The organism is Peptoniphilus faecalis, assembly GCF_012976305.1.
In the GTDB taxonomy this organism is placed as follows: Bacteria; Bacillota; Clostridia; order Tissierellales; family Peptoniphilaceae; genus Peptoniphilus_A; species Peptoniphilus_A faecalis.
Window position 1 is genome coordinate 57,672 of sequence record NZ_JABDSR010000007.1, and the last position, 57,671, is coordinate 115,342.

The following is a 57,671-nucleotide window of genomic DNA, read 5'->3' on the forward strand; positions in this document are numbered from 1 at the left end:
GGATTCCCGCTTCAACTTTACCTACAAGGTCTGCCCCAACATCTGCTGCCTTAGTATAGATACCGCCACCAACTCTTGCAAAAAGTGCAATAGAAGATGCTCCAAGTGAAAAACCAGTAATGATTTCAGTTTGTCCACCTGTAAAGAAATATGCACAAGTAATACCAATAATTCCAAGTCCAACAACGCACATTCCCATTACGACACCACCTGAAAAGGCAACATCAAGTGCTTTACCTAGACCACTTTTCCATGCTGCGTTAGTAGTTCTAACATTTGCCTTAGTAGCAACTTTCATACCAACATAGCCCGCAGCTACTGAAAAGATAGCCCCAACAACAAAACAAATAGCAGTTGGAATTGATTTAAGTCCTACTGCCAATATAATTGCAAGTACAATAACAAATACAACAAGAGCCTTATATTCTCTTGTTAAAAATGCCATAGCTCCTTCTGAAATGTAAGAAGAAATTTCCTTCATTCTTTCATTGCCAGCATCTTGTTTTGACACAAAATTTGCCTTATAAAAAGCAAATAAAAGTGCCAAAACACCGACTATAGGAGCTAGATATAAAATATTCATTCTAATCCTCCTTAAATTTTAATTAGATTGCAGCTAAAATAACAAGCGCAAGTGCAAAAACGACGCTTGAACCAATGACAATTTTATTTTGGATGTCTTTTTTACTTGAACCCTTGTGAGATCCCCAAGTTGTAGTTTCTTCTCCTTGAAGAGTTCCAAGACCAGCTTGGTCTGATTCCATTTGTGCAACTATTGTTATTATAATAATGCTAGCAACGATAATTATAATAGATAATAAAGTTTGCAAACTATTACCTCCCTTAAATTTCTATAACATATAAATTCTAACACAGCCAGACTTTCTAATCAACGAATTTATACGATTTTTGTTGTTTTTTTAACAACTCATCTCGATTTTTAAATTTTCTTCAATAAAATCTTCTCTAGCTTGCATTGCAACAAGAGTTTTTTCTATTAATTTGTCTAGCTCCCAGCCTAAAATTTCTGCTCCCCTTTTAATAACGTCACGAGAGCAACCTTCTGCAAATTTTTTGTCCTTAAACTTTTTCTTCACACTTTTTAAATTCATGTCCTTTGTGCTTTTAGATGGCCTCATAAGTGATGCCGCATAAATAAGTCCTGTTAACTCGTCAGTTGCATAGAGGACTTTTTCCATAAAAAGCTCTGGAGAAACATTTGAACATAGACCATAGCCATGAGATAAAATTGCGTGAATAAGTTCATCGCTTCCTCCAGCACTCTTTAAGATTTCTGGAGTGTTTTTTAAATGCTCCTCGGGATATTTTTCATAATCAACATCGTGGAGCAGACCTGCTATCTTCCAAAAGTCCACATTATCCGCATCATACTCCTCTGCCAAGTATCCCATTACACTTTCAAGAGTAAGGGCATGTCTAATGTGAAACTCATCTTTGTTATACTCTTTTAAAAGCTTTAAAGCATTTTCCCTCGTAATACCGCTATTCATATCGTCACTTCCTTTTACATATATTATCACAATAAATTTTAAATTTCACTTTTTTTCTACTTTTATTATAATAAAAAGGCTAAAAATACCCTAAAGTTAAAATCTATTTTAAATAATTTAAATTTTCAATAGAGTCGGCAAGCCTAATTTTTTATTATAATTTATAAAATCATCTACAAATATTTTAAAATTTTCTAATTTCAAATTATTTCCATAATAATTTTCTCTTTGTCCTTAGAAATTTTGTAAACTCCATTGCAAACTTTCCCTTTTATTACAAATAGGATATCTATTTACTCTTCTTTAAAACAATATTAGATTTTACTTTTTACTACTTGTGTTATAATAATTATAGCATTGAATGATTACGGAGGTTTTTTATGAAAAAAAATGTTGGCATAATGGGCTTTGGAAGAATTGGCAGAGACGCTCTTAGAATTTGGGCATTAAGAAATGATGATGTTAACTTCGAAGTTACTCATGTAGCCGTTAGAAATTTAGAAAAAACTTTAAAAGAAAGAACTCACCTATTTAAATTCGATTCAATTTATAGAAAATTCCCAGGTGAGATTGAATTTACTGATGACGGAATGATTATTAATGGAAAAAAAGTTACTTTTGTTGAATCAAAAACTCCAGATCAAATGAATTGGAAAAAGCTCGGTGTTGACATTGTTATCGACTCTTCAGGTGCTTTCAAAGACGAAGACAAAGCTAGAGGACACCTTACAAGTGGCGCAAAAAAAGTCGTTTTAACTTCTCCAGGCAAGGGCGACATGCTTACTGTTGTAATGGGCGTTAATGACGACAAGTACGATCCAACAAAACACGATATTGTCTCCAATGCAAGCTGCACTACAAATTGTCTTGCTCCAATTACAAAGGTTATTTTAGAAAACTTCGGAATCAAGAAGGGACTTATGTCCACAGTTCACGCATACACCAATGACCAAAACATCCACGATGGTGTCCACAAAAAGGACATGAGACGTGCAAGAATGGGTGCAGAAAATATCATTCCAACTTCCACTGGTGCAGCAAAAGCTGTTGGAAAAGTAATTCCTGAAGTTGATGGTATTTTAACTGGTTTTGCACTAAGAGTTCCCGTTCCAACTGGTTCGCTAGTCGATGTTACCTTTGAACTTGAAAAAGAGGCAACTGTCGAAGAAATCAACGCTGCAATCAAAAAAGCTTCTGAAAATGAATTAAAAGGAATCCTAGAATATTCTGAAGATGAACTTGTTTCCTCCGATATTATTGGAAACACTCACTCTTCAATTTTCGATTCACTTCTTACAACAGTTAATGGGAAAATGGTTAAATTAATTTCTTGGTATGACAATGAATGGGGTTATACAGAAAGAGTAATTGACTTAACCGAAAAAATTGCAGAATCCCTATAATTTTAAATTATATTTTATTAAGGCTTGCTATTGCGAGCCTTTTTTGCATAATTAAAGGTATAAAAGTTGCCGTAAAATATAATTCTACAGCAACTATCAATCAATCCTTAATAATTGTCCCATGGTTTTTCGGATTATTTGTATTTAATATTTTTATTGTTATATTTTTTTCTTCCACTGGTTTTATTGCATCTCCTTGATAAACCTGTGCACCCTTATCTATTATTTCTTTTAATTCTTTAAAATTTAGTTTGTCAATAGTCTTTGCATTTGGATCTTGATTTGGATCAGATGTCATTATCCCATTTACATCTGTCCAATTTTCATAAACTTTTGAATCTAGTGCGTAGGCAATTAGGCTTCCCGTGTAGTCGCTGCCACCTCTTGTAAAAGTTACTATATCTCCATTGTTGTCGCTTCCATAAAATCCTGGCACAACTACTTTTTTGTTTTCGCCAATGTGTTTTTTTATTGCATTTCTCGATTTTTCTAAATCTACCTGTCCATCATTGTCAAAAATTATTATGTCCTTGGCATCTACAAAACTATAATTTAAATATTTTGAGAGAAGTTTTGCATTTAAATACTCGCCCCTGCTTACTATAAATTCTTTATCCACTGAGTTTTCTATTTCCTCAAATACAAATTGTAATTCATCCTTCCAAAATTCTTCAAGCTTTAAATCTTCTGCAATAGACAAAAATCTTTTTTTTATTTTTTTAAGTTGAGTATCCCTATAAACTCTCTGCACGCTTAATTCTTCTTCTAGAGATTTTATAATCTTATTGAGTTCATCTATTTTTAAGTTTTTATCTGCAAGTGAAATTAATTCGTCTGTAATTTTTGTATCACTTGAAAATCTTCTTCCCGGAGCAGAAACTACTATTACATCTCTATCTTCCTTGGAAAAAATTATTTTTTTAACCTTTGCAAATTGACCTGCATCCTTTAGAGAACTCCCGCCAAATTTAGAAACAGATTTTCCCTCAATAGTCTCGATGGCAAAGGGTGTTTCTTGGTATACACAGTAGTTGAGCCAGTTGGAAAAAAACAAATTTCCGGCAGATTTCCACCTTATTTTTATTTCCTTTTTTGGATCATTGTCTTCATAATAATTTTGAGGTGGGTTAATTTTTTTGCCCTTTGAAATATCTCTAATGTATTCATCGTGAAGTGTGTACTTGTCGTACTCCCAGTGTCCAAAATTAAATACAAAGCGCTCGTCCTTTGTTGTAACAAGAGAAACTCCCGTATCAGGTCTTGCTGCTATAACTTCTAAATCTGGAAAATCTTCAAAGTCTTCTATGTCTACATAGGTGTGCCTTGAAGTTGGAACTAAAAAGGTGTCGTCAAAGCCTTTAATGATTTTATTTTCCTTTAACTTGTCAAATTCAAATACACCAAAAATTTTCTCCTTTGAAACTTTATGCTCGATATTGTAATAATGATATAGAGCTGCTTGTGCAGACCAACATATAAACATTGTGGAATAGACATTTTCCTTTGCAAATTCAAAAATTGTCTTTAGTTCTTCCCAATATTTTATTTTTTCATAGGCAATAGTTTCAATTGGTGCACCAGTTATTATCATTGCGTCATACTTATTATTTTTTATGTCTTCGTAAGTTTTGTAAAAGGCCTTGAGCCTTTTAATATCGCTATTTGATGGATTATAGGACTCCATCCTAATAAGGTCAATATTTATTTGAAGGGCAGTATTTGACAACATTCTCAAAAGTTGAAGCTCTGTCTCTTCCTTTTTAGGCATTAAATTTACAATAGCTATGTTAAGAGGCCTTATGTCCTGCTTACTTGCACAAGAGTCTCTCATTGTAAAAATATTTTCTCTTTCTAAAACTTCTTCAACTATTAAATCCTTTGGTATTATTAATGGCATTCTTTATTCCTCTCTCATCTAAAATTTGTACTTGCAAGGAGTCTAATAAAAAAAGCTCCCGCCCTTAAAAGGACGAAAGCTTCGTGTTACCACCTTAATTCTCCCTTATCTCGCGATAAAGGACTCTTCAAGTACTACCATACTCTAGCACTATAACGGGTGCACCCGTGCTCACCTAAATATCAGCAAGCACTCGAGAAAGACCATGTTCACTTATTTTTCCTCTGCTTCTTTCACCAAACGAAGCTCTCTGTAAAAGTTCCAACAAGCTACTCTTCTTCCTATTGAGTTTAAATTTTATATCATAATAGCATCTATTTCCTAAGATGTCAACTACATAGAATTTCTAAATTTTGTAAAAATGTAGATAAGTCAAAAATTTATAACAGCATCTTTGGAAATACTCGCAAGGACATAAAAGAAATTTCTTTTAAAACTTTATATATTATCTATTTCTCTCTTGATTAGCTTTAGTATTTTATCCTAGTATGTTCTCTTGAAATGTAGATTTACAGTATTCCAATATCTATAATTAGTTTTTATGGGTCTTATTTTATCTTTTTCTTCCATAAGTCCCTTTTTTCTCTTTTGGGCAAAAATAATAAACCAATTTGATTTGCTATTTCTAAAATTGCTCTATTCAGTTAGACAAACTGTGATTTATATGATTATTTACATAAATAACGAAGCCATCATTATATTCCTTTCTTCTGCCTTATCTTTTGAAATATCACTGCGATTACAGCAACAACTATAAACAAGCCTGTATAATTTATAGAAACGTCTTTATATGCACTTTTTGTCAAAGGCTCAACAAACTGAGTTAACCATACAGTAAAAAATACACATGCTAAAGCAACCACATATGTAATTACCATTCTTAAAAATATATTTTTTATAGGTAGATGTTTCACCATTTCATAAGCTATAATACCAATAAAAACTATTAATGCTCTTGTGAGTTCATGCCCATTACCACTTGGATCATATCTAATACCTTGAATCAGGTATGCAATACTATTAATAATTGTCGCGATTGTATAGATAATACTGTAAATAAATATAGCCTCTTTTAGCCAACTATTCCAGATTTTTTTCATTCTTTCCTCCACTGATTTTCACATATCTATAACACTCAAACAAATACGAATAATCTTATTAATTTTTTACTTTATAACATCAAATCTATTTCTTAAATAATTTCTAGTTGTTTCACTTAATATTTTTGATGTTGTATCATATTTTTACTTACTTTATTGCGATATAACAACTATTATATTTAAAATATTTAAAGGCTTTGTAATATCTATTAGAGCTTTCACTCCATAATAGATATTATAAAGCCTTTTTAATTTCCGCTAAATATTATTTACCAATTTCTCTCATTATGACGACTTCTTTTGTATTTTCATTCCAGATGATATCCTTGCCATCTTTTAATCCCAATGCTCTAGCTATATTTGCTATTGGTAACATTGTTCTATCCTTTCTAAGGACTGGTTTTACATCACTTTCATAAACCTTTCCATTTACGATTATCTCCTTTGTATCTACTGGTATTTTTACTAAATTTTCTTTGTCTATTAGTATTACTATTCTATTTTCATTGTCCCATTGAACATTAAATCCTAAGGCTTCTGCTACAAATCTAATTGGCAACATTGTTCTGCCTTTTTCAATAAATGGTGCAACGTCCATCTTTATTTTTTCTTCTACAACATCTGTTGATTTTCTCATTATTTCAAGACCAATTGCTAACCTTACTTCTAATTTAACTGATTTTGCTGAGTTGGATTTATTCACTGTGTTTGTCGCATTTGCTATTACTCTTGTCGTTGACGATGAACCTGAATGACTTGACCATAAAGATGTGTGCCAATTTTCACAATCTGAGTCACTATCATCGAGACTTGGATTAGGTGTTACTGGTATTACTGCTTTTGCTTTGTAAATTGCATCAAATTTTTGTGATACTACTTTGCCATCTGTTGGCACTGTGCTATCCCATTCTTTAAATTCTTTTGTTCCATCATTGTAGATAGCTTTTACTGGAATTTCACTTATTACCTCTACATTATCCCATGTTGTTCCCTTTAGGATATCTAGTACTTTGTATCTATTTGTTCCGTCTATTTTTCCCTTTTCTGTTGCATCAAAGATTACTCTTACATAGCCTTTTGGTGTTGAAGCTTTAGGGTTTGTTACTACTTTTACTAAGGCATTTATTTTTAATTTGGCTGTTTCAGTTTGCAAGCTACCCCTTGTTAGTGTAATTGCTTTTTCATTATCGGATAGACTTAACTTAATTCCACTTGCAGGATTTGCATTAATGTTATTAGCGTCAAAATCTGCAAAGGCTATATCTTTTTTCAATCCTTTATTATCTTTTAAACTTACTACTAATCCATCAAGGTTTAAGTTTTCTCCATCTGAATATGTCAATTTTGTAGGCTGTTCTTTTACTTCCATAGACAATACATTACTAGGGTCAAATTTTATTTCTTCAAAAGTTGCCATGTATCTTGTATTGTCCTTTATCTTTGCAGTTTTGTCAAAGGTTGGTGTCCACGCTTTAAATGTTGAGCCTGCTTTTCTTGCTTTTGGTTCTGCAAAATCACTTGATTCACTTAGTGAATGTCCTTTTAACACATAGTACTTAGTTATGCCTTCTATCTCTCCTTCTCCTGCTTTGAATTCCACTTTTGCATACTCTGGGTCCGGTATCTTTGTTCCTAAGTTTTGTGGATCGTCTATCTTTGGTTCTGTCATTAGTACTACTGGTTTGTCTTTCCAAAGGGCTTTTACAGTAATATCTTCTTTTAATGTAATTTCTTCGCCGACTTGTTTTTCCTCTCCCTTTACTTCCCAAGCATTGAATCTTTTACCAGCAGGGGCTGTGAAAGTACAATCAGGTAATTTATAGCTACTATTCTTGAAAACTTTAGCCTTTTCCATTTTGCCACTTCCTTCTCCTGCATCAAAGGATGCTACAACTTTATCAGCATAAGTAACCTTTAAAGTAACACGTAAAGTATAATTATCTATTACTTTATATCTGTATTTTACAAAGGAAGGCTTTGACGAAGGAAGCTTTAGTATTGAACCTAAGACGGAAGCTTTTTCCCAGTCGCTTGTCAGTGCAGGATTAAAATTTCCCGGTAAGCTCGTAAGCTCAAAGCTCAAGTCTTTTTTATCGACTTTAATGGGATATTCTTCATCATATCCATTAAAAGAATTTATTTTTTCATTTTTACTTAAATCCAAGCTCGTTAGTTGATTGTAGTTACAATCGAGTTCTTCAAGGTTAGGGTTATTGCTTAAGTCTAAAGTGCTTATTTTGTTATAATCACAATTAAGTACACGAAGAATAGGATTCTTGCTTATGTTTAATGTGCTTAATTTATTTTTATAGCAATTAAGTTCCTCAAGAGCTGGATTGTTTTTTATGTTTAATGTTCTTAATTTATTTGTGTGGCAATTAAGCTTCTTAAGGGCTGGGTTCTTGTTTATATCTAAAGTACTTAGATTGTTTTCTAAACAGTAAAGAGCCTCAAGCTGCGGATTATTGCTTAGGTCTAAAGTGCTTAGATTGTTGTACTCGCAATGAAGTTCCACAAGGGCAGAGTTTTGACTTAAGTCTAAGGTGCTTAGATTATTTTTATGGCAATTAAGTTCCTCAAGAGCCGGGTTGTTTTTTATATTTAATGTGCTTAGTTTATTTGTATAGCAATTAAGCTTCTTAAGAGCTGGATTATTTTTTACGTTTAATGTACTTATACTATTAACTTGGCAATTAAGCTCCTCAAGGGTCAAGTTATGGCTTAGGTCTAAGGTTCTTAGACTATTGTACCCGCAATGAAGTTTCCTAAGAGTTAAATTCTTACTTAGATCTAAGGTCCTCAGAGAATTAGTTTCGCAGTCAAGCTCCTCAAGTTTCGTAAAATATTCTACTCCCTTAAGGTCTTTAATTCCTTTAGAAGCACAATCAATATTTGTAACCGCATCCAATTCCTCTTGTGAAAGAATACCATCACTATTTTTATCATGTTTTTTTACACATTCTCTAAACTTCGGATCTGGAAAGTGGACTTCGTCTATTGCAATATCAGCAGTTTCACTGCTAGTTTCTAATTCAGGTGAGGCAATTACGGTGATTTCCTTATCGGCAGTCCCTTCCATCAAGCTTAAATTATTGACTAGATCCTCTTTTTCCCTTGCAATATTTTGACTAGTTTCTTTCTCTGCAAAGGTTTGTATAGGGATTGTAGACAAAATCATTAGAAATAACAAAAATAAACATATTATTGAACTCTGTTCCTTCCTTGCTTTCATTTTTCACTCCTTATAATTTTTTATAATTTTTATTTTCTCCAGAATTTTTATAGTTTTTCTTCCAACTCACTTCAAGTATATTTCAACTACAAAACAAGTCCTCTAATTTTTAAATCTTAATTTGCAAATTTTTCATGAGCTTTTAACTTTTCATAAAACTTTATCTCGAGATTCACTCAATAAGTTTTTATAAAATCAAAAAGGGTTTGATTTTATAAAAACTTTGTATTCTGCAATTGATATTTATCTTTTATTTATTCCCTTGTCTATTTTATCATCTTGTAAACTCCATTATTGTGAAAGATATACATTCATTGTAAATTGTTTATTATTTATTACATTATATTGTATTTTTAATAAAACATCAATAAGTACCAGTGTTTAAATGGTTTTAAGGATGTAGCGTTACAATTGATGTGCGACCAAATAAAAGAAAAATAGAGAGATCCTATATAATTAAATTAACTGAGAGTTTGACAATAAATATCAAAAAATCCTTTGTAAGCATTAAATTGTCTATAATTTTTATCATTTTTTTATTCATGACATCACTATTTCTAATATATGTTTAAGATTTTTTCAAGAAAATTGTTGTTAGTTTCTAAAACATATAATACTTCAATTATTCCATATAAAATAGAATAATTATTCTCAAATTTATTTTCAATTCTAAATGATATATCACTACTAATTAATATGTTAAATAAAATATCCATAATTTCCTTTTTCTATCTATTAATTGCTTATATTGATAATTATTACAAATATTTTTCTTCTATATTATTTTTATATGCTTTAAGTTAAATTTTAATTATAATTAATTCTTCTTAGTAATCCTTTGTTAGTTGTTTTTATATCACTTAGTATCTTTGAATCTTCTGTAGTTTTGACTAAATGTGATAAAATTAGAAACTTTCATCCTAGATATGGGACATGCCAGTCATACTAAAAAAAGAGACCCGATATTATCGAGTCTCTCCAAAATTTGACATAGAGCCTTTTTTTAGTATAGTTAGTTTTTAGTTCTAATTTTAAGCTTCCTTTTTAATTACATCAATTATAGAACCATCTCTGTATTCTACAACTGCAACTACTTCCTCAGAGAATTTAATTTCTTCAGGTTTTCCTGTTAGCTTTTCTGCCATTTGTTGCAATTCTTTGATGTCTTTAACTTCAATTCCAGCTTCTTTAAATTTTTCGATTAAATCTTTTCTTTTTGGATTTACGGAGATTCCATAGTCAGTACATACTACATCTACGGATTCTCCCGGTGTGCAAACTGTTGTAACTTTATCCATGATAATTGGATTTCTTGATCTTACAAGTGGTGCAAGAATTAAGGACATTTTTGCTCCTGGTGCAGTATCTTGGTGTCCGCCAACTGCTTGGTTAATAACTCCATCAGATCTAGTCATTACATTTACATTGAAGTCTGTGTCGATTTCAAGTGCGCCAAGAAGTACAAAGTCAAGAGTATTAACTGCTGGAGTTGGATTATTTGGATTTGCATAAGATGATGCTGTTTGTTCAAAGTGTTTTGCATTTTCACGAATTGATCTTACTGCATCAAGGTCAAAGGATTGTGTATCGTAAATTCCATCGATTAATCCTTCTTCAAGCATTGTAACCATGTATCCAGTGATTCCGCCAAGTGCCATTGATGCCTTTATGCCATCCCTTTTCATCTCTTCACGGAGAAGCTTTGCAACTGCAAGAGTTGATCCTGCTGCTCCAGTTTGAAATCTAAATCCATCTTTATAAAGTCCAGAGGCTTTGATTGCCTTTACTGCATTATTTGCTATTAATAAATCTCTAGGATTGTCGTTAAATCTAATTGAGCCAGAAACAATTCCCTTTGGATCTCCTATTGCATCAACTTGAACTACATAATCAACATACATCATGCCAATTGATGCAGGAATATTTGGAAAGGGTACAAGATTATCTGTGATTGCAATTACGCAATCGGCGTATTGTGCATCTACAATTGCATAACCAAGTGAACCACAAGCGGATTTTCCTTCTCTGCCGTTTATGTTGCCATATTCATCACAGGAAGGTGCTGCAAGAAATGCTACGTCAATGTGAAGTTCGCCATCTTCAATTGCTCTTGCACGTCCTCCGTGGGAACGAATTATACAAGGTTTTTTAAGAATTCCTTGAGAAATCTTTTCTCCCAGTTCTCCTCTAAGTCCTGAAGACTGAATTCCAGTTATTACACCGGCTTCAATTAGAGGAATTAATTTGTCGTGGCATGGTGAAAGGGATGATGGTGCAAGAGTTAAATCTTTAATGCCCATGTCTGCAATAACTTGCATAACCATGTTTACAACATAATCACCATTTCTTAGGTGATGGTGGAAAGAAATTGTCATGCCGTCTTTAAGACCACTTTTCTTTACAGCTTCTTCGATTGAACCTAGTAGTTTACTTTCATCTCTATTTCCATATCTGATTTTTGGTGAAGCCTTTTTGTCTGTTCTAAGATATTTGCCTTCGCCTTTAAAGGGAACAAGTTCACCAATGCCTTCAAGGTATTCAGGGATATCTCTTCCTACTGCATTTTTATTATAGTTCATCAATATCCTCCTTTTTTAGCACTCCACTAGCAACTGCAAGATCCAATACTCTTTGTGCTCCAGCTATAATTGGATAGTCAACCATCTTTCCGTCAACAGTAATAACTCCAGAGCCCTTTCTTTCGGCTTCCTTTGAACCTGCAATAATGCGAAGAGATTTTGTAATGTCCTTTTCCGTTGGTGTGTAAACTTCATTTACAACAGCAATTTGTTTAGGGTGAATTACAGATTTTCCATCAAAGCCAAGATCCTTTATAAATTGAACTTCTTCTCTAAAGGCGTCCATATCGTCAAGATTTGTATTAACTGTATCAAAACAAGCAATGCCTGCATTTCTTGCAGCTAGTACTATTTGGCTTCTTGCTGCAAAAAGTTCCCAACCATGAGTTGATCTTTGTGTCTTTAAATTTGTAACATAGTCGGCAGCTCCAAGGGCAATGCCCATCATTCTAGGTGAAGCCTTTGCAATATCAACTGCATTTATTACTCCCGTTGGAGATTCAATAGCTGCCATCATAAGAGTTTTGCCGAGGCATCCCATTTCTTCTTCGACTTCAGTTATTATTTCATCTACATCTTTTACATCTTGTGCCGTTTCTGATTTAGGCAATCTAATTACATCTACTCCAGCCTTAACCACTGCCTTAATATCTTCACGTCCAAATGGTGTGTCAAGGGAATTAATTCTAACAACAACTTCAGTCTTTCCATAGTCCAAAGTTTTAAGTGCATTGTAAACTAAAAATCTTGCCGCATCTTTTTGGTTGATACTCGTTGCATCTTCAAGGTCGATCATAATTGAATCCGGGCCATAAATATGAGCATCAGTAATATTTGCAGGGTTGTTACCTGGAAGAAACATCATTGTTCTTCTTAATCTTTCTTTCAAAATATCAGCTCCATTTATATTCTGTACTTTCAGCTGCTCTAAAGCATGCTGCTTCTACTCTTGCTCTTATTGTGTAGTCAAGGGCTCCCTTGTCTACTGCAGTAACTTTTGCATCCTTAATATCTAACTTTTCTAAAGTTTCTCTTATAACTTTTTCAATTTGTTTGCCAAATTGTTTTTTCACTGAACTTTCAAGTTCAATAGAGATGCCTTCGCCATCGTCAACTGTTATTAAAATATCATTTGACTCGAGAGTTCCAGCCATTGCTTCCTTTTTTAGTTTCAAAAATATCCCTCCTACTACATGAGTGATCCAAAGAGTATTGAACCTATTACAAGTATAATTCCTCCACCAAGTCTTGATGAAAGTTGAGCATAACTCATAAGTTCCATTCTATCAGCTGCTCCAAGAACAGCGATATCTCCAGAACCACCTCTGTTAGCCATACATAGTCCTGCTGTAACAGCAGAGTCTACAAAGTAGAATCCTACAAGGTGACCAACAAGTCCTGAACCAATTATAGCGCCTATTACAATTAAAAGTGCCATAATAACATTTCCTATAGTTATTGCAGTTACAAGCTCGTGTAAATCAGTTTCAACACCTACGCCAACCATTACTAAAATTACAATATTTTTAGTAAAGAAAGACTGAACTTCCTTTGCAGCTTGTCTAAGTGAACCTGGAATAATTCCAAGACCATTAGCTAGGGCAACTAAAATAATCATAAAGGCAAAAGGGTGAATTGGAACTGATGGAACTAGTGGATCCCAAATTTTATCTGCAATAAGTCTTCCCAATTGATAAAAAGTAAGACCCATTAAAATTGCTCCTGTGTAGTCTTTTATTTGTGTAGTGAATTTTTCTTCTCCCTTTCCAATTTCTGGAGCAGATCTCATAAGAGTTTTTTTATCACCAGTAAGCTTTGGATTTTTTTCTCCAATTTTATTTAAAAGACCGCCAGCAATTATTGCGAAAATATTTGCAATAGTAAGAATTGAAATTGCAAATCCATAATAATTTGCTGCAGCGTCTCCAGTAACTCTTTCATAAATTTGACTTAATGGAACTGCACCTGCACCATTACCTCCACCCATTACTGGAAGAACGTATTTTAAAACAGTGTTTGCAGGAGAAACTCCAAAGAAAAGTCCTCCAATAATTCCAAGAACTGCTGCACCAACAACTCCACCTAGGATTGCTGGTATATAACCCGCAAAAGACTTAATCATAAGCTCTCTATTTAGTCCAAGAAGTGAACCAGTGATAAGCATTATGATGAAGAAGTTTAAAACTCCCATTGGTTTTGAGTTTACAGATGAAATAAGTTCAACATATTCTTCAGGAATTACTTTGTAATAACATAAAACTGCAGTACCTAAAAATGCAAGAACAAGTCCACCACCCACATAAGTGTTCCAAAATGGAATTTTCTCGCCAATTTCATATAAAATTATACCTATTGCGAACATTAGGGCAACTCCGCCCGCTAAATCCTTAGACAAAACTCCCAAATAAGTCGCTATGAAAACAATTATTGCTAAAATTAATAGCATTGGAAGATTAAGTCCAAAATATTTTTTCTTCATAAAAAACCTCCTTTTTTTCTATATTTCTATAATACCCCAGAAACATGCTCTTATTCAATAAGTAAGATTTCCTTTTAGCCTCTTCGTTGTAACAATTATGTTGTAGACTTAACAAAATAATTTTGTTATAAAGCTTTTAAATACATAATAAAATTTAAAAAAGCAAGTCCATTGCTTGCTTTTCTTTAAATTTATTAAGTTATTATTTTAAAAAAGATGCAAATTATCAAATCCAATTTTAAGATTTTTAATAAAAGTATAATAATATATTTGTAGATATTTTGCATATTAAATTTTAATTCTATTCTTAATTATATTTTTATGACAATCGAAAATTAATTAGAAAAAATACTTTTTCATTTCTTCAATAAAAACCTGTGTAGCTTGAGACTTATATAAATTTGGAATTGTAAGAATAGCCGTGTACCATATATTTTCCTTTGTTCCAATCAGATTAAAACTATCATAATCCTTATCTTGGTTAAATATACTTAAATAATCCTTAGGTATTATAGTTACTCCCATGCCCTTAGCCGCAAGTCTCTTCGCAGTCTCAAAATTTTTTGTAGTTAAAATAACCTTTGGACTTATTCCATAGGACTTTATTGTCCTTTCTTGTACCTTTCTTATTCCTTTATTTATATTTAAAAGTATAAATTTCTCTAATGCTAAATCTTTTAAGTCTACAAACTTTTTACCATTGTCTTCTTTAACTTTTTCTGAATTTTTTAAATAATCTTTAGAAGTAACTAAAAGGAATTCATCTTTTCTTAGCATCTCATATTCTATATTATCATTTATATCTTTTTTATGAACATGAGTTATAGCAAAATCAACATCCCCACTTAAAACAAGTTCCTCTAAAACTCTTGTGTTTTCTTCTTTAATTACTATTTCAATATTAGGATAATTATTGTTGAAATTTGGAAGAACTTTAGGAAGGATGTTCATGCCTAAATATCTTGCTACTCCTATAACTAGTCTACCTGATTTTAATTCATTTATATGTGTGATTTCCGATTTAAAATCATTATATATGTTTAAAATTTCTTTCGCCATTAGGTAATACTTTTCCCCTGCATAGGTTAACTTCATACCTCTTGGTTCGCGAATAAATAAATGAGTTTCTAATTCTTTTTCAATTCTTTGTAGTGCTTGGCTTAGACTTGGTTGAGCAATATAAAGTTTTTCTGCAGCTTTTGATATCGACTTAGTATCAGCTATAGTTTTAATATAAAGTAATTCTCTATCGTTCATACTCTCCTCCCATAGTTAAAATCTATATTATATATTTTAAAATAGTATTTGTTACATAGTATATTTAATACGATAATATTCTATATATAAGAAGACTTTATGTCAATTACATAACAGGAGGTATTTTATGTTATCATTAGTAGGTTTTTTATTAGTTCTAGCAATTATAGTTTTGCTTTTAAAAGGAAAGATGAGCCCTATCGTTGTTCTTATTTTAGTACCTAGTATAGCTGCTCTTTTAATTGGAACTAGTATCCCTGATTTGAAAGAAATGATTGGTGCTGGTATGAAGACAGTATCTAATAACTCTATTTTGTTTATTTTCTCAATCGTTTTCTTCTGCATCATGAGTGATGTTGGAGTTTTTGATGTTATAGTAGATAAACTTGTTGCTATGGCTGGAGAAAATGTTATTGCCATTACCATTGCAACTGGAATAATAGGTATTATTGCCCACCTTGATGGTGCTACTGCTACTACTGTTCTTATAACAATACCTACTATGTATCCAATTTATAAGAGAATGGGAATAAGACCGCAGGTTTTACTTTGTTTAACTGCTTGTGCAATGGGAGTTATGAATCTTCTTCCTTGGGGTGGTCCTGTTGCAAGAGCTGCAACAGTTCTTGGTATTGATGCAACTGGACTCTGGTTAAAATTAATTCCAATCCAAGTTTTTGGAATCGTTTCAACAATTACTCTTGCAATAATTCTTGGAACAATTGAAAAGAAAAGAGGAGCTGGCACAACTTTGAAAATCCAATCATCTAATGTTGAAAAATCTTCAGAAGAACTTGACCCAAGATTTAAGAAACTCCTTCCTTTAAATATTATTTTGACAATTGCTGTAATAGGTCTATTGATGGTTGATATTCTCCAATCTTATTATGTTTTTATGATTGGATTATCCCTTGCTCTTTGCATTAACTACCCAAGCTTAAAGGAGCAAAACGAAAAAATTAAAGAACATGCGGCATCAGCTTTAACTATTTCTGCAACAATTTTATCCGCTGGAATAATGGTTGGAATAATGGACGGAACCGGAATGATTGAAGCTATGGCAATAACTTTAACTAATATTATTCCAAGTGCTCTCGGAAGATTTACTCATTTAATCTTTGGCTTCCTTGCACTTCCTATGGGAATGCTTGTTGGTACGGACGCTTATTTCTTTGGACTAATGCCACCAATAATAGAAGTTGGCAAGGCTTTTGGTATTGAAGGAATTAACACAGCTATGGCTATGTTGATTGGAAAAAACGTGTCTCTGATGATTTCTCCACTTGTTCCTGCAACTTACCTTGCGCTAGGATTAGTTGAAAATTTAGAATTAAAGGATCATATAAAGTTCTCTTTCAAATACTTGTATTCTGTCTCAATACTAATGGTTTTAGCAGGTTTAGTATTTGGAATAATTCATCTATAATATTTATGTTTAAAAGGTCATGTTGCAGAATAGATGATTCTACTCTGCAACATCTTTTTTTATCAAGTATTTAAGTTTAGCTATTGTTTTTTTGTTTTTCCGTGATTACATTGTAAAAAAGACGAGGATTTCTCTATTTTCTCGTCTTTTTTTTAGGACTTTTGCAACAGCCACTTTTTGTTAATCTTTTCAATTATTAAAATAAAAAGCAAGCTTTCGCCTGCTATATAATAATATTATATTAATTTATCTAAAAACTCTTTTACCTTTTCTATAAATTCTAAATAATTTACTTTTACATATTCACTCTTATTATAGCTTGATATTAAATCACCAGTTATAAATCCACTTTCAATAGTATCTCTAACTGACTTCTTTAATTTTACTCCAAAATCTTCTAATTCTTTGTTTCCATCAAGCTGACCTCTTTTTTCAATTCCAGATGCCCAAGTAAATATTAGAGCAACAGAGTTTGTGGATGGAATTTCTCCCTTTTGATATCTTCTATAATGGTCAGTTACAGTTCCATGTGCTGCTTCATACAAATAAGTGCCATTGCCAATAATTGATGATTCCATTAGAGATAATGATCCATATACCGCAGAAATCATATCACTCATCACATCTCCGTCATAATTCTTTAAAGCCCATAGAATATTTCCCTTTGATTTCATTATTTGTGCTATGGCATTATCTATTAAGTAGTAATGATAATTTAATCCTCTTTTTTCAAACTCATCTTTGTATTCTTTATAAGTTTCATTAAATATTTCTTTAAAAACAGAATCGTATCCTAAAACTACAGTGTCCTTAGTTGAAAAAATTAAATTCATGTTTTTAGAAATAGCGTATTTGAAGGATACATGAGCAAAATCTTCGATTGACTTAACTTTATTATATTGAGTTAAAAAAATAGCGTCATAATCAGGTTTATAAGAATATTTGTCTTCTCCATTGATTGAAACTGTTAATTCATCGCCTTTTTTTACATTTAAAGCTTTTGAAACATATATATCTCCAAAGGAATGCCTTGCTATTGCTATTGGCTCTTTCCAAGTAGGGATTAAAATGTTTAAACAATCAAAAATAATGGGTTCTCTAAACATTACACCATCAAGATATGCTCTTATTGTAGCATTTGGAGAAGGGTAGATTTTATTTAAATTGAATTCTTTTACTCTATCTTCATTTGCTGTAATCGTTGCACATTTAACGCCTATGTGATGCCTAGCGACAGCTTTTGCCGAATCAATTGTTACTTCATCATAAGTATTGTTTCTGTTTTCTATCGATAGATCATAATAATCAAGATTTAAATCAATATATGGTTCAAGCAATTCTTTTTTTATATCTTTCCAGATGACTCTCGTCATCTCGTCTCCATCCATTTCTACGATTGGATTTTTCATTTTAATTTTTGCCAATATATTCACCTCTTATAAAATTCTATCAAAAGCTTTTATATAAGACTAATATCAAAAAACAAGTTTTGATATAGCCTCACCCTATGTAAAAATCTATTAAAAAGAAAATATATGCTAAAATTAAAAAAGTTAAAAGATGTAGGATGATTCTCTTATAGTATTTAAAAAGTTTTTGATTTATTAAATACTACAAAAAACTTTCTTTAATAAAATTGATTATAGCAAAGCATATATTAATCAAAATATTTTTTGCAAAAGCTTATTTGCCATCTGCATTAAAACAAATCCTTTACAATAACATTTTATTAAATTTTTCCAAGGTCGTATTATCTTTAAGTGTAACTCTTTAAATTAAAGTTTTAAAATTTCTAGCACTTTCTCTTCAAGTTCTTCTATACTATGCCTTTCTTCTTTTATACAAGTCCTTGCCACATCCCCGCAAATTATACACCTTCTCTCTGAAAGTCCTAAGCTTGATCTTGAAATTTGTGTAAAATCTTTGTCATAAATATCTATATCAAGAAGTCTTCCTCCAAAATTTTTTTCTTCAAGATCTATCATCCTTTTCTTTACAAATTTTCCATTACAATCGATGGCAGCAATATACTCCATTCCCGTCCTTAGATTATTGTATTCTTCTTCAAGAATGCTGATGCTATTTTCTTGCAAAATTTTTTTTATTTTTTCTATATAATCTCTATGAAATTTTACTGCTTCCTTAAAGTTTTTTTCTTCGCCGGGAATATTTAGCATAAAGGAAAGCACTGGGGAGTTAAATTTTTCCGTCAGAGCCTTTATTTTATAATATCTTTTTTCCTTTGCATCAAGCATTTTTTGCATGCGAACTATTTTAGAGTCTTTCATTTATTATTTTCTGCCCTTCATCTGATTTCAGTGCCTTTATTGTAGCAGCTGGCAAATACTTATAGGCTTCTTGAAATTTTTTTTCCTTTAGAAGTTTCCTCACCTTTGATGCAGAGATTACTTCTTCATCACTTTTTAACCTCTCGATTTCCACTAACTCAACTCCATAATTTGGCAAAATTTTTTTCATAGTCTCGTTATAATTTTTAGTTACAATGTCTATGTCTTCTGTTCCCACAAACCTTTTTTTGATATTTAACGCCTTTGCGAAGTATCTTCCAAAAATTTTCGTGTCAAGTTCTGAATATGCTTTCAAAATTGTTTTTTCGTCCTTATAAAAATATGTTGGAAAAGTATTTTTTGAAATAATGTAGTCATTACCTGGGTGCAAAATTACATCGTCAAATTTTTCCACTTCTTCTTTCACTATTTGATACCTAAACTTATAGGGGAATGTCGAACCCTCCTCTTCCACCATAAAGATGTGAAGAAGATCCGTAAACTTTCTCGCAGTCTCAATTAAATATAGATGTCCCTTAGTCATTGGGTTTGCATTTATTACAATGGCACCAGATTCTCTATGATCGCTAATGTTTTTTAGAATACACTGGAGTTGCTCTATTTTATTGTCAAGTAGTGCCACATCTTCTGTCTCTTCGACTATAGAAAATCCAAAATCAGAAAATATTTTTACATTCTTTGGCTTTGTAAAAATGAAGAGATGCTTGTTTCCCACTTCATATTGGTGATTCAAAAGTCTTGTGATTATAGCATTAGTAATGCCCATGCCCTGATAACTTTCTTCAATGGCAAAACATTTTAAAACTCGTCCAGACGATGAGCCCGTCCCCACAATTTTATCACCATCCACCGCTATAATTGTGTACTCAATGTCCCTCTCGTAATCTATATCAAATCTTTTTAAAAATTTTTCAACTTTCCCTTTCTCGAAATTCATTACTTCTTTATATTCAATCAATGTAATCCTCCAATAGATATAAATAAAGAGTTAAAATTAAAAAATCAGCACAACCTCCAGGACTTAAATTTCTCCTTTTAAACTCCTTATTTATTTTTTCAATCTCCACCATGCCCCAACTTGTCTCGTAAAGTTTATTTGTTAAAACATAGTTTGCACTTTCCTTTAAAAATTTAAATCCTTCAAATCCTCCTCTTTTTATAATATTTGAATCTTCAATAAAAGACATATAATAATAAAGAGTTCCCGTAAGAGCATAGTCAAAGTTTATATTTTTTTCAGCTTCCTTTAAAAATTTTAGACCTAGTAGAGCCTTTGAAAATCCTTTCTCTGCCTCTGCTCTTATTCCCTTTACTCCGTATTTTTTATAGTTTTCTTCACCATGACTTGTAGCAATCTTTTTATTTAGTTCTCTAGTAATTCCACGATTCAAATAGGAAACTCTTGAAATGATTTTTTCAAAGGAAAAATCTTTTCTTTTTATTTCAATTGCAGTTGCATAGACCATAAGTCCCAAGGAAAAAATAATCCCTTTGTGAGTGTTTGCTCCATGAGTTGCATCTTTCATCTTTTTTTCGTAAACAATTCCATATTTCCTAAGCTCATCATAATCTTCTCCAGATGAATTTTCGCCAAGTTCGTAAGCAATTTTAAAATAATCATGTAGTACCAAAGCTGAATTTAAAAAATCTATATAATCCATATCTTTATGTGCACCGGAATCTAACAAAGTTACAAGACCCGGTTTTGGACTAAGTGATACTTCGTAGATTAACGCATAAGTTGAGAGTCTTGCAATAATACTTGAGTTTAACATAATCCCTCCGCCTTCATTATAATAAATAAAAATTTTTTCATCTACCTATTATTTTCATAAACTCTCATTATTATATTGAGGATATAAATTATCAGAATAGGTGCAGAATGAGTAGACTTATGTTTAAGATGCAATGCTTATTTTTATGCTCCTTGTTATATATGCCAAAAGATAAAAGTGAAACATCAAGGGTCTTTTAATTTTATCATCTAAAAAATAATTTTGCTAAAACAAATAAAGATAATCTAAATTATAAATAGTAAACAAAATATATAAAAAAGAGACATCCTTTAATCTCTAAAAGGATGCCTCTAAAAAGTAGGTTTTCTTTTACACAATTACTAATTATTTAAAGTTTTTTCTGTCCTAGCTACTATTATTGATGTAGCTGCATCTCCTACAATATTAGGAACTACTCTACCCATATTTAATATCCTATCAATCCCAGCTAAAAGTCCTATGGCTTCCATGGGAAGATTTACTGAAGACAAAACTATGGTTAACATCACTAATCCTGAACCAGGAATTCCAGCTGTCCCTATTGATGCTAATGTTGCCGTTAACATTACCATAGCTTGCTCCGTAAAACTTAAATCTATTCCAAACACTTGAGCTGTAAAAACAACTGCCACCGCTTGATATATTGCTGTACCATTCATGTTAACTACAGCGCCAAAGGGAATAACAAAATTTGCAGTCTCATCATCTACTCCAAGCTTTTTAACACTTTCAAGATTTAGAGGTATTGTAGCAACACTAGAACAAGTTGCAAAAACAAAGGCCATTGGTTCCTTCATAGTTTTAAAAAATTTAATTGGATTAACTTTCCCAATTATCCCAACCATTAAAATTCCTTGAACAAAAATAAGATAGATAAGTGATGATAAATATAAAGCTGCTATTGATTTTAAATATGGTATTAATATATCCGCCCCATTTGTTCCAATAACATTGGCCATTAATCCAAAAACTCCATAAGGAGTAAATTGCAACACTATATCAGTTAGTTTTTCCATAGATTTTTGTCCCGCTTCAAAAATGTCTAATAATTTTTTTCCAGTATCTCCAAGCCTAGATAAGGAAAATCCAAAAATCAAAGCAAAAAATATTATTTGCAACAAATCTCCTTCAGCTAAAGATTTAAATATATTTTTCGGTATAATATTTATTAATGTATCAAGCATTGACACAGTTTCTTTTTGCTCAACTTTTGCGATATCTACATTTATTGAAATTCCCGATCCTATATTTATTAAATTAGAAATAACAAGTCCCAACACAATAGCTAGAGCCGTTGAGGATAAAAAAATAGCTACCGACTTAATACCAATTCTTCCAAGTCTCTTTGCATCCCCCATATCTCCTGCAGCACACACTAAAAGGCATAAAACTAAGGGAGCTACCACCATCATTAATAAATTTGTAAGTATCGTCCCCAAAAAATTAAACATGGATGCTTTTTCGCCAAATATAAAACCTGCAATAATACCTAATACAAATCCGACCATTATCCTCTTAAAAAGGCTAAGATTTTTCCATGGCTTAAAAATAAATCCCATATATTACACCTCTCTGTATTTTTCTATTTCTCTTTTTTGAAATACATCTCCATTAGTATCAATTCCAACTATTACCCTTAAATTTTCGACATACAATTTTTTTATCGACTCTGTTCCCAAATCTTCATAAGCTATTACATCACAAGACTTTACTTGATTAGAAATCATAGCGGATGCACCGCCTATGCTTAAAAGATAAACTCCACCATATTTTTTGCACAAATCAGCAACATAATCGGCTCTGTCTCCCTTTCCTATCATAGCAGTAACTCCAAGTTTTAATGTCATCTCTACATATTGATCCATTCTTGCCGAAGTTGTTGGAGCAATTGAGCCCATTGTTCTACCTGGCTTTGTAGGACAAGGCCCTGCATAAAAAATCGTCTTATCTTTTAAATCAATTGGAAGTTCCTCTCCTTTTTCAATACATGCTTTAAATCTTTTGTGTGCAGCATCTCTAGAAGTGTATACATCTCCCGTTAAATAAACAATATCTCCTATTTTAAGTTTTTTTACATCCTCTTTTGTTAAAGGTAATTCCATATTATAAGTATTCATAAAATCCTCCAAATTAAATAGTTTTACATGCATGTCTACTTGCATGACATTGAAAATTTACTGCAACTGGTAAAGCTGTAATATGACAAGGAAAATAATCAACATGAACATCTAAAGCTGTTACAACTCCTCCCATGCCAAGTGTCCCAATACCAAGTTTGTTCACTTCTTCCAATAAGTCTTCTTCTAATTTTGCATAAATTGGATTCTCATTATGACTACCTATTGGTCTAAGCAAAGATTTTTTTGCAATCTCCGTACACTTATCCATAGTTCCTCCAACGCCAACTCCAATAATCATAGGTGGACAAGCCTTTCCGCCAGCCTTTTTTACTGAATCAATTACAAATTTTTTAACACCTTCAATCCCTTCGCCAGGTGTTAAAGTTGTAAAAGTTCCCATATTTTCACTGCCTCCACCCTTAGGCATTGCAGTTATTTTAACTTTATCTCCCTTAACTATTTCTGTATGCACAACTGCAGGTGTATTTGTTTCTGTATTTACTCTATTTAAGGGATCTGCAACAATTGATTTTCTAAGATATCCTTCCTCATATCCTCTTTTTACACCCTCATTTACTGCATCAATTAAATACTCACCTTCAAACTTAACATCTTGACCAATCTCTAAATAAATTACAGCCGTTCCTGTGTCATGGCAGCAGGCTATCTGCTCTTTCTTTGCATATTCAGCATTGTCTATCAGAAGCTTTAGCGTTTCTTTACTATAAGGGGATACTTCTTTTTCAAAAGCTCCTTTATATGCTTCTAAAACATTTTCACTTAATTCATAACATGCTTTCTTTACCAAATCACTTATTATTGGAATTAATTCCTCTGTGTTTATTACTCTAACCATATCTTCCTCCTATTAAGATTAATAATAATGTTTTCCTTGATTTGATATTAGCATCCAATAGTTATATAATCAAATTAATGATATTTATGATAATATAATTAAATTTTATAAGGTGATTTAAATGGAAGTTGAAAATAAGTATATTTTAAAAATTTATGAAGAAAAAAGTTTTTCAAGAGCTGCACAAAAACTTTTTATAACACAGCCTGCCCTAAGCATAGCTGTAAAAAAAATTGAGAGTAATTTAGGAGCTCCAATATTTAATCGAGGTAAATATCCAATAGAGCCAACAGAAGTAGGAATTGTATATATTAAAGGACTAGAAAGTATATTAGAAATTGAAAAAAATACCTTAACTAAAATTAACGACATAAAGAATTTAGAGGTGGGAAGTATAGTTATAGGAGCTACAAATTATATGAATAACTTCGTTTTAGCTCCCATATTAAAAATTTTCATGGAAAAATATCCCTTTATAAAAGTGTCCTTAATAGAAAATAGCTCTCCAAAATCTTTAGAATTATTAAATGAAAATAAAATAGATCTATCCTTTAACTGCGGTGATTTAGAGCTTAATACTTATGATTTAAACCCTGTATTTGATGACGAAGTTTTATTATGTCTTCCTAATAAAAATGTAAATAAATCTTTGTTAAAATATAGGCTTACCAAAAAAGATATAATGGATAAAAACTATTCCCAAAAAAGAGTGAAATTGTCTGATTTTGAAAATTTAAAATATATTTTATTAAACCCTTACAATAATTTATATGAAAGATCTACTGAAATGCTTAAAACGAATAAGTCGAATTATGAAATATTAATGTATGTAGATCAATTATCAACAGCTCACAGTTTATGTAAAAATGAAATAGGTGCAACTTTTATTGGCTCTTATATGCTGCCCATAGAATATAGTGAAAATGTATCTTATTTTTCTTTAGACTATAATAATTCTCATAGAAAATTTTATTCAGTTAGGAAAAAGCAAGTTTATGAAAGTTATGCTGTGAAAAATTTTATAAGAATAATGCAAAATTTCTACAACTTAAAATAAAAAAGTGTTGTAGAATAGATGATTGTACTCTGCAACATCTTTTTTATCAATTATTTAAGTTTAGATATTGTGTTTTTTGTTTTTCGTGATTTCATTGCATCAAAAAAGACGAGGATTTTTCTATTCCTCGCCTTTTTATTTTAGGACTTTTGCAACAGTCCCTAAATTATTTTATTTTTTATTATTATGAATTATCTAATTTTAATCTTGAAAAATTAACTAAAAAGATTATTGAATTTCAATTTTTTTGTTTTTCTTTTCTTCAGCTCTTTTAGGAATAATAATTTCTAAAATTCCTCCCTCTAGTTTCGCAGACATATTTTCTTCGTCCACATCTTTAAAGAACATTCTTCTAACCATTTTTGAAGACTTTCTTTCTTTATGAATATAATTTCTTTCCTTATTTTCTTCATTAACTTCTTCATTCTTTTCAGCTGAAATTGTAAGATTACCTTCTTCAAAGTCAACATCAATTTCATCTTTGTTGAATCCAGGAAGTTCAGCCTCTACCTTATAATCATTTTCTTCATCGATCACATCAACTTTAAAAGTTGCAGACTTCATTGCCCTTTGAGGCGTAAAATCATCGTTAAAGAAAGAATCAATCATGTCATAAAAATCGTCAAATCTTGTATCTCTTAAATAATTTTTTTCATATGGTCTAATACTCATTTAAAACTCCCCTTTTTTATTAAATTATTAGCAGCCTATTAGCTCTTCTGCTAACTATCTTTAGTATAAACCTAAAGTCAAAGAATGTCAATACTTTTTTTGACTTTTTTTGACCTTCGTTAAAATTATTTTCCAAAGATTTTTTCAAGAAAGGACTTCTTTTTATAGGGATTTTTTAATTCTATCCAGTCAAAAAATTCATCAGTATATAATCCAATATTGACTGCACCATGAACGCTATTGACGCAAACTTCTTGTGGCAATGCGTCTGCATAAATTTGTGCCGTACTCGTTCCATAATATTTATCATTTTCATTTAATTTTTTAATATTGTAATAAATATGTCCCGTATCGTCGTCGTACACAAAATCATTTTTAGAACCTAAGTAAAGATTTCTCCAATTTTCTTTGTTGCTTTCACTATCATCATTGTATTTTTTCTCTGGAAAATATCTTGGCAGTGGCATTTCTGCTTCTTCATAAATTTCTTTAAAAATTTCTCTGGAATTATATAAAAAGTCAAAGCCGCTTTCTTCTGTATAATTATCCCATTTATAATCTGAGGAGCTTTCCAATCTCTCTGCCATTCTAAAACAAAAGTCTAAAAACAAAGTATTGTCCACATTTTCATAAATATTTTTAAAAAATTCCTTAGCTTCGGAATTTTTTGAGATCTCTCTATCAATTATTAAATAATAACTTCTTCTCCTCGCCTCTTTTGGCAGTGAATAAGATTTTGTATTGGTCGTTCCTATAAAAATTGGATAGGGTTCGTCATTTCTAACGCAAAGATTGGAAATATTTACTATAAAATCTCTTCCATAATTTGTTTTTGTGAAAAAGTCGCTATCGATTTCATCTACTAGTATGGGATTTACATTATTTTCAAGAATCCAATTTTGAATAGTATCTAGCCTTTCTCTCTTTGCCTTGTTTTGCGATTGACCTAGTAGGGCTTCCCATTGATAATAGTCGCCTTTATTTATTCCCGTAAGTTTTGACATTATAGAGAGTAAAGATGATTTTCCACTTCCTGCATCTCCACCAATTATAATAAATTGGGGTATGTCCAATCTATTTTCTTCAATTTCAAGTTTTGACCTTAATTCTTGAATAAAGGGACCAGTAAAAGTACATAGCAAACTTTCAAAAACTCTTTTTCCATAATCATCTGTATATCTATTAGAATAATTTTCAAATCCCTTTATATAATTATTTAAAACTTTTAAGGCATCTGCCAATTCTTCCTTAGTCGCTCTTTTCCCAAAGGGAATACTTATATTATTGTCGAGATCAGATATGACGAAAAGTCCAGTTTTGTTATTTTTGGTGTTTCGCAAATCAGGTCTATTGTAGAGCCCATATCTTTTTAGATTTTTATTTGCTTCTATCTTTTTTACAATAATTTTCTCTACTTTTTGCTTAACCTGATTTGTAATTATATTTTTGCTTTTTATTTCTGGATCCTTTTTCCTTTTATTTATAATTTCATTAACAATTTCATAGGCAACATCTTCTGCAATATTTTCTTTCTTTTTCTCATTCTTGACAAATTCTCTGTCGACAGAAATGTTGTCAATCTCAGTAATAATTTTATCTTTGTATACTCCTAAAGCCAATTTGTCTCTTAGGTCGTCAATAATTTCTACGGCAGCTTTTTCTTTAATCTTTCCCAAATCATCATTAGAAATTATAAAAATTTCGTCGGCGTTTATCTCATCAATATTCTTTATATTTTTAAAATTTTTTGAATTTATTTTTTTTAGTTCACTTGGAATATAATCACAAAGGACTTGAGACAAATTTTCTTTATAATATTTTTTATATATATTAAATAAATTTGAATCATCAAAAATTACAATATTTTCAAATTGAGAGCTTTCTTTGTCAAAGGCTCTTTCTGATAAATTTGCAGATCCAAGTATAACTCGATTTTCGCCTTTATCATTCCACATGAGATAAAATTTTGAATGTATTATGTAAGCTGCGGATACCCAAACTTTTAAATTTCCTTTATCTAAATTAAATTTAGACTCCATGTCTAGCTCTTGATAAAATTTAATTGGATCTCCTTCTATCTGCTCTAAAATTCTATCTTTTAAATGCTTTGCCAATTCATTAATTGAATTTTTTACCCTGTCATTGTCAATTCCAATTACAATTTCAGAAGTTTCAAATTCCTTTAAAAATTCATTTACAAATTTAGGGGAAATGGAATAAGTTATTCCTAAAAAATGTTTATACTTTTCCTTGTCAAAAATTTTTTCAATAGATAAGTCTTCTTCTTTTCCATCTTTTAATATATGTATGGTGTTTATTTTCTTTAACCCACTATCGCTATCAAAAAAACTTAAATTATTGTTTTCCATTTTTCCCTCCTTAGCTTAATACTAATTTTAATAAAAAGAGGGCAAACCCTCTTTTTGTTAAAATTGTGTATCGTTGTAATTTGCTTTAAATACGTAGAAGTTTTGATTAAGTTCTGTTATTATTTGTTCTTGATGATCCTTATCCTTTGTGTCAACTACTATGCTTACTATCATAGAATCGATTGTGTCTCCCACTACATCGATGTCTTGAGCAATTTTTACTATATTTGCTCCTTCTTTTTCCAATAACTTTGTAACACGTGTCATTTCACCAGGTTGATCCTTTAATTTAATCTTAAGTTCCATTCTTCTATTAGTCTTGTAAAGACCCTTTTCAATAACCTTTGAAACTCTTGTTACATCAATATTTCCTCCAGAAAGTACACAACAAACTTTTTTGCCTATGTGGCTAAACTTCTTGTACATTAGAGCTGCCACAGTTGATGCTGCTGCACCTTCTGTTATAATTTTATTTTTTTCTAGAAGTGTTAGTATTGCTGATGAAATTTCTCCTTCAGTTACTAAAACTATTTCATCTACATATTCTTTAACAATATTATAAGTAATTTTTCCTGGAGTTTTTACTGCAATTCCATCTGCAATAGTTGCTCCTCCCTTTACAGTTAAAATTTTACCTTCTTTAATTGATTCATACATACTTGGAGATACTTTAGTTTGTACGCCAATTACCTTTACATTAGGATTAATACTTTTTGCTGCAAGTGCAATTCCAGAAATAAGTCCACCGCCACCAATTGGCACTACTATTATGTCTACATCAGGGATCTTTTCTAATATTTCTAGTCCAATAGTTCCTTGACCTGCAATAACTTTTTCATCATCAAAAGGAGCAATAAAAGTCAATCCTTCTTCCTTCGAAAGTTTTGCTGCATATGCCGCTGCATCGTCAAAAGAATCCTTTATAAGTTCAACTTCTGCTCCATAATTTTTTGTAGCTTGAACTTTTGAAAGTGGTGCATGATAAGGCATACAAATAATTGATTTTATTCCTCTTTCAGTAGCAGATTTTGCCACACCTTGTGCGTGATTGCCTGCAGAACAAGCTACAACTCCCTTCTCAGCTTCTTCGTCAGTAAGCGTCGCAATTTTGTTGTAAGCTCCTCTTAATTTAAAAGAACCTGTGTCTTGCAGAACTTCAACTTTTAAATATACATCTTCACCTAAATTAGGTGCATAAACTACTGGCGTTTCTTTAATATGACCCTTTAGTCTTTCCTTAGCATCATAAATTTCTTTTACATCCATACTATTCCCCTTCTTTCTTGTGATGGACTATACTTACAAATTTATCATCTTCTAGAATTTTTCTAACCCTTTTTTCAAAATCCATACGACTCATCCAAATGAGCCTTTCGCAGCCAAGGCACTTTAACTTTATATCGGCACCCTTTCTAACAATCTCCCATTTATTTTCACCACAAGGATGTCCTTTTTTTAAGGTTACAATATCTCCCAAATTATAATAAAGCATCACTATCCTCCTTTTGTATCAGTTTATTTCTAACAATTGGCATTTTAATATTTTCTCTTTGCATAGTTTTTAAAATTTCTGCCCTAATTGCATATTCAAGCTCATATTGCTCTCCCTGCTTTGTATAATAAACAAGAGTCATCTTGTATGAATCCTTAGCATTTTCAGTAACTCCCCAAAGATTTGGGCCCATCACTATCCTAGCATCATCTTTGTATCTTTCTATTGTTCCTTTTATTTTTTCAGAAACAAAACTTGGATCGCAAGAATTATCAACGTAAAAATCAATTTTCGTCCTAACATTTGCCCTTTCCTTATTTGACACAATGGAGATGTTGCTATTTGGGATTATGTGAAGAATTTTTCCAAAGTCTCGAACCTTCGTTACTCTAAGACCTACATCTTCAACAATGCCTTCAATTCCCTCTATCTCAACTAAATCGCCGACAGAATATTGATCTTCAAATATAATAAAAAAACCATTGATAACATCCTTTACAAGGTTTTGTGCACCAACGCCAATTGCCAAGGAAAACACACCTAGAGTTGCAAGTATAGGTGCAATAGAAATGCCAAATACACTCATAATTATTGTAACTCCAATAAAAATTAAAACAATTTTTATTATTCTTTCAAATAATTTTGTAACTGTAACAATTCTATTATAAGATCCCTTTCCCTTTATTTTATTTGAATTTAATTGTCTATTTATAAATCTATTAATAATTTGTAAAATTATAAAAATTCCAATTATTATTGCAGCGACAACCGCAAGTCTTTGCCACGAACCAAGTCCTGCAAAGGTAGACTGAAGTGCTGCATCAGCCTCATTTGCAACAGTGTCTGTATTCTTATCTAAATTCACTCTACACCTCTTTATAAGTAGTCTCTATTCTATTCTCATCGTCTCTCACTGAATTTGAATTTACAACTGAATATAAATTTAACTCGCCATTTCGAAGTGCACCTATTAAAAGTCCGTTCATTTTTATTTTATCAAGAGAATATCCAAGCCTAGTGTAAAATTCTCCACGATTTCCTATTTCTCCACCAACATCACTAGGTCCATAAACATATATTGAACCAGAAACATTTTCCATTTTATTGACATTCGCTGCTATTATTTTCTTGTCACCAGGCTTTAACACATAATCATACTTTGTGATAATTCCTGAGTGAAGAAGATAAGTGTTTCTTCCGTCCACTAATACATCGGAAATATTTGGGACTTTTCCCTCATATTTTTTGCCTGCATCCATAAATCTATAAATTGACTTGTCAGTAAGAGCAAGGACAGATCTCTTGTCTTTTTTTACAAAAAACACTATTTCATGGTTTAACACCACACTCTTTTTATTTCCCTTGTGAAGAGAATAAAGAAGGGAACTATATCCACTAGCATCATTTTTTATCTCTGCAATAGATAGATTCTTGGGATCTAAAACATCGTGAGTTAAAATTTGATTTCCCGTCTTATAAATTTCCGTTAGTGTAGAATCATTTCCCAATAAGTATAAAATCTCATTTTTTTCATCAATTATGTGAAAAATAATATTTGCATTTTCGTAGGAAATATTAAAAACTTCGCCCTTTACATCAATTGTAGAAAGAAGTTCCCCTGTTTCAGAGTACATTTGAACCTTTCCTAGATCTTCTTCGTATAAAAAAGCATAATTATTTGCAAAAAATACCTTAATATTTTCGTCTTCTCTCTGAATTTTTTTTATAATATTGCCATCTCTATCTGTAATGTATAAAACTGGGTCCGCCCACAAAAAAACGGACTTTGATGCAATGCTAAAATCCTCTATCGGTTCATTTACACTCACACCTTTAAGTCTTATTATAGTTCTTTCCCTTGAAAAATTCTTATGATTAAAATATATAAATCCAAAAAAAATTATTAATAAAATTAAAATTATTGTGTGATTTTTCTTTAATCTCAAAATATCACTCCTAATTTTATTATACCATTTCTCCCTTTATTTTTGCATTTTTTTGCAATTAAAAAGAGGCTTTGCGAATTATCTGCCTAGTAAAATAAGACCTTTATTTATTATATCAACTTATAATACTTGTGTTTTAAAATTCATTTTCTCCTTAAATAATTTAGCTTTTATAATATCTGTTGGAGTAAATTTTTAATAGATGGCATAAATTAAAAACTCACGCTGCGACGTGAGTTTTAATCTTAGTATATATCCCTAAAAATATTTTTTAAGTTTATTTTTGTTACAAGTGCTGGATTTGTAGCTGTACATCTATCCTTAAATGCTACTTCTGACATATAGTCTATTTTCCCAAAGTATTCTTTTTCATCTATTTTATTTAGCTCTCTTAGATTTTTTGGAATGTTAAATTTTCTATTTAATTCTTCGATTTTTTCTATTAAATGATACTCATGATCTAATCCTAATTCTTTAGATATTTCTCTTAATTCTTTTCTTGCATTTTCACTTTTTTCCATATTATATTTAATTATATATGGAAGTAGTATTGCATTTAGCCTTCCGTGCGATATATGGAAGACTCCCCCTAGTATATGTGCTAGTGAATGGTTTATTCCAAGTCCTGCATTTGTAAATGCAATCCCCGCTATTGTCGATGCTTCTAGCATATTTTTTCTAGATTTCATTCTTAATCCATCTTCATATACTATGGGTAAATTTTTAAATACAAGTTTAATTGCTTCTTTTGACAGAATTTTAGAAAATCTATCTGCTTTATTTGATACTAAACTTTCTATTGCATGTGTAAGCACATCCATTCCTGTGTCTGCCGTGATAAAGTTTGGTACTGATTTAGTAAAGCTTGGCACAAGTACTGCATAATCTGCTAATAGCAAGTCGTCTATTAGTACTTCTTTCTTTTCTCCAATTGTTACTATTGAAAAATTTGTTACTTCTGATCCTGTGCCTGCTGTTGTAGGTATTGCTACAAAGGTTTTTTTGCTTCCAGTTTTTTCATAAACCTTATATATTATTGCCTTAGTTGCATCTATTGCTGATCCTCCACCTACTGCTACTACTAAGTCATAATCTTTTTCAAGTAGTTTTTTAACTCCACTATTTACTAGTTCAATTGTAGGGTCTGGTTTTATATCGCTAAATATTTCATATGAAGTTTCACTTTTAAGTCTTGAAGTGATCTTTTCAATCATTCTACTTTCAACTACAAAGGGATCTGTTATAAACAATACTCTTTTGTAATCTAGTTCTTCGAATATATTTAAACTATCTTCTGTATTGTAAATTTTAGTTTTTACTGAAAATGTCATTCTTGTTCCTCTCTAAATTTTTCATAGTTTTCTATCGGTATTAGTATTTCTGTTACAAATTCCCCTTCATTTGTTGTTGTCCAATAATCTAATACAAATCTTTCTATTGCTTCATTTTTTAAAGTATATCCCTTTTCTTTAGCATAATTTTCAGCTCTAATATATGAATCAATAATATTATTATATGCTCCTAGGTGATATGTAGATAAATAATATCCTTCTTCGATTCTTGTCATGTTTTCTATATTCTCAATTTTGCTAACAGTTTTTTGCAAACAAACTACTGGTGTTGTGTTTTTATTTTTCTCATCTTCAATTCTCTTTTTAAAAGATGGATAGTACGCCATTACTGAATCTGTTATTGTAGTGTTATTTTCACTTACAAAATTCGCAAAATCCACACTTAAAATCAATTTTTTATAATCAAAGTCAAAGTCCATATCATATTTAATTACATCTACTTTTTCATGACGTCTAACTTTTATTGGTACTTCTTTGTTTATTAAGTGAAAAATTACACTTTCATTAATTAATTTATCCCAATCTGAGATTACTGCAATTCTTGCTTTAAGTTTATTTATTTCTTCTTTTGTTCTTGCAATGGCAGTTTTAAAACTTATCATCTTTTTCTCGTAGTCTCCATTATCTATGAAATCTTTAATTTCCTTTAAATTAAAATCCATAAATTGAAGATATTTTATGACTGGTATAATAGTTGCTGTTCTTTCAGAATAATACCTATATCCATTTTCTTTAATCAAATCAGGCTCTATTAATCCTATTTCCTCATAATACCTTAATGTTCTAGTCGTTACCCCTGTCTTTGCCGCTATTTCTCCAATTGAATAAAGTTTTTCTATCATAATAATATACTCCCTTTCTAAGACAATATATTTTTTAACTCCATGGTATTCCTATAGATATTTTCTATAAAATTTTCTGATTTTATTTTTATAATTAGATTTTTTATAAGCCAAATTGTTTCAAGATTATAAAAAGAAATTTCGGAGATAAAATATCCTACTGAAGATATTTTATTATCAATTGACTTAATAGGTCTAGCTTTTTCAGTTGTTTTTGGAAGTTTTTTCTCGATATTTACCAAACCAATGTGAAATATATCGCTGATTTCCTTCAAAGCATATTGCTTTACTGGTGAAATATTAGGCAATTTTTCTTTTATTTCTTCATACCTATTGATATCAGTAAATTGCATCATCCTTGCATACTTTCCAAATACAGGATTAATTCCTTTTTCTAGACAATTTTTATAATCTCTTCGAATATATAGACAAATTTTTTCATTATATGCTAGATACTGAGCCATTCTATTTATTATAAAGTTTACTGGACTATCTTGGCATATTGCTCGTCCATGCATTCCCTTGACTTTATCAAAGAAATTCCACTCTATATTTATAATATCTTTTATAATTTCTAGTTCTCTTTTTTCAATATTAAATTCACAATTTATTTTATTTAATTTTCTTTCATCTATGTAGTCAAAAATATTATACATTAAAGTTCCCCTTCATTATTGGAATTGTTGCTATCCTTGGGTCTTTTATTCTTTTCGTAACATCCTCTGCTGCCTTTACTAAAAAATTATCTCTAGTATCTACTATCTCTCTAAGTTTTAAAATATTTAGAATATAAATCGATATTTTTTCAACTAAATAATATAGCTTTTCTTCATTCTCTTCTGTTGCTATAATTTCTAAATCTGTAAAAAGTTCAGGCGGATAATAATTTTTCGATTCTAAATACCTTTTGCGGAGTTTGTAATAAGGCATATAGTTTTCACTTAGTAAATAAAGGGCACCAAATGCTCCACTTATAAATTCATTTTTTGCAAAAAACACTGCTATTTTATCTTTCCTCTTTATTGATCGAAATAAATTATATTGACCTGATTGTGCCATTTGAAACAAATATGCTGCGAGTTTTTTGTATAATACATCCCTTGGATAGAAGTTTTTATAATATTTTCTCATTTCCATAAATAGATTATCTCTACCAAAGAAAATTTCTCCATTAGTTGCAACCGATAAATAGGACTCTCTTATGTTTAAAAAATCGACATTTGATATGGGTATGTTTCTTTTATTAGTGTATCTTTGATAAAAATTTTCTGTACATATTACACCCTTTCTAGGATTATGGATAAATTCATCTCCAAAAAATCCACGATATAAATTTTCTAGTAAATCTTTATACTTTTTATAATATTTTTCTTCTATAAATATAGAAAATCCCTTGTCAAAGTCATGATCCCTTGAAATTTCATCATCGAGGAAGAAACATTCAGAACCTTCTCCAACTAGCCCTACATTTATTTTATCAATTAAGTGCGGTGCCTTATTATTTAATTCTCCTAAACAATACTCATTGAAAAATTTCTTAGATAATTCTATACCCTTCAATATTTATTCCTCTCTATTTTTACTTTTTCAATATTTCTTTGTAATAGTTTTGTCATCTCGCAATTTCCAAATTTGTCATGGAATTTAGTATATGCCAATTTGTAAAACTCTATACTCCTATCATAATCTCGTAATTTATAAAATATATTTGCTGCTGTTGAGAGTGCATTTGCAAAATGAATGTCCCTTGGGTTTTCATTTGAGTAATATTCTATAACTTTTCTTATATCATTAAGTGCCTCTAGAAAATTTCCTTCGAGTAATTTAACTTCTGCAAGATTAATCCTTGATATTGCAATTTTATCCCTATTGTCTATAAGTCTAATTGCATTTTCTATATCCCTTCTTGCCGATTTATAATTATTAAGTCCTCTATATGCTGAGCTTCTATTGTTATACATAGTCGCCATTAAGTATTTTTCATTTAGATCTTTTAAAATCTCTTCAGATCTATTTAATCTTTCAATGGCTTTTGTGTAATTTTTATCTACTATATCTACATCAGCTAAATTTAATAGTATAGTTGCATATTCCTTAGAATTGCAACCATATTTCTTAAGAGTTAAATATTTAATTGTTTCATAAATTTTATATGAGCTTTTAATTTCTGCCATAACTCTAAGATAACTTCCCAGTTCATTTCCTATGAAAATTATTGCGTCAGTATCCTTCAAGTTTATGGCAGATTTAAGCTCATAAATCATAAATGTTAATATTTCATTGGCACTTGATTTACTAAACTTTACTTTAAGATTATTATAAAAGTTTACTAAATCATACATAAACTTATTATTTTGCCTGTGGTAGAATTGTTTCTACTTCTGCATGTGGTCTTGGAATTACGTGAACTGAGATAAGTTCTCCAACTCTTTGAGCTGCTGCTGCACCTGCATCAGTTGCCGCCTTAACTGCCCCTACATCTCCTCTAACCATTACTGTAACAAGTCCGCCACCTACATGTTCTTTGCCAACTAATGTTACATTAGCTGCCTTTACCATTGCATCCGCTGCTTCAATACTTCCTACTAATCCTTTAGTTTCAATCATTCCCAATGCTTCGTTCATTGTTATTCTCCTTTTTTATTATTTTATATTTATTATTCGCCTTTAAAAGCGTGTACTAACTCGTCCAACATTTTTTGTAAAGCTTCTAAATCAAGACCTTCTTCAGTAACACTTGGTCTCTTATCTTCTTTATTGTCTTTACATACATTGCATCCTGTACTATATTCAAAATAATTTTTTGAACTATTATATTCAGGTAATTTATCATTTTTTAATCCCGCAAGATTATCAAATGTTAATTCACAATTATTTGTACTATAGTTTGCAAATTCTTCTGGATGATACTTTTTAAATAATTCATCATTTTCTACTAAAGTATATGCATCTTTAATTCCATATACAAGTTTTTTAATATTGATTAAGTGTTTTGGTCCAACATTTTCAGATACACTTGAACCACCCATTGTTCCGCAGCCAAGTGTTAGTGCGATTGGAAGTCCCGTTGATAAACCTGTACCACCCATTGTTCCACCAGTATTAATAAGTATTCTACTTGCTGGTTTTACTGAGAACTTTCTTGCAATTTCTTTATCTTCAGTGTGTAAGCTCATTGTATGTCCAATGCCATTTTGTAAAAGTTCAATGGAAAGATCGCAAGCTTCTTCCCAGTTTTCTACTGTATAAAACCCTAAAACTGATGTGAGTTTTTCGTAAGATAGCGGAAATTCTGGACCTACTCCAAATTGTTCTCCAACTAATACTCTAGTATATGGACCTACATTAATATGTGCTGCATCTGCTATAACTTTTGCTGATCTACCAACATAGTTTGCATTCATTGAAGTTCCATTTTTGAATAGAAGTTTACAAACTTTATCAGTTTCTTCTTTGTTCATGAAATATGCACCTTGAGCTTTAAGTTCTCTAATAACTTCATCTCTATTACATGTTTCAGTAATTATACTTTGTTCAGATGCACAAATTGTTCCATTATCAAAAGTTTTTGAAGCCATTATATTTCTAACAGCTTTTTTAACATCTGCAGATCTTTCAATATATGCTGGTGAATTGCCTGCTCCAACTCCTATTGCTGGTTTTCCTGCACTATATGCTGCTTTAACCATTCCTGGACCACCTGTTGCAATGATAAGCTTAACTTCTTTTGAGTGCATTAATTCATTTGTTGCTTCCATGGATAGTTTTGAAAGTCCCTGAACAATGTTTTCTGGTGCTCCGGCGTTAACTGCTGCATCATTTACTATTTCAATTGTACGAAGTGAACACTTTGCAGCCTTTGGGTGCGGGCTAAATATAATTGGATTGCGAGATTTAATTGCAATCATTGCATTATATAAAACTGTAGACGTTGGGTTAGTTGATGGTACAATTCCCATTATTAATCCAACTGGATCAGCCACTGTTAAAGTTTGAGCTTTTTCATCTGCAGCGATAATCCCTATTGTTTGTTCATTTTTAATTTGTTCATATAAAAGCCCACTCGCCATGTGATTTTTGTAAATTTTATCTTTTACTTTCCCAAAGCCTGTTTCTTCTACTGCAAGCTCAGCAAGTTCTTTTGCATGGGCTTCTCCAGCCTCTGCAATGGCTTTTATAATTTTGTCTATTTCTTCAAAAGTGTAGTTTTTTAATTTTTCTTCAGCTACAAGACCTTTTCTAGCTAAGTCTCTAGCATCTTGAATTGAAGAAAGATCAAAATCAAATTCTGACATATTTACCTTCTTTCCACGCTATAAATTTCTAAAAATTATTTTACTTGAGGTAGTATTGTTTCTACTTCTACATGTGGTCTTGGAATTACGTGAACTGAGATAAGTTCTCCAACTCTTTGAGCTGCTGCTGCACCTGCATCAGTTGCTGCCTTAACTGCTCCTACATCTCCTCTAACCATTACTGTAACAAGTCCGCCACCTACATGTTCTTTGCCAACTAATGTTACATTAGCTGCCTTTACCATTGCATCTGCTGCTTCAATACTTCCTACTAATCCTTTAGTTTCAATCATTCCCAATGCGTCTAATTGTGCCATTTTTCTTATCTCCTTTTTTTCTTCTTGTTTTTTATTTGTGTTTTTATTAACTACTTTTTTTACTTCTTCTTTTACTTCTTGAGGTTTTGCTTTTGCCTCTGTTTCTCTTGCTTGAGCAGGATTTGACTCCACTTTTTTATTTTCGCCAAGCCCATCTTTATTTTTTTCTTCTGCCATTTACTTACCTCACAATTTCAACATAACTCTTTGAATTAAGACCTAGAGCATTTGCCTCTTCTTGATCCAGATGACAATCTAAGTAACCATTATCTCCAACTCTTACGCTTACATTATCAAGTATTGCAGAGCGGATACCTCTTGTTCTTAATTTAACTACATCTCCATTTTTTAAATTTCTCTCGCGACCTTGTTCTTCATTGAGGTGAATATGTCTTTGAGAAACTATTACACCTTCATCTAAAACCACAGTACCCTTTTTACCTATAATTGTTATACCAGGTGTGCCTTCTAAATGGCCACTAAGTCTCACAACAGGTTTTAATCCCAATTTGAAAGCATCTGATGTAAGTATTTCAACTTGTGTTTTACTCCTTACAGGCCCTATAATTCTCACATTTTCTATAACTGATTTAGGTCCTGCAAGTGTTACTGTTTCTTTAGATGCAAATTGACCAGGCTGAGTTAAATTTTTAATTGGAGTTAACTCATAATCTTTTCCAAAAAGTATTTCTAAATGCTCCTTAGATAAATGTACATGTCTTCCACTAATTCCCACAGGAATAATATTAAGTGAAGTTTTTTTTTCATCTTCTTTACCTAATAAGTTTTCTAAATCTTTTTCCGTAAAAAACTTGTTTTCAATTCCCAATTTTAAAATGTTATATATTTCATCCTCTGATAAAGCGCATTCTTTAGTTTCAACAACTTCAACTTTTTCTTTTTTACAGCTACTACCATCTTCAAAGGAAACATTGTTTTCTTTTGCAATATCTCTTGCCAAAGGTGTAACAATTGTATCTTTATCAATGTAGATAGGCTTGTTTTCTTCCTTTGCTTGGTAGATTTCTTTTGCTGTAATAAGCCTCATATAATACCTCCTACAACTTACAATCTTCATCAACTATTCCAATAATTAAAGCATCTATTGGAATAGTTGAACTTCCCTCACTAAGCCCTACTCTTGCTGATGAACCCAGTGTTACTAAAACAGTTTCGCCATCACCTGCACCTATTGTATCAACTGCTACAATTCTCTTTCCCTTGTCCACTCCTTCTGTTAATTCAACTAACATGAATTTTAAACCATTCAACGAGTCATATTTTCTTGTGGACCAAACCTTTCCGACAAGTTTAGCAATTACCATTTCTTAAATCACCACCAGCTCTGATATTTTCTAAGGCAACTTTAACTTCTTCCATATCTCCTACTATTGCTAATAGTACAAAATTTTGAGGACAAGAGCCCCTTACATCAAAAACTTCAACTCCTACTGACTTTTCTGCAATATCGGAAGCTGATATCATTTCAATTAGCTTTCCCTGTACTAGCCCTATAGCTCCAGGCTTATTTTCAATTTTGTACTTGCTTCTTTCACTTATTATCCTAAGTGTATTTTCCCCAGGTGCCTTTATAAGTCTAATATCCATATCTACCTCTTTTCAACAATTCCCATTGCAATTCCAAGAGGTGTTACAAACATTGGATTTTTTGGCTTTAATGTTTTTATTTTTATATTATCTTCAATATAATTTTCAATATTGTTTAAAAGAGCAGAACCACCAACTAAAATTATTTCGTTTACCTCACTGCCTTCAATTGCCTTATTTATTATCGAAATAATTTTATCTACAACAGGTTTTACAATTGGAAAAATTTCACTATGCTTTTTAAAATCTCTTTTTAAAAGCTCCGCTTCTTCAAAAGAAATTTTATTTGCTCCAGAAAGTACTAGAGAAAAATGCGTGCCACCTGTGGCTTCATCTACTACTTTCGTTACCTTACCCTCTTTTAGTATTGATATTCCTGTTGTTCCACCGCCAATATCTACAACTGCCCCGTCTCTTAAATTAAGTATTTTATTAGCCGCTGTCGGTTCATCAAATACATCTACTACATTAAATCCTGCTGATTCAGCAACATTTTTTACGACTCCACCATCTAAACTTTCTGTATTAGGTGGTATTGCCACGCCTGCATCAAAAAGTTCCACACCAATTTTATCTTCGATTTGTTTTTTTAACTTTTTAACTATGTCACAAGCTCCAATGTAATCTACTACCATTCCATCTTTTATTACATTTGCAAATTCATAAGCTCCACATACTGGATTTTTATCTTCATCTAATACAGCAAGTACAATAAAGGCTGTTCCCAAATCAATTCCTGTATACAGCTTTTTCTTTTTATCAATCTTAGGACTTGTAATTGATTTTTCGAATTTTTCTATTAATTCATTTGTTTTATCGAAATTAATTTCTATCACCGTCCTCATTATCTCTTATTGCCCATAATTTTATGAGATTTTTAAGTAATTTAATATTATTATCTTCTTCATATTTACTAGATAAATATTCTTCAAATCTTATAGATTTAATTATTTTTTCTGCTAATTTTAAATCTAAATTAATGTTCATAAATTCTTTCTTTAGATTAATTTCTCTAAATCTTATGCCACAATTTAAATTTTCATTACTATAAATCTTGTATGATAAGTCACATAATTTATCTGAAAAATTTTTATCTATATTCCTTATGCTCAGAGCAAATTCTTTTATATCAATGGCTAGATTAATTTCATCTATGATATTATCCTCACAATTTTTTTTATAAGCTTTCTTGATTTTATTGTTAATATTAAAATCAATTTTAAAGTCGATTAAAAATTGTCTAGCCCCGGGAGTCAAGCGAGTGCCTTGTTTTATTTCATATGATGTAAAAGGACTTTTGAAATATAAATCTCTTAAATCATCCTCTGTTATAAATTTCACTAATCTTCACATCCCTTTATAAATTCTTCTAGCTCATCTAGACCTTCATGTGTCTTATTAGAAACTAGAAAAATATTTTCTGTTCCAATCTCTAATGCCTTTTCATGTATTTCTTTTAATTTAATTTCTTCTACTAAATCTATTTTTGTAATTACTGTTGCACATATTCTTGTAAAAGATTTTGCAAAATTAGGCGGATAAATAAACTCATCATCTGCTGATACTACAAACAATGTTCCCAAGGCTTGGTTTTGAGATATCATTATAATCGCATTATTTAAATAATTCATTTCTAAATATTCACCAGGAATCTCTATAGTTTTGTCCCTATAATATAAATCAAGTGAAACCTTTTTATTATTACTATCCTTTTCTATAAAATCCGCTAATTTTGTCTTACCTGAATTGTTTTTGCCAACAATTACCCATTTTCTTTTCATGATTTTGTTACTTCGCAAACATTAAATCCTAAAATTTCCTTGAAATATCTTTGTACTTCTGCAAGAGCTGTGTGCACTCCTTCGACATCTCCATTAATTAATACTGCTCCATTAAATCTATCTACAAATGCAATATCTACGCTTGCAGCTTTTGAAGCTATGTCAGCGGCTATTATTGAACTTTCTGTCGGTGTTAAGGTTAAAATCCCAAGAGAGCCCTCGTCCACCCCTATTCTGTCATTTACATTTGGATCAGGCGAAGATATTAAATGAAGCAATGTTATTTGTTTGCCGGGAACAGTTTCTTGAATAATTCTTTGTAAATTTTCCATACCCACTCCTAATGTCTAACAAGGTTTACATCTATATTTTCACTTCTTATCCAATTTTCAATATTGTCTAAATCTTCTTCTGATAAAGAGAACTCTCCCTCCATAGGATAAACCATGTCAAGTTGATCGTATTTTCCTACTCCATATCTGTGATAAGGAAGTATATCAATACCTTCAAAATTTTTAAAGAATCTATATGGCTCTAAGAAATTGACAACTTCTTGTATTTCTTCAAAGCTATCGTTAACTCCCTTTAAGATTGGCATCCTGATTCTAACTCGGGAACCATTTTCAAGTAAATATTTTAAATTATTTAAAATTAATTCATTGTTAACTCCAGTTAACTCTTTGTGTTTTATTGGATCCATTTGTTTTATGTCAAATAGGAATAAATCAACATGTTCTTTAATTTTTTTGAGTTTTTCTATATCAGTGTAACCGCAAGTTTCAATCGCTGTGTTAATGCCTTCTATATGAGCACTTTCAAGTAGTGAAATTAAACTTTCTGCCTGTGCTGTACATTCGCCTCCACCGACAGTAAGACCGCCACCACTCATTCTGTAAAAGTCCTTGTCTTCATTTACAATTTCTATAAGTTCAGTTATTCTTTTATCTTCTCCTCTTACTTCAATTGCATTTTGAAGACAAGCTTTTTCACATCTTTTACAGTTTATACATTTTATATCTCTACGGACTTTATGTTCACTATTCTCCATATAGTGAATGTTTTTAGGACATACAGGAACACATGCTCCACAATTTATACAAGCATTTCTTTTAAGCATAACTTGATGTTCATATTTTAAGCCTTCTGGATTAGAACACCATTTACATCTCAAGGGACAACCTTTGAAAAATATTATTGTTCTAATACCCGGTCCATCGTGAACATTGTATTTTTGGACATTAAATATCCTAGCAGTCCTCTCAAGTTGTGCTTCATTTAATCCTCTGTCCATTTTAATCCTTTCTACTTCTTAGAAGTGTTCAAGCATTGTACGACTTATAATTTCATCTTGTACATCTTTACATAATTCTACGAAGAATGCAGAGTAGCCAGCTACACGTACAACTAAATCTCTGTGTTTTTCTGGATGCTTTTGTGCATCTATCATAGTTTCATTGTCAAGATAGTTGAATTGCATTTCTCCGTTTCCATACATACTTGCTGTACGAAGAAGTGTGATAAGTGCATTTTCTCCTTCTTTAGAATCAAGTAATCCCTTTTGAATCTTGAAATTATGCACCATACCCATATTCATTGAATCATTAGCTATTTTTGAAACTGATTTAATAATAGCAGTAGGTCCCTTGTAATCGGCTCCTTGAGTTGGTGAAATACCATCTGAAAGTGGAGCCCATGCTTCACGCCCATTTGCTGACGCTCCTGTCATTTGACCAAAAGGCGTGTTATTTGAAATTGAAAGAGTCCCATGACATAGTCTTGAGTAAAGTGTCTTGTATTTAGCGTGTTCTCTTTCAGTAAATATAATTACATCATTACAAATATCATCTGCATAACTGTCATCATTACCGTATTTAGGTGCATCTAAACAATCTCTTCTTACTTGCTCATATCCCTTAAAGTCTGCCTTAAGAGCTGTATTAAGTTCATTAAGCGTATATTTCTTATCATCAAATACTAATTTCTTAATAGCTGCCATTGAGTCTGCATAGGTTGCAAGTCCTGACCATACAACTCCCGGTCCGAAGTTATACATTGCTCCACCTGCTGATACGTCTTTACCTGATTCCATACATCCTTCATACATAATTGACATAAGTGGCTTTGGTGCTATATCTCTATGTGCTATTTGAGACAATGTTGTAGCAGCTGCTGTAAGTTTTGTGATATATGCTATTTGATCTTTAACCGCCTTTTCAAATTCTTCATATGTTTTGTATTGAGATAAATCCCCTTGATCTGGAGTAACTTGCTTTCCATACCATAGTGGTACACCGTGATTTAAAGTAAGTTCAATTGCTATTGGCCATTGTGTATATGAAGTTGAAGTCCATTGATATAGTCTTCCTGATTTTTGAGGTTCAACGCAGCCCATCATGCAATAATCTCTGGCATCTTCTACACTTACGCCTTTAGCAAGCATCATCTTAATGTGAGTGTCATCAAAGTGACAAGCAGGAAATCCCATACCACTTCTAACTACATCTACAATTTTTCTCAAATACTTTTCAGGTGATTTATTGTGAATTCTAGTTGCAAGTGATGGTTGATAAATTTTTACATGTCTAACTGCATCCATTAATAGGTAAGTTAAATCATTTGTTGCATCTTTTCCCTCTCTAGTTACACCACCAACTGTCATATTTACAAATGGTTGATATCCTGCGAAGAATTTAGATGAGCCTTCACTTGTTAGCCACATCATTTCACTCATTTTGATTAGCATACATCCTGCAAGGTCAAAGGCTTCGTAATTATTCAATCTTCCTGATTCAATGTCAGCTTTATAGAAAGGATACATATACTGATCGACTCTACCAATTGACATACCAGTTTGATTTTCTTCAACTACTAGAAGTGACTCAATTGTAAATACTGATTGAATTGCTTCCCAGAAAGTTCTTGGTTTATGCGCTGGTACATATGCATTTACTTCAGCGATTTGTTCAAGCTCTCTCTTTCTCTTTGGATCGGTTTCCTTTGCTGCAAGTTCTTTTGCATATTCACTCATTCTTCTTGCATAAATCATTACACCTTCAGTTGTGTCTATAACTGATTTATAAAAATAAATTTTATTAATATCTTCTGGGTTAGAATAATCTAATTTTTCTAAATGAGCCTTTGCTTCATTTTGAATATCAATCATGCCTTTTTTCATAAGGATTACATCATATCCCGGGTTAGAATCTCCACCACCATTTATTTGGTGATAAGAACAATCTGATACAAAGGATTCACCCGATAATTCCCAAACCCCTGCATCTCTATACATGGCTTCACAAGATTCATCTAAAGATCTACCTTCCCAATATGGAAATAATACTTCTCGACAATATTTTTTGTCTTCTTCTGAAATATAAAATGGATCTTGAGGTCTTGTTGCAATAGTGTCAAGTTCTTCCTCTAACCATCTCCATGAAATATCAGGTGAGAATGCTCCACTTCTTGGCGCTCCGCAAGGTGCTCCAACAATAAGTTCGTTATCTTGTATTACAAGGGGTGCAGTTTCGCAACATTTTCTAAAAGATTTTGCTCTTAATACAATTTTTGGCATTCCTGGATTTTCTTTTGCAAGTTCTGTTACAATCTTCGCTCTATGTAGAGTGATTGTTGGCACTTGTTTTAAGAAGTTTTCCTTTAATGCCACATGTCTCTTAGTGGGACCATCTGGTATTTCTGTACCACATGAATCGTCATTACATGTTGCTGTTTTGTCTTCCTTTACTATGCTATTAGTTACTTGTTCAAACATGTTTCGAAGGTTTCTTCTTTCCTCTTCTGTCATGCGTTCAGTAGCTTTAGCTAATTGTTTTGAAAATTCTTTTAAATCCATAACTTTCTCCTAACTATCTTTTATATTTTTATATACTTCCTTGAATAAATTACTTCCTTCTTTTGATTTATTTATAAAATCTTTAAATTTATTTGATCTATTATCGTCCTTCATTGCAATTTGTTTGTATCTAACAAAATGGTTTGGATTTAAACTTGTTGATTTTTGTCCAGTTATTTGTTTATTCGTAACTATAAAACTAAGTGGCAAGTTGGAACTAAGCCCTATAGTTCCAAATCCCGTCGATGTGTTTACCAAAACCCTTGCAACAGGTTTTTTCTCTATAAATTGTTCAATTACATAATTGTCATTAGAATAAATAGAAAGACTTTGTCCTTTTTCGTCATTTAATATTAGTTCCACACATTTTTCACAAGCATTTAGCCAGTCATCTTCTATATACATTGAAAGTATTGGATGATATTTTTCCTTAGAATATGGCGAGTTTATAGACACATAGGGCTTAGTTACGATTAAGACTTTTATATCCCTATCAGTTTTTATATCAGCCATTTTAAGAAGCTCTTTTGCACTTCTTCCTATGAGTTCTTTTCTAATTTGTAAACTATCATCATATAAAATCTTTTGAAGTTTTATATGCTCTTCCTTAGTTAAAAAATAGGCTCCATTACTTGAAAAATAATTTTTTGCACCATCGTAAGCTTCATGATCTACAACCACTGCTTGCTCAACTCCTGGAAGAAGTCCATTGTTGAAGCTCTTACTTGCTATAATTTCCTTTGCTACACTTTCTAAGTCAGCGTTTTTGTCAATGAAAACAATATTATTTCCCATTTCCGCTAAAAAATGATCTGCATTTTTATTCTTTATACTTAACTTTTCATCACTTAATACATTTTCTATTATTAGAGAAATCTCTTCGCTTTCTACTAAAGTCTCATTAGATAAATCTGAATTTATCTTTAGTATAGAAACTACATTTCTAAGATATAAGTTTTCATAACAAATATCAGTGATTTCTTCCACCATTTTTATAATAGTTTTTTTAACTTTTTTATTAGCCACAATAATCACTGGATTTCTTGCACTAATTGCCATATAAATTATTTGAAAAGTTGTAAGAACGCTAAGATATGGTGCAATATATGCAAGTATTGTTCCCTTAGGCAGAGCAACAAAAACTTCCTTTGTGTTTTCAGATTTTATTACATCAAAAACCTTGGGGAAATTCTTTAACTCCTCGTCTATATTTTCGAGATAAAAATTAGCAAGATTATATTCATCCATTTCATTGCCATAGCAGCTTTCTTCATAGGACATATGAGTTAAAGATTTTAAATTTTTCTTCATATATAGTTTTATTTGGTCTTTTAAACTTTCTATTTGATTATCTTTAAATTCTTTTAAGCTATCCCTTGCTATTACGGCGTCTTCTATTAAAATTCTCGCTTCTTGAAGAGACAAAAGATCATAATCAATAATTTTCATAATTCCTCCTTATGGAAGCAAATTATCTATCTCATATCTTTCTGTAATACTATATAAATCTCTGTGTGGACTTGGAATTACAAGTTTCGCATAAATATCTGCTCCCATTTCCTTTACTGCTCTTTCACCTGCAGCTACTGCAGCTTCAACTGCAGCTACATCTCCTGAAACTAGAACTGAAATATATCCACTTGCCACATTTTCATAGCCTATAAATTCTACATCTGCCGCCTTAATCATTGCATCTGCTGCCTCTAATACAAATACAAGCCCAAAAGTTTCAATTCCACCAAGTGCTCTAACTCTTACACTCTCATTTACATCATTGATCCCATGAACTGCAAGCACGTCTGCAACAGCCTTCACAGGTCTTTTCATAACATTTGCTGCAGTTACTTTTCCAATTTTTTTTGCAGCTTCAGCTCCACTTGATACAGATGATTCCACTGCAGCTATGTCTCCCTTAACCATTACAGTTACAAGAGTAGATCCAACATTTTCATAAGATACAAGCTCTACATCTGCTGCTTTTAACATTTTATCCGCAGCTTCAATTGCTGGTAACATACCCAGTGTCTCAACTAAACCAGCTGCTTCATTTCCTAAACACCTCATAAAACCTCCTATTTTATATATGAATTTATAGTTTCTTTTTGCTCAGGCGTTGCACTGTAATATACAACTAACTTATCCTTTATTAAATCATAACCATCTTCATTTATAAGCCCATTTTCTTTAGCTGTCATAAGTGATTCCACGATAATGCTTAGCTTAAAGGCTTTATGATCTTTGTACTCCTCATGAAGTGAATTATATATTTCTTCTGCCGAAACTTTGTCATGATTTGTTAAATATTTAAGGATTTCGTAATTTAATGGTCTTCTCATTATTTATTTCCTCCCTTGATATAATCTAGAGGATTCACACTCATGATAAAAATTCCAAAAGCCATTAATAGAGATGCAAACCATGTCGTAGGTGCAAGCTCGTATCCAGGGTTTTTAAGAATTACTCCAAGTATTATCCAACAGAAGAAGGGCCCAAAGAAAGCATATGTTCCGTTAAGTGCCATGCCAAGTGCTGTACCACACATTGAATTACCCTTATACCAAGTGTTGAATGTCAAAAATGTGAATAAACCACTGATTAAGAATATTAAAACTGTCTTATCAGTGAGTGCAGTTGTTGTTAGACTTGCAATTAATGAAACACCACTTCCCTCAATTATTCCTAGAATTGGAAGTACAATTAAAAAGTTAAAAATTGTACTTGTTGTTTGACGAATTGCAATACCAATCTCTGAATCAATCATCGCAGTGCCAAATCCTGCAATTGTTCCTTCAAGTCCCCATCCAAAAGCTGCTATAAATGCCATGATCATTCCAAGTATCATCCCTGGTTTGATTTCTCCACTTAGACCAGACACTCCTATAATCGCACTAGCTATAAAACAGATTAAGATACCAAAAATCATTCTTGGACTTAACTTCTGTTTAAAAATCACTCTGCCTAAAATTGCTCCAATAGACACATTAAGTCCTGCTATTGGAATTACTACTGGTCCACCAGCTACTATCGCAAGCACATATGCAACTCCTGCTATTGGCGCACCTACAATAGCTGCAAAAATCATTATAAGTCCTGGTTTAGTCTTTACAGTTTTTACAAAGTCTTCAAATTTTCCCTTTATTAAGGCATTTACTATTGCCCAGAATGCTGATAGCAAATCATTGATTCCCGTCGCTAATGTTCCAAGTATAAATGCTACTGCCATTGCTGATAGGGGAGATTTTTCTCCGTACCAGCCAGCCCATACTCCATAAGTTGTCGCTGTTGTAACAAACGCTGTGTATAAACCATATGTAACTCCAGAATAAATTCCAACTTTAATCCCCTTTTTGAAATATGTACTATCTAATTTCTTTTTCGCAAGATCAGCTCTATTTGTAGAGCCATTACTTACTACCTCTTCCATATTGTCGCCTCCTTTAGTTTCTTTTATTGCAAACATTTTCTTTACCAGTATTTTATTATTTTCCCCAGCGTGATAGTCAATATCATATTTTAAATTTTTTTATATTCTTCTGAAATAGCTTAAAACTGATTTTTTTATTTTTATTTTATTTTTTTTACACTTTTATCTTTGCTGTAACCCAATAAAACTCTGCCGCAATGTTAAACTTTTTTCATCGCTTAAAATGTACTGATTTACTGCTATTTTAGCTTTTTAATTATTTTTTTATCTTTTTTAATCCAATAAAAATAGACAAACCCATCAAATTTTGATAGATTTGTCTACACTCTGACTTATTTTTTATGAAGGAGCCTTTAAAATATTGTTTTAAATTTTATTTTTCTTGATAATACTTCATCAGTTCTATTGTTTTATATTTTTCTATTTAAAACTAATGCCCCTATAAATACAAATATAAGCCCTAAAACAATATTTATTGTGAGTTCTTCTCCGAGAAAGATTACAGATAAAATTGTTCCGAAAATCGGAATAAATAATTTGTATATGCCAAATTCACTTGAACTATGCTCCTGTAGAATACTTGTCCAAATTGTAAAACCTGTTGCCGATATAAATGCTCCATAAGATAGGAGTAGGAAAAGTGTAAAGTCAAAGTTTACATTGGATTTATGTGTTAGTGCTCCAATTACTATAAGGGGAGTTGCTCCTAGTAAAAATTGTGTTCCCGTTAGAATAAAGGGATTCTGTCTTCTTCCATACTTTCTTATTAAAACTGCCGCTAATGCGTTTAAAGTTGTTGCAATAAGAATAAATCCCTCGCCAGTAAATTTAAAGTGAAGCCCTTCTGCACCCTTTGCATTTGTAATAAGTATGCCAATTGTTCCTATTATGAGAGCCAACGCCTTTCTCTTTGTGAATTTTTCATCACTAATAAAAATAACTGAAATTACTACTATTATAAAGGCATTAGATGCTTGAATAACTGCTGCAAGTGAGCCTAATGTGTTTGAAAGACCAATGTAATAAAACATATACTGAAACATAGTTTGTATGGAGGCTAGTATTATTATAAATTTAAAATTTATTTTATCTTTTTCAACTTTTCCTTTGTTAAAAATAAAGAAATATATAAAGGTCAAAATGCCAGCCATAAAAAATCTTATCCCTGCAATTAAAATTTTCCCACCGGAATCCTTAGGCAAAATATTTGCATGAATATATGTTAACTTTATTAGGGGAATTGCAGACCCCCAAAGAAACATCGCAAAAAGTGAAAAAATTATTGCCCATTTTTTTTCTTTAATTAAATTCATCATTCCCTCTCAATGTAAAAAAGGAGGTCTCCCTCCCCTTCAATAATTTATTTTTAAAATTCTTCTATCTTTCTTCTAATATTTTCCTTTGTAAATCCAAATCTCTCGAAGACTTCCGAACCCTTTCCACTTGCTCCAAAGGTATCAATGGAAATTGCCATGCCCTTCATTCCAATATACTTGTGCCATCCAAAGGATGAAAGTGCTTCAATTGAAATCCTCTTGGTTATATTTGAAGGAAAAATTTCTTCTTTATATTCTGAACTTTGTCCGTCAAAAATTTCCATAGAAGGCATTGAAACTACACGAACACCCTTTAGCCCTTCTGTTGCATCAAGTGCAAGAGAAACTTCAGAACCAGTTGCAATTACTATTTTTTCAAGCTCGCCTTCTTCTTTTTTTATTATATAAGCACCCTTGTTAATATCTCTCGATGAGTTTTCAAGTTGTGGCAAATTTTGTCTTGAAAGTGCAAGTACAAAAGGTGTGTTCTTCGAGTTAAAAGCGAGGTTAAGTGCTGCTGCTGTTTCTCTTCCGTCAGCTGGTCTTAAAACAACTACTCCGGGAATTGACCTTAACATTGCTAAATGTTCAATTGGTTCATGAGTTGGCCCGTCTTCTCCTACTCCTATGGAGTCGTGAGTGAAGATATAGACATTTGGAAGGTTCATAAGAGCGGCAAGTCTAATTGTCGGTTTTAAGTAATCGCTAAAAACTAAAAAAGTAGCTGCATAAGTTTTAAGTCCACCGTGCAATAAAATTCCATTAGTAATTGCTCCCATGGCATTTTCACGTACACCAAAAGTTAAATTTCTGCCAGTTCTGTTTTCTGCTGAGAAATATTCTTCTTCCTTTAAAATCGTATTATTTGACGGACCTAAGTCTGCAGATCCACCAAAGATATGAATGTTTTCCTTTGCAATTTTATTTAAAACTTCTCCAGAGATGGCACGAGTTGCCATGTCCTTTTCAAAGGAATCATAATAAGAATCCTCTAAAAGTTCTTTCCTTTCAAACTTAAAGGAATTTTTGTAATCTTCGTATTCCTTTGGGTATTTTTTCGCATATTCTTCTTCGATTTTTTTCTTTTCAGAAGCTTTTTTTGTATTTTCTTCTACAATTTTTTGGAAATACTCTTTTACGTCATCTAAAACACAAAAGTCTTCGTCAGGAAGTCCAAAAAATTTTCTAGTTTCCCTTCTATTTTCTGCTCCAAGCGGTTCGCCATGAGCCTTAGCAGAATCTTCTCTAGGTGAACCATATCCGATTTTTGTCTTTACTTCAATAAGTGATGGTCTATTAGATTTTTTAGCTTCTTCAATTTTTTCATTAATTTCATCTAGATTATTTCCATCTTCAACTAAAAAAGTATCCCATCCAAGAGCCTTATATCTTTCACGAACATTTTCAGAGAAAGCTAAATCAGTTGAACCTTCAATAGAAATTTTATTTGAATCGTAAAGTACAATTAATTTACTTAATTTTAATGTTCCCGCAAGAGATGATGCCTCGTTGGAAATTCCCTCCATTAAACATCCATCGCCTACAAGAGCATAAGTATAATGATCTACGAGTTTTAAATCACCTTTATTATAAATAGCTGCAAGTTTTTCTTCTGCAATTGCCATACCAACTGCCATGGCAATGCCTTGACCTAGTGGACCAGTAGTTGCTTCCACTCCCTTAGTATGACCATACTCTGGATGCCCTGGAGTTTTTGAATCAAGTTGTCTAAAATTTTTTAAATCATCAAGGCTTAAACCATAGTCAAATAAATAGAAAAGTGAGTACAAAAGAGCCGATCCATGTCCCGCAGACAAAATAAATCTATCTCTATTTTCCCAATCTAAATCCTTAGAATCTCTTACTAAATTATTTTTAAAAAGTACATAAGCCATTGGTGCTGCACCAAGTGGTAGACCGGGATGTCCTGAATTTGCGCTTTCAATTTGATCAACTGATAGCATTCTTATAGTATTAACTGCTTTATTTTCGATATTCAAAATTTCACTCCTCATTCAACTGAATTTTTATCTCTCATAACTGCGAACAAAAACTTTGGCAAATCAATTTGTCTTTTAATCCTCGAAGGATTTTTTAAAAGTCTATATAGCCACTCCAATCCAAGCTTAATAAAAATCTCAGGAGCTCTATTTGCCCTTCCCGATAAAATATCGAGAACACCACCATTTCCAATAATAACCTTTGCCTTAATATCATCTTTAAATTCCTCTATCCACTTTTCCTGACGAGGAAAGCCAAAGCCCACGAATACAATATCAATATCCTTGCTGTTAATCTCTTCAATTATATTCTTTTCTTCACTAGATGTTTCGCCATCTATCCTAGAATTGAAATAGCCATTGTGAAATCCAGCCACATTAGCATTTTTATATTTCTCATTGACTGCCCTTGCAGCATCCTCTGCCACACCTTCCACGCCGCCTAAAAAATATAAATTTAGTCCCCTTTCATCTGCAAGTTCCAATAACTTAATGGAAGTGTCAAAGCCTGTAACTCTTTCCTTTAAAGGCTTTTTTCTCATCTTTGACGCATAAATAAGACCAATGCCATCAGCTAAGACTAAATCTCCAGAATTAACTAAATGTCTAAGATTTTCATCTCTTTTAGCTGCCATGACAATTTCAGTATTTGGAGTGTAAATTTTTTTAAGACCCTTTCCCTTTAAAAAATCTCTTAAAATATTTTCACACTCTAAATTATCAATATTAAAAATTTCAACTCCAAAAATTTTTATTTTTTCCATAAATATCTCCGCTATAAGTTTATCACATAGATCCTTCTATTTCTATAAATAAAAACCCAAAATAAAAGACTACCTCAAAAGAAGTAGTCTTTAAATATGTATGCTGTTCAATTATTTCATCGCCAAACTAACCTTTACTGCAGCGTCTATCTCGTCCATAACATCCTTGTCGAATTTACCGATTTTCTCCCTCAACCTTTTTTTATCTATGGTCCTCAGCTGTTCCATTAAAATTACAGAATTTTTTGGAAGTGGAACATCTTTAGCCCTTACATTTACGTGTGTTGGTAACTTCGCCTTGTTAAGTTGAGATGTAATTGCAGCAACAATTGTAGTAGGCGAGTACTTGTTTCCAATGTCGTTTTGAACAACAACTACGGGCCTTACTCCTCCCTGTTCAGATCCAATAACTGGCGACAGGTCGGCATAAAATATATCCCCTCTTTTTATCATCATATTTTTTCACCTTTTAAGGCAAGAGAGATTTTAAAGATTGATCTATGAACAATCCTAATATTATTTTAACACAATTTTAATTATTATACTTAAATAATAGGAATTAATTTTATTTTTTTACAAATTTTTAATAAATCTATTATAAATACATAGGCATTACAAAATTTATTGCAATCATAATCAATAAAGGAATTGTGTATCTTTTTGTTTCTTTTAAATTATATTTTGTTCCACCAGGTAAATAATGCACAATTGCCGGTGCAGAAATCATTACATACCAAAGAACTTGTACATATATCGGCCCTCTAAACCTTTGGAAAAATTTTGCCACTCCTATTATTGCAAAATATGTATAAATAAGGTCAAGTGCAAATAAAATTATAAAAAGTATCTTTCTATTTTTTAACATAATAACTCCTTAAAATAGCCCGAGAAAAACTCGGGCCATTAGCTTACATCATCATTTTAATCATTAAATAGTAAATAAAATCACCTAAGCTGCCCTTTTATACTAAGAACTCTCCTTGTGCAAAATGACAAAATAAAATTCCCATTAATAATACAATAATTAAAAGTATATCAGAGGGCAGATATTTTAAATTAATTTCGGCTCTATGTCAAATATTGGGGAGACTCGTTAATTCGAGTCTCTTTTTCCATTAAAAAATCAATATTTTTGTCTTCTTCAAATAAATTGAAAACATTATCTAGTTTTTCTATTATATCCCTTGCCCTTAGGCTAGTTTTTGAATTTTTCTTTGCATAAATATCTCCAGAAAGCCCATGAACATAAACTGCAAGTTTTGCTGCATCAAATAGGGAATAATTTTTCATAAAGGCAGAAATTATTCCAGTTAAGACATCACCAGATCCTGCCGTTGCCATGCCAGAATTTCCTGTATTATTTACATAAATTTCTTCGCCCTTTGTTACAATTGTTTTATGCCCCTTTAAGACTAAAATTACCTTATGTTTTTTTGCAAAATCAAGGGCAACTTTTTCACGATTATTTTTTATTTCTTCTAAAGATAGTTCCGTGAGCCTTGCAAACTCCCCTTCATGTGGAGTTAAAATTGTTGTAAAATTCTTCCTCTCATCTAAAAATTCTAAATTTTTTGACAAAATATTTAGTCCATCGGCATCTATCAAGAGATTTTTTTTCATCTTTATTACTTTTTCAAAGACAGCTTTGGCATATTCGCCAAGTCCCATTCCCGGACCCATGGCTATTGCGTCAAGTCCTGTTAAAAATTTTTCCATTTCCTCTAAGTTAGAAAAAGTTTTTGCAATGGGTTCAATATATTTTATAGACATAAGGTCAAAAATTTCTCGTGGCACAATATTATACACAAGACCTGCTCCTGCCTTTAATGCTGCATTTGACGATAGATAAGATGAACCTGTCATGCCAAGGGAACCTCCTACTATGGCTATTTTCCCAAAATCGCCCTTGTGTGTGTCCTCTTCTCTATTTTTCCAAAGGGATTTTATTTTTTCATCTAAAATTATTTTTTCTTCCATATTTTTAGAAATATTTTTGCAAGCTAATTTTGCAATTGCAATTGCGTAATTCCTCTCGTGGCTAATGGATAGATAAAATCTTTGGTCAAAAACTTCTGCATAGGGCATATCTTTTATGTATTTTATTTTTATGTCGTGAAAGGACATTTTGCCTATACCAGTAGTCATTGCCTTTGAAACCGCTTCCTTTGCTGCATACATACCCGCTATTCTCTCGTAGGGATTTTTTCTCTTCCTTATTCTTTCTATTTCATCTTCATTAAAAACTTTTTGGAGAAAATTTACATGCTCCTTTATTATTTTTTCTATTCGTTTTACTTCTACAATATCTATACCAATCAAAGTTTCACCCCATTTGACAATTTATTTATTTTCGATTATTATATCATAAATAGTATGTATACAAGACGGAGAAGATATACAGTAAGCGAAAGCTGAATTACAATATTGGAGTCTATTAATTTTTGAGGCCTCGGCGAAGAAAGGTGGTACCACGAATGCGTCCTTTCATCGTGGGGTTCTTTTTATTTTTTTGGAGGAATTATGGAAAATGTATTTGATGTTTTAAGCGAGAGAGGTTATCTAGATCAGTGTACCTATGAAGATGAATTAAGGGAAATGCTGGGAAAAGAATCCGTTACTTTTTATGTTGGCTTTGATGCAACTGCAGACTCTCTAACTCTCGGCCATTTTATTCAAATTAGGGTAATGCAACATATGCAAAGGGCAGGGCACATTCCAATTGCTCTACTTGGCGGTGGAACTACAACTATTGGCGACCCATCGGGCAAGAGCGACATGAGAACTCTCATGGACAGAGAAACTATTAATTACAATGCTCAAAGATTTAAGGAACAAATTTCTAATTTCTTAGATTTTTCTGAAGGCAAGGGCATTATCGAAAATAACGCAGACTGGCTTTTGAAATTAAATTTCTTGGATTTCGTTAGAGAAATTGGCGTTCATTTTTCTGTAAATAGAATGCTACAATTTGATTGTTACAAAAACAGAATGGAACAAGGCCTTACTTTTTTTGAATTTTCTTATATGCTTATGCAATCCTACGACTTCTTATATCTTTACAGAAAACATCACTGCAAGCTACAAGTCGGTGGTTCAGACCAATGGTCTAATATCCTTGGTGGCTATGAACTCGTTAGAAAATTAGAAAACGACAAAGTTTATGCAATGACTTTTAAACTTTTAACTACTGCTGCTGGAATCAAAATGGGAAAAACTATGGCTGGCGCAATTTGGCTTGATAAGGAAAAGACTACCCCTTATGAAATGTTCCAATATTTGAGAAACTGCGATGATAGAGATGTCATCAAATTTATGAAGCTTCTCACAATGCTTCCTCTCGATAAAATTGCTGAATACGAAAAATTAGAAGGTGCTGAATTAAATAGGGCAAAGGAAGTTTTGGCTTATGAAGTTGTAAAAGACATCCACGGAGAAGAAGCTGCAAAATCCGCCCTCGATGCTTCCCATTCGCTTTTCGGTGGCAAAAAAGATTCTGATGACATACCTTCAACTGAAATGACATCAGATAAATTTAATGAACCTGTTGGAATTTTAAATTTAATGACTGAACTAGGCCTTATTAAGACAAATTCTGAAGGTAGAAGACTTATAACTCAAGGTGGAGTTAGCATTGACGACAAAAAAATAAGTGATCCAAAACTTGAACTTACTAAAGATGATTTCAAAAATGGCGAAATTATTATTAGAAAGGGCAAAAAAGTTTATCACAAAGTTATTTTAAAGTGAGGTTAATATGAATATAGAACCAAAAAAAGTTTTTGATTATTTTGAAAAGTTATCAAAAATTCCTAGAGAATCTGGAAAGGAAAAAGCTGTCTCTGATTTTTTAAAAAAATTTGGAGAAAATGCCGGCTATGAAGTTACTCAAGATGAAAGTTTAAATATAATTATGGAAGTTCCAGCCACAAAGGGCATGGAAGATAGACCTAAGGTCATACTCCAAGGTCATATGGACATGGTTTGTGAAAAAGATAAGGATTCAGACCACAATTTTGCAACTGACCCCATTGAATTAATAGTAGATGGCGACAAACTTCACGCAAAGGATACTACCCTTGGTGCAGACGATGGAATTGGCGTTGCAATGTCAATGGCACTTGCCGAAGAGGAGCATGGTCCACTAAAAATAATTGTAACTGTGTCTGAAGAAACTGATATGCACGGAGCGAAGAATCTTGACGCAAAATATCTCGAAGGCAAGTATTTAATCAACATTGACTCCGAAGAAGAAGGAATTTTAACTGTTTCATCTGCTGGCGGAAAATTGCTACACTCAAAATTTAAACCTGAAAGGGAAAATTATTCTGGAAAAGCTTTTGCACTTGATCTCCATGGATTTTTGGGTGGACACTCTGGAATGGAAATTGCAAACAACAAGGGCAATATGATTAAAGTTATTGCAGAAATTTTAAATAAATTAAGTCATGTAAATTTAATCGACATAGACTGTGGCACAAAACAAAATGCAATCCCAAGAGAAGGAAAACTTTCTATTGTATGCGACGAAAAAGAGCTAAAGGATGCCATTAATTACGTTAAAGATAAATTTAAAAATGTCGATGGAGAACTTATCATCGAATGCGAAAAAACTTCTCACGAGGGAAAAATTTTGACAGCAGAA

The 57,671-nt window shown here is 31.7% G+C and carries 56 protein-coding genes and 1 other annotated feature (2 of these 57 cut by a window edge); of the genes, 5 read left to right on the forward strand and 51 right to left on the reverse strand.

The genetic code is table 11. From position 1 onward, the window contains the following. From HKO22_RS05960 to HKO22_RS05970, 3 genes are all read right to left on the reverse strand, one after another. Positions 1-583: the 5' portion of a sodium-translocating pyrophosphatase gene (locus tag HKO22_RS05960; protein ID WP_169969263.1), read on the reverse strand. Its footprint begins 1,421 nt before the window's first position; the window shows 583 of its 2,004 coding nt (coding positions 1-583); it begins with the start codon at positions 581-583; the stop codon falls past the left edge of the window. Positions 584-605: 22 nt separating this feature from the next. Continuing rightward, on the reverse strand, positions 606-830 hold the full coding sequence (locus tag HKO22_RS05965) for a preprotein translocase subunit SecG (RefSeq protein WP_075659942.1): 225 nt from the start codon (positions 828-830) through the stop codon (positions 606-608). A 90-nt stretch (positions 831-920) separates the two neighbouring features. Beyond that, positions 921-1,511, reverse strand: coding sequence for an HDIG domain-containing metalloprotein (locus tag HKO22_RS05970; protein ID WP_169969264.1), 591 nt, complete (start codon positions 1,509-1,511; stop codon positions 921-923). 380 nt (positions 1,512-1,891) lie between these two features. Between HKO22_RS05970 and gap the strand changes: the two genes are divergently transcribed. Next, positions 1,892-2,914, forward strand: a complete 1,023-nt coding sequence (gene gap / locus HKO22_RS05975) for a type I glyceraldehyde-3-phosphate dehydrogenase (RefSeq protein WP_075659940.1) — start codon at positions 1,892-1,894, stop codon at positions 2,912-2,914. Positions 2,915-3,014: 100 nt separating this feature from the next. On the opposite strand, the gene HKO22_RS05980 is transcribed toward gap, so the two are convergent. From HKO22_RS05980 to HKO22_RS06015, 8 genes are all read right to left on the reverse strand, one after another. After that, positions 3,015-4,811, reverse strand: coding sequence for a homoserine O-acetyltransferase/O-succinyltransferase family protein (locus HKO22_RS05980; protein WP_075659939.1), 1,797 nt, complete (start codon positions 4,809-4,811; stop codon positions 3,015-3,017). A gap of 65 nt (positions 4,812-4,876) precedes the next feature. Then, positions 4,877-5,105: a binding site (T-box leader), on the reverse strand. A gap of 401 nt (positions 5,106-5,506) precedes the next feature. Beyond that, positions 5,507-5,911, reverse strand: a complete 405-nt coding sequence (locus tag HKO22_RS05985; RefSeq protein ID WP_169969266.1) for a DUF6608 family protein — start codon at positions 5,909-5,911, stop codon at positions 5,507-5,509. A 265-nt stretch (positions 5,912-6,176) separates the two neighbouring features. Further along, entirely contained in the window at positions 6,177-9,143 is a 2,967-nt protein-coding gene (locus tag HKO22_RS05990) for a stalk domain-containing protein (RefSeq protein ID WP_169969268.1), read from the reverse strand. A gap of 1,031 nt (positions 9,144-10,174) precedes the next feature. Further along, positions 10,175-11,722, reverse strand: coding sequence for a citrate lyase subunit alpha (gene citF / locus HKO22_RS05995; RefSeq protein ID WP_075659929.1), 1,548 nt, complete (start codon positions 11,720-11,722; stop codon positions 10,175-10,177). After that, the gene (citE, locus tag HKO22_RS06000; RefSeq protein WP_075659928.1) at positions 11,712-12,611 is read right to left on the reverse strand and encodes a citrate (pro-3S)-lyase subunit beta; all 900 of its coding nucleotides are present in this window, start codon (positions 12,609-12,611) and stop codon (positions 11,712-11,714) included. Before citE ends, citF begins: the two co-directional genes overlap by 11 nt. 4 nt (positions 12,612-12,615) lie before the next feature. Beyond that, positions 12,616-12,897, reverse strand: coding sequence for a citrate lyase acyl carrier protein (gene citD, locus HKO22_RS06005; protein ID WP_075659927.1), 282 nt, complete (start codon positions 12,895-12,897; stop codon positions 12,616-12,618). A gap of 14 nt (positions 12,898-12,911) precedes the next feature. Next, positions 12,912-14,201: a 2-hydroxycarboxylate transporter family protein gene (locus tag HKO22_RS06010; RefSeq protein ID WP_169969270.1), complete on the reverse strand. Its 1,290-nt coding sequence runs from the start codon at positions 14,199-14,201 to the stop codon at positions 12,912-12,914. A gap of 339 nt (positions 14,202-14,540) precedes the next feature. After that, positions 14,541-15,458: a LysR family transcriptional regulator gene (locus HKO22_RS06015; RefSeq protein ID WP_169969272.1), complete on the reverse strand. Its 918-nt coding sequence runs from the start codon at positions 15,456-15,458 to the stop codon at positions 14,541-14,543. 127 nt (positions 15,459-15,585) lie between these two features. On the opposite strand from HKO22_RS06015, the gene HKO22_RS06020 reads away from it, so the two are divergent. Next, on the forward strand, positions 15,586-16,884 hold the full coding sequence (locus HKO22_RS06020) for a CitMHS family transporter (RefSeq protein WP_075659924.1): 1,299 nt from the start codon (positions 15,586-15,588) through the stop codon (positions 16,882-16,884). Between the two features lie 236 nt (positions 16,885-17,120). Here the strand turns inward: HKO22_RS06020 and HKO22_RS06025 are convergent, their stop codons facing one another. The 7 genes from HKO22_RS06025 to HKO22_RS06055 all read right to left on the reverse strand — a co-directional run bounded on the left by HKO22_RS06025 (position 17,121) and on the right by HKO22_RS06055 (position 23,944). After that, positions 17,121-18,308: an NADP-dependent isocitrate dehydrogenase gene (locus tag HKO22_RS06025; RefSeq protein WP_169969274.1), complete on the reverse strand. Its 1,188-nt coding sequence runs from the start codon at positions 18,306-18,308 to the stop codon at positions 17,121-17,123. Between the two features lie 351 nt (positions 18,309-18,659). Beyond that, a complete protein-coding gene (citX, locus tag HKO22_RS06030; protein WP_169969276.1) occupies positions 18,660-19,172 on the reverse strand; it encodes a citrate lyase holo-[acyl-carrier protein] synthase in 513 nt (170 codons plus the stop codon). Next, positions 19,159-20,151: a [citrate (pro-3S)-lyase] ligase gene (gene citC, locus HKO22_RS06035; protein WP_169969278.1), complete on the reverse strand. Its 993-nt coding sequence runs from the start codon at positions 20,149-20,151 to the stop codon at positions 19,159-19,161. Before citC ends, citX begins: the two co-directional genes overlap by 14 nt. Continuing rightward, positions 20,144-20,968 carry a triphosphoribosyl-dephospho-CoA synthase gene (locus HKO22_RS06040; RefSeq protein WP_169969280.1) on the reverse strand — a complete coding sequence of 275 codons (825 nt, stop codon included), beginning with the start codon at positions 20,966-20,968 and terminating at the stop codon, positions 20,144-20,146. The genes citC and HKO22_RS06040 overlap by 8 nt, the downstream gene beginning before the upstream one ends. A 341-nt stretch (positions 20,969-21,309) precedes the next feature. Beyond that, positions 21,310-22,527 carry a dicarboxylate/amino acid:cation symporter gene (locus HKO22_RS06045; protein WP_169969282.1) on the reverse strand — a complete coding sequence of 406 codons (1,218 nt, stop codon included), beginning with the start codon at positions 22,525-22,527 and terminating at the stop codon, positions 21,310-21,312. Between the two features lie 3 nt (positions 22,528-22,530). Further along, complete coding sequence (locus HKO22_RS06050) at positions 22,531-23,085, reverse strand: FumA C-terminus/TtdB family hydratase beta subunit (protein ID WP_075659919.1); 555 nt, start codon at positions 23,083-23,085, stop codon at positions 22,531-22,533. A gap of 13 nt (positions 23,086-23,098) precedes the next feature. Then, entirely contained in the window at positions 23,099-23,944 is an 846-nt protein-coding gene (locus HKO22_RS06055; protein WP_169969284.1) for a fumarate hydratase, read from the reverse strand. A gap of 121 nt (positions 23,945-24,065) precedes the next feature. Between HKO22_RS06055 and HKO22_RS06060 the strand changes: the two genes are divergently transcribed. Beyond that, positions 24,066-25,001 carry a LysR family transcriptional regulator gene (locus HKO22_RS06060; protein WP_075659917.1) on the forward strand — a complete coding sequence of 312 codons (936 nt, stop codon included), beginning with the start codon at positions 24,066-24,068 and terminating at the stop codon, positions 24,999-25,001. 228 nt (positions 25,002-25,229) lie between these two features. Here HKO22_RS06060 and HKO22_RS06065 read toward each other — a convergent pair whose 3' ends face one another. The 33 genes from HKO22_RS06065 to HKO22_RS06225 all read right to left on the reverse strand — a co-directional run bounded on the left by HKO22_RS06065 (position 25,230) and on the right by HKO22_RS06225 (position 55,348). Next, a complete protein-coding gene (locus HKO22_RS06065) occupies positions 25,230-25,673 on the reverse strand; it encodes an Hsp20 family protein (RefSeq protein WP_169969286.1) in 444 nt (147 codons plus the stop codon). Positions 25,674-25,798: 125 nt separating this feature from the next. Further along, on the reverse strand, positions 25,799-28,042 hold the full coding sequence (locus tag HKO22_RS06070; protein WP_169969288.1) for a restriction endonuclease PLD domain-containing protein: 2,244 nt from the start codon (positions 28,040-28,042) through the stop codon (positions 25,799-25,801). Between the two features lie 57 nt (positions 28,043-28,099). After that, the gene (gene ilvA / locus HKO22_RS06075) at positions 28,100-29,308 is read right to left on the reverse strand and encodes a threonine ammonia-lyase (protein WP_075659914.1); all 1,209 of its coding nucleotides are present in this window, start codon (positions 29,306-29,308) and stop codon (positions 28,100-28,102) included. Position 29,309: 1 nt separating this feature from the next. After that, positions 29,310-29,534 (reverse strand): DUF951 domain-containing protein, encoded by a 225-nt coding sequence (locus HKO22_RS06080; RefSeq protein WP_075659913.1) that lies wholly within the window; start codon positions 29,532-29,534, stop codon positions 29,310-29,312. Continuing rightward, positions 29,521-30,399: a mechanosensitive ion channel family protein gene (locus HKO22_RS06085; protein ID WP_169969290.1), complete on the reverse strand. Its 879-nt coding sequence runs from the start codon at positions 30,397-30,399 to the stop codon at positions 29,521-29,523. Before HKO22_RS06085 ends, HKO22_RS06080 begins: the two co-directional genes overlap by 14 nt. Before the next feature lies 1 nt (position 30,400). Further along, complete coding sequence (locus HKO22_RS06090) at positions 30,401-31,480, reverse strand: hypothetical protein (protein WP_075659911.1); 1,080 nt, start codon at positions 31,478-31,480, stop codon at positions 30,401-30,403. Between the two features lie 245 nt (positions 31,481-31,725). Continuing rightward, a complete protein-coding gene (locus HKO22_RS06095; protein WP_169969291.1) occupies positions 31,726-32,811 on the reverse strand; it encodes a 1-propanol dehydrogenase PduQ in 1,086 nt (361 codons plus the stop codon). Next, positions 32,808-33,674 (reverse strand): MerR family transcriptional regulator, encoded by an 867-nt coding sequence (locus tag HKO22_RS06100; protein ID WP_169969293.1) that lies wholly within the window; start codon positions 33,672-33,674, stop codon positions 32,808-32,810. Before HKO22_RS06100 ends, HKO22_RS06095 begins: the two co-directional genes overlap by 4 nt. Positions 33,675-33,691: 17 nt before the next feature. Then, positions 33,692-34,330 (reverse strand): DUF4125 family protein, encoded by a 639-nt coding sequence (locus HKO22_RS06105; RefSeq protein WP_075659908.1) that lies wholly within the window; start codon positions 34,328-34,330, stop codon positions 33,692-33,694. Further along, positions 34,323-35,234, reverse strand: coding sequence for a DUF4037 domain-containing protein (locus HKO22_RS06110; protein ID WP_075659907.1), 912 nt, complete (start codon positions 35,232-35,234; stop codon positions 34,323-34,325). Before HKO22_RS06110 ends, HKO22_RS06105 begins: the two co-directional genes overlap by 8 nt. Continuing rightward, a complete protein-coding gene (locus HKO22_RS06115) occupies positions 35,231-36,016 on the reverse strand; it encodes a tetratricopeptide repeat protein (protein ID WP_169969295.1) in 786 nt (261 codons plus the stop codon). Before HKO22_RS06115 ends, HKO22_RS06110 begins: the two co-directional genes overlap by 4 nt. Positions 36,017-36,023: 7 nt before the next feature. After that, on the reverse strand, positions 36,024-36,299 hold the full coding sequence (eutM, locus tag HKO22_RS06120) for an ethanolamine utilization microcompartment protein EutM (RefSeq protein ID WP_075659905.1): 276 nt from the start codon (positions 36,297-36,299) through the stop codon (positions 36,024-36,026). A gap of 32 nt (positions 36,300-36,331) precedes the next feature. After that, positions 36,332-37,969: an acetaldehyde dehydrogenase (acetylating) gene (locus HKO22_RS06125; protein WP_075659904.1), complete on the reverse strand. Its 1,638-nt coding sequence runs from the start codon at positions 37,967-37,969 to the stop codon at positions 36,332-36,334. A gap of 35 nt (positions 37,970-38,004) precedes the next feature. Continuing rightward, positions 38,005-38,286, reverse strand: coding sequence for an ethanolamine utilization microcompartment protein EutM (eutM, locus tag HKO22_RS06130; RefSeq protein WP_169969366.1), 282 nt, complete (start codon positions 38,284-38,286; stop codon positions 38,005-38,007). 181 nt (positions 38,287-38,467) lie between these two features. Next, positions 38,468-39,334, reverse strand: coding sequence for a phosphate propanoyltransferase (gene pduL / locus HKO22_RS06135; RefSeq protein ID WP_169969297.1), 867 nt, complete (start codon positions 39,332-39,334; stop codon positions 38,468-38,470). A 10-nt stretch (positions 39,335-39,344) separates the two neighbouring features. Beyond that, on the reverse strand, positions 39,345-39,611 hold the full coding sequence (locus tag HKO22_RS06140) for a EutN/CcmL family microcompartment protein (protein WP_075659903.1): 267 nt from the start codon (positions 39,609-39,611) through the stop codon (positions 39,345-39,347). Continuing rightward, the gene (locus tag HKO22_RS06145; protein WP_075659902.1) at positions 39,598-39,894 is read right to left on the reverse strand and encodes a BMC domain-containing protein; all 297 of its coding nucleotides are present in this window, start codon (positions 39,892-39,894) and stop codon (positions 39,598-39,600) included. Before HKO22_RS06145 ends, HKO22_RS06140 begins: the two co-directional genes overlap by 14 nt. Before the next feature lie 2 nt (positions 39,895-39,896). Then, on the reverse strand, positions 39,897-40,730 hold the full coding sequence (gene eutJ, locus HKO22_RS06150) for an ethanolamine utilization protein EutJ (RefSeq protein ID WP_328818977.1): 834 nt from the start codon (positions 40,728-40,730) through the stop codon (positions 39,897-39,899). Then, positions 40,717-41,235, reverse strand: coding sequence for a hypothetical protein (locus HKO22_RS10715; protein ID WP_211660219.1), 519 nt, complete (start codon positions 41,233-41,235; stop codon positions 40,717-40,719). Before HKO22_RS10715 ends, eutJ begins: the two co-directional genes overlap by 14 nt. Beyond that, the gene (locus HKO22_RS06160) at positions 41,235-41,675 is read right to left on the reverse strand and encodes a EutP/PduV family microcompartment system protein (RefSeq protein WP_169969301.1); all 441 of its coding nucleotides are present in this window, start codon (positions 41,673-41,675) and stop codon (positions 41,235-41,237) included. Before HKO22_RS06160 ends, HKO22_RS10715 begins: the two co-directional genes overlap by 1 nt. Further along, positions 41,672-42,007: a BMC domain-containing protein gene (locus HKO22_RS06165; protein WP_075659898.1), complete on the reverse strand. Its 336-nt coding sequence runs from the start codon at positions 42,005-42,007 to the stop codon at positions 41,672-41,674. Before HKO22_RS06165 ends, HKO22_RS06160 begins: the two co-directional genes overlap by 4 nt. A gap of 8 nt (positions 42,008-42,015) precedes the next feature. Then, entirely contained in the window at positions 42,016-42,966 is a 951-nt protein-coding gene (gene cutD / locus HKO22_RS06170; protein ID WP_169969303.1) for a choline TMA-lyase-activating enzyme, read from the reverse strand. Positions 42,967-42,984: 18 nt separating this feature from the next. After that, on the reverse strand, positions 42,985-45,525 hold the full coding sequence (gene cutC, locus HKO22_RS06175) for a choline trimethylamine-lyase (protein ID WP_075659896.1): 2,541 nt from the start codon (positions 45,523-45,525) through the stop codon (positions 42,985-42,987). A 9-nt stretch (positions 45,526-45,534) separates the two neighbouring features. Next, a complete protein-coding gene (locus HKO22_RS06180) occupies positions 45,535-46,974 on the reverse strand; it encodes an aldehyde dehydrogenase family protein (RefSeq protein ID WP_075659895.1) in 1,440 nt (479 codons plus the stop codon). A gap of 9 nt (positions 46,975-46,983) precedes the next feature. Further along, positions 46,984-47,589 (reverse strand): BMC domain-containing protein, encoded by a 606-nt coding sequence (locus HKO22_RS11210; RefSeq protein WP_169969305.1) that lies wholly within the window; start codon positions 47,587-47,589, stop codon positions 46,984-46,986. Positions 47,590-47,597: 8 nt separating this feature from the next. After that, positions 47,598-47,861, reverse strand: coding sequence for a hypothetical protein (locus tag HKO22_RS06190; RefSeq protein WP_075659893.1), 264 nt, complete (start codon positions 47,859-47,861; stop codon positions 47,598-47,600). Further along, positions 47,861-48,949 (reverse strand): hypothetical protein, encoded by a 1,089-nt coding sequence (locus HKO22_RS06195; RefSeq protein ID WP_169969307.1) that lies wholly within the window; start codon positions 48,947-48,949, stop codon positions 47,861-47,863. Before HKO22_RS06195 ends, HKO22_RS06190 begins: the two co-directional genes overlap by 1 nt. A 410-nt stretch (positions 48,950-49,359) precedes the next feature. Further along, a complete protein-coding gene (locus HKO22_RS06200) occupies positions 49,360-50,262 on the reverse strand; it encodes a DMT family transporter (protein WP_169969309.1) in 903 nt (300 codons plus the stop codon). Between the two features lie 53 nt (positions 50,263-50,315). After that, entirely contained in the window at positions 50,316-52,265 is a 1,950-nt protein-coding gene (gene tkt / locus HKO22_RS06205) for a transketolase (RefSeq protein ID WP_169969311.1), read from the reverse strand. A gap of 11 nt (positions 52,266-52,276) precedes the next feature. Next, the gene (locus HKO22_RS06210) at positions 52,277-53,029 is read right to left on the reverse strand and encodes a WecB/TagA/CpsF family glycosyltransferase (protein WP_169969313.1); all 753 of its coding nucleotides are present in this window, start codon (positions 53,027-53,029) and stop codon (positions 52,277-52,279) included. A gap of 111 nt (positions 53,030-53,140) precedes the next feature. Beyond that, positions 53,141-53,485, reverse strand: a complete 345-nt coding sequence (locus HKO22_RS06215) for a type II toxin-antitoxin system PemK/MazF family toxin (protein WP_075659888.1) — start codon at positions 53,483-53,485, stop codon at positions 53,141-53,143. Positions 53,486-53,624: 139 nt separating this feature from the next. Continuing rightward, a complete protein-coding gene (locus HKO22_RS06220) occupies positions 53,625-53,894 on the reverse strand; it encodes a hypothetical protein (protein ID WP_169969314.1) in 270 nt (89 codons plus the stop codon). A 203-nt stretch (positions 53,895-54,097) separates the two neighbouring features. Beyond that, positions 54,098-55,348, reverse strand: coding sequence for an NAD(P)H-hydrate dehydratase (locus HKO22_RS06225; RefSeq protein WP_169969316.1), 1,251 nt, complete (start codon positions 55,346-55,348; stop codon positions 54,098-54,100). A gap of 201 nt (positions 55,349-55,549) precedes the next feature. Here HKO22_RS06225 and tyrS point away from each other — a divergent pair, with 201 nt between their 5' ends. Together tyrS and pepD are read left to right on the forward strand one after the other, a co-directional pair. Next, the gene (gene tyrS, locus HKO22_RS06230; protein WP_169969318.1) at positions 55,550-56,776 is read left to right on the forward strand and encodes a tyrosine--tRNA ligase; all 1,227 of its coding nucleotides are present in this window, start codon (positions 55,550-55,552) and stop codon (positions 56,774-56,776) included. A gap of 7 nt (positions 56,777-56,783) precedes the next feature. After that, a protein-coding gene (gene pepD / locus HKO22_RS06235) for a beta-Ala-His dipeptidase (protein ID WP_169969320.1) crosses the window boundary here: on the forward strand, positions 56,784-57,671 show its 5' portion. 504 nt of this gene lie beyond the right edge of the window; 888 of the gene's 1,392 nt are visible here — the first part of the coding sequence; it begins with the start codon at positions 56,784-56,786; its stop codon lies beyond the right edge, outside the window.

Coding starts and splice junctions, on each gene's coding strand:
- HKO22_RS05970 (WP_169969264.1), bottom strand. CDS start 1,511: ATGAATAGCGGTATTACGAGGGAAAATGCTTTAAAGCTTTTAAAAGAG.
- gap (WP_075659940.1), top strand. CDS start 1,892: ATGAAAAAAAATGTTGGCATAATGGGCTTTGGAAGAATTGGCAGAGAC.
- HKO22_RS05980 (WP_075659939.1), bottom strand. CDS start 4,811: ATGCCATTAATAATACCAAAGGATTTAATAGTTGAAGAAGTTTTAGAA.
- HKO22_RS05985 (WP_169969266.1), bottom strand. CDS start 5,911: ATGAAAAAAATCTGGAATAGTTGGCTAAAAGAGGCTATATTTATTTAC.
- HKO22_RS05990 (WP_169969268.1), bottom strand. CDS start 9,143: ATGAAAGCAAGGAAGGAACAGAGTTCAATAATATGTTTATTTTTGTTA.
- citF (WP_075659929.1), bottom strand. CDS start 11,722: ATGAACTATAATAAAAATGCAGTAGGAAGAGATATCCCTGAATACCTT.
- HKO22_RS06010 (WP_169969270.1), bottom strand. CDS start 14,201: ATGAAGAAAAAATATTTTGGACTTAATCTTCCAATGCTATTAATTTTA.
- HKO22_RS06015 (WP_169969272.1), bottom strand. CDS start 15,458: ATGAACGATAGAGAATTACTTTATATTAAAACTATAGCTGATACTAAG.
- HKO22_RS06020 (WP_075659924.1), top strand. CDS start 15,586: ATGTTATCATTAGTAGGTTTTTTATTAGTTCTAGCAATTATAGTTTTG.
- citX (WP_169969276.1), bottom strand. CDS start 19,172: ATGAAAGACTCTAAAATAGTTCGCATGCAAAAAATGCTTGATGCAAAG.
- HKO22_RS06040 (WP_169969280.1), bottom strand. CDS start 20,968: ATGTTAAACTCAAGTATTATTGCAAGACTCTCAACTTATGCGTTAATC.
- HKO22_RS06045 (WP_169969282.1), bottom strand. CDS start 22,527: ATGGGATTTATTTTTAAGCCATGGAAAAATCTTAGCCTTTTTAAGAGG.
- HKO22_RS06050 (WP_075659919.1), bottom strand. CDS start 23,085: ATGAATACTTATAATATGGAATTACCTTTAACAAAAGAGGATGTAAAA.
- HKO22_RS06055 (WP_169969284.1), bottom strand. CDS start 23,944: ATGGTTAGAGTAATAAACACAGAGGAATTAATTCCAATAATAAGTGAT.
- HKO22_RS06060 (WP_075659917.1), top strand. CDS start 24,066: ATGGAAGTTGAAAATAAGTATATTTTAAAAATTTATGAAGAAAAAAGT.
- HKO22_RS06065 (WP_169969286.1), bottom strand. CDS start 25,673: ATGAGTATTAGACCATATGAAAAAAATTATTTAAGAGATACAAGATTT.
- HKO22_RS06070 (WP_169969288.1), bottom strand. CDS start 28,042: ATGGAAAACAATAATTTAAGTTTTTTTGATAGCGATAGTGGGTTAAAG.
- ilvA (WP_075659914.1), bottom strand. CDS start 29,308: ATGGATGTAAAAGAAATTTATGATGCTAAGGAAAGACTAAAGGGTCAT.
- HKO22_RS06080 (WP_075659913.1), bottom strand. CDS start 29,534: ATGCTTTATTATAATTTGGGAGATATTGTAACCTTAAAAAAAGGACAT.
- HKO22_RS06095 (WP_169969291.1), bottom strand. CDS start 32,811: ATGACATTTTCAGTAAAAACTAAAATTTACAATACAGAAGATAGTTTA.
- HKO22_RS06100 (WP_169969293.1), bottom strand. CDS start 33,674: ATGATAGAAAAACTTTATTCAATTGGAGAAATAGCGGCAAAGACAGGG.
- HKO22_RS06105 (WP_075659908.1), bottom strand. CDS start 34,330: ATGTATAATATTTTTGACTACATAGATGAAAGAAAATTAAATAAAATA.
- HKO22_RS06115 (WP_169969295.1), bottom strand. CDS start 36,016: ATGTATGATTTAGTAAACTTTTATAATAATCTTAAAGTAAAGTTTAGT.
- eutM (WP_075659905.1), bottom strand. CDS start 36,299: ATGAACGAAGCATTGGGAATGATTGAAACTAAAGGATTAGTAGGAAGT.
- HKO22_RS06125 (WP_075659904.1), bottom strand. CDS start 37,969: ATGTCAGAATTTGATTTTGATCTTTCTTCAATTCAAGATGCTAGAGAC.
- eutM (WP_169969366.1), bottom strand. CDS start 38,286: ATGGCACAATTAGACGCATTGGGAATGATTGAAACTAAAGGATTAGTA.
- pduL (WP_169969297.1), bottom strand. CDS start 39,334: ATGAGGCTTATTACAGCAAAAGAAATCTACCAAGCAAAGGAAGAAAAC.
- HKO22_RS06140 (WP_075659903.1), bottom strand. CDS start 39,611: ATGGTAATTGCTAAACTTGTCGGAAAGGTTTGGTCCACAAGAAAATAT.
- HKO22_RS06145 (WP_075659902.1), bottom strand. CDS start 39,894: ATGGATATTAGACTTATAAAGGCACCTGGGGAAAATACACTTAGGATA.
- HKO22_RS06160 (WP_169969301.1), bottom strand. CDS start 41,675: ATGAAAAGAAAATGGGTAATTGTTGGCAAAAACAATTCAGGTAAGACA.
- HKO22_RS06165 (WP_075659898.1), bottom strand. CDS start 42,007: ATGGAAAATTTACAAAGAATTATTCAAGAAACTGTTCCCGGCAAACAA.
- cutD (WP_169969303.1), bottom strand. CDS start 42,966: ATGGACAGAGGATTAAATGAAGCACAACTTGAGAGGACTGCTAGGATA.
- cutC (WP_075659896.1), bottom strand. CDS start 45,525: ATGGATTTAAAAGAATTTTCAAAACAATTAGCTAAAGCTACTGAACGC.
- HKO22_RS06180 (WP_075659895.1), bottom strand. CDS start 46,974: ATGAAAATTATTGATTATGATCTTTTGTCTCTTCAAGAAGCGAGAATT.
- HKO22_RS11210 (WP_169969305.1), bottom strand. CDS start 47,589: ATGAGGTGTTTAGGAAATGAAGCAGCTGGTTTAGTTGAGACACTGGGT.
- HKO22_RS06190 (WP_075659893.1), bottom strand. CDS start 47,861: ATGAGAAGACCATTAAATTACGAAATCCTTAAATATTTAACAAATCAT.
- HKO22_RS06195 (WP_169969307.1), bottom strand. CDS start 48,949: ATGGAAGAGGTAGTAAGTAATGGCTCTACAAATAGAGCTGATCTTGCG.
- HKO22_RS06200 (WP_169969309.1), bottom strand. CDS start 50,262: ATGAATTTAATTAAAGAAAAAAAATGGGCAATAATTTTTTCACTTTTT.
- HKO22_RS06210 (WP_169969313.1), bottom strand. CDS start 53,029: ATGGAAAAAATAAAAATTTTTGGAGTTGAAATTTTTAATATTGATAAT.
- HKO22_RS06215 (WP_075659888.1), bottom strand. CDS start 53,485: ATGATGATAAAAAGAGGGGATATATTTTATGCCGACCTGTCGCCAGTT.
- HKO22_RS06220 (WP_169969314.1), bottom strand. CDS start 53,894: ATGTTAAAAAATAGAAAGATACTTTTTATAATTTTATTTGCACTTGAC.
- tyrS (WP_169969318.1), top strand. CDS start 55,550: ATGGAAAATGTATTTGATGTTTTAAGCGAGAGAGGTTATCTAGATCAG.